Below are 57,671 nucleotides of genomic sequence, written 5' to 3' on the forward strand. Positions count from 1 at the left end.
GCCTGCGCCGCCTGCAGGCGCGACGCTTCCAGCGCGGCGCCGGTGCCGGCGATGTCGCTGGCCAGGCGCGCCACGTCGTCGATCAGGGGGCGCGCCGGCTGCAGCAATTCCCACTGCGCCAGCGCCGCGCGGCGCTCTTCGGCGGCGGCCCGTTCGGCATCCGCGCCATCGAGCGCCGCTTGCGCCGCCACTACCTGGCTTTGCAGCTTGTGCGTTTCCTGGTGCCAGCGCTGCTGCAGTTCCAGCACCGCCTTGCGCAAGTCGATCGTTTGCAAGGTGGTCTCGGCCGCGCCGTACAGCGCCTCGGTCTCGGCCCGCTCTTCCGGCGACAGGGGACGCTGATCGGCCAGTTTTTCGCCCAGGCGTTCGAGGACCTGCTTTTCCTTTTTCGCCCTCTCGAAGGCGCGCATGGAAATGTCGGTATAGATGCTGCTGCCCGTCAGGGTTTCCAGCAGCTCCCCCCGTTCATTGTCTTCCGTCTTGAGGAAGGTGGAAAACTCGTTTTGCGCCAGCAGCACGGCGCGGGTGAACTGGTCGAAGGACAGGCCGATGCGCTTTTCGATCTCTTCCTTGACTTCCGTCTTGGTGCCGCCGATGGGTTGCAGCGCGGGCAGCTGGTGCAAGCTCATGGCGGTCGCCTGCAGCGCGCCTTCGGCCTTCGTGCGCGAACGGCGCACGCTCCAGCGCGCGCGGTAGTGACCGCCGTCGTTGCCGACGAAATCGACTTGCGCGTAACCGTCCGGCGTGCCGCGGCGCAGCAGGGTGCGCGTATCCTGGGCGTTGACGGTTTCCTTGCCCACGTCGGGCAGGGCGCTGCCCCGGCCCAGCACCTTCAGCAGGCGCGGCGTGGCGTCGTACAGGGCCAGGCACAGCGCGTCGAGCAGGGTGCTCTTGCCCGCGCCCGTGGGGCCGCTGATGGCGAACAGGCCGGCGGACGCCAGCGGCTCCTGCTGGAAGTCGACTTCAAATTCGCCGGCCAGCGAGGCCAGGTTCTTGCCACTGATGTTCAGGATTTTCATGGTTTTTCAGGATTACTCAGGCGCCGGGCAGCAGCAGTTCGGCCAGGGCCGACAGTTGTTCGGGCGGTGCTTCTTTGCCGTACTTTTGCAGGTACAGGCGGCGGAAGATGTCGTCGGGCTGCAGCTGGCCCAATTGGTCGAGCGTCATGTTTTCGGGCGCGCTGCTGCGCGCGGCGCTCGACGTCTCGATCTTCGCCAGGCGCACCGGCTTGCCGTCCAGGGCCGTTTCGATGCGCGTGCGCAGGCCCGGTTCGGGCGCGTCCAGGCGCACGCGCACTTCCAGGAAGGGCTGCGCTTCCGGTGGCGCGGCGGGCAGGTCGAGGGCGGCCAGCTGTTCCAGCACTTCGGCGATCGGCGCCGGCGTGGCGGGTACGCGCAGCAGGGGCACGGCGCGTGGCACTTCGATGACGCGTACCTCGCGTAATTGCTCGCCCTCGATATCGAGGCACAGCACCTGGTGGCGGTAGTTCACTTCCGCGAAGGACAGGGGAATCGGGCTGCCGCAGTAGCGGATGTGCTCCTGGCCGCCCACGGCCTGCGCCTTGTGCAGGTGGCCCAGCGCCGCATACGCGATGGCGGCGTCAAAAATCCCCGAGGGCAGCATCTCCGTGCCGCCGATGACGATGCGGCGTTCGGAGTCGTTCGACATTTCGCCGCCCACCATGTGGCAATGGCCCATGGCCAGGATGGCTTGCCCGGGCTGGCGGCGCGCCAGCGCCAGGTCCGCCAGCTGGCGGTACAGCAGCGCGATGCCGCCCAGGTAGGCGTCCTGGGTGTCGCCGGCCGGCAGCTTCGGCACGTCGCCGGGGCGCAAAAAGGGCACGGCCAGGCACCAGGCTTGTACCTGCCCATCGCTGCCGGTGAGCGGCAGCAGCAGGCGTTCCAGGTCGATATTGCCCGCTTCGTCCCGCAGCAAGTGGCCGATCACGTGCGTGCCATGCGCGGCCAGCAGAGGGGCGGGCGCTTCCAGCCGGCCGGCCGAATCGTGGTTGCCGGCGACGACGATCAGCTGCAGCGCGGGCAGGCGCGCGCGCGCCTGCTGCAGGAACACGTACAGCTGCTTTTGCGAGGCGGCCGACGGGTTGGCGTTGTCGAACACGTCGCCGGCGACGAGCAGCACGTCGACCTGTTCGGCGACGAGCGTGTCGAGCAGCCAGTCGAGGAAGCGCTGGTGCTCGTAGCCCCGCTCATAATTGTGCAGGGTCTGGCCCAGATGCCAGTCGGAAGTGTGCAGCAGGCGCATGGTGGGGCAAGGGTAGGGGAGGACAGGCGCCAATATAGCAGGAATGGCGCCAGGCGCCAGCGGCCATCAAGTCGTCAGCACGCCGGCGCGATAGGTATTCCTGCCATCCTGCTTGGCCTGGTACAGCAGCACGTCGGCGCGCTGCAGCAGCACGGCGGGCGAGATGTCTTCGTCGCGGTAGAAGGCCAGGCCGATGCTGGCGGAAATGCGCACGGTGATGCCATCGAGTTCGAACGGCTGCCGCATGGCGGCGACGATTTTTTCCGCCAGCACGGCCGCGTCGTCGGGACGGACGATCTGTTCCATGATGATGGTGAATTCGTCGCCGCCCAGGCGGGCGATGATGTCGGTGGCGCGCATGGTCTGCGTCAGGCGCTGGGCGAAGGCGCGCAGCAGGGCGTCGCCGGTGCCGTGGCCGTGCGTGTCGTTGACGGGCTTGAAGCGGTCGATATCCATGTACATGACGGCCATCAGGTGCCGCTGGCGGCGGCTGGCGTGCATGGCGTCGCTGAGTTTTTGCTGGAAGCCGGCGCGGTTCGACAGGCCGGTGAGCGCATCGACCTGGGCCAGTTTCAGCAGGCGCTGTTTTTCGCGTTTTTGTACGGTGATATCCTGGCGCATCACGTGAAAGCCCACCACCTGCAGCTTGTCCTCGCCGATCTGCGGGATGTAGATCACTTCCATGCAGCGCTCGATGCCTTCCTTGTCGTCTTCTTCCTCGAAGCTCAAAGTTTCGCCCGCCAGCACGCGCTCGATGTACGGCGCCACCGTGCGGTAGCGCGCCTCGCCCACCGTGTCGCGCACGCTCTTGCCCAGCGCCTGCTGGCCCGTCAGGCCGAATTCGCGCTCATAGGCGATGTTCAGGAAACGGTAGACCTGGTCGGCGTCGATGTAGGCGATCATGGCGGGCAAGGTGTCGGCGATGGTGCGCAGGCGCGCTTCGCTTTCCAGCAGCGCCACTTCCGATTCGCGCAAGGTGGTGATGTCGTCCAGGCTGCCCACATAGCCTTCGATCCTGCCGTCGATGAGGATGGGGGCGATTTTGACGGAGACCCAGACCAGTCTGCCGTCGCGCTGCAGGCAGCGCAGGGTCGACTGGAACGGTGCGTGGCTGCGCGTGAGCTGTTCCAGCGCCACGTGCATCAGCGGATAGTCGTCCGGGTGCAGGGCGCTGGTCCAGCCGGCGCCCAGGGCGGCGGCGCGCGGCAGGCCGGTGATCGATTCGAAGGTGCGGTTGACGTAGGTGCAGCGGCGCTGGCGGTCCAGGCGCACCAGCCCGAGCGGCGAGGCGTCGTTGACGGCGGCCAGCTCGGCCTGTTTCTGGCGCAGTTCCAGTTCCTGCTGGCGGCGCTGCGAGATATCCTCGGCGATGCACAGGATGTGCTCGATCTGCTGGCGCTCGTCGAACACGGGCACGGAGACGGCGCGCAGGTAGCGCAGGCTGCCGTCCGCCAGGCGCAGCGGCTTTTCCGTATGGTCGATGACGCCGCGCTCGGCCAGGATGGCGCGGTCGTCCTCGGCGTCGTGCAGGCCGAAGTCGGGCGGGAAGGCCTGGCAATCGGTCTTGCCGATGACGTCGGTGGCCAGGTGGCCCGTGATATCCTCGGCCGCCCTGTTCCACACTTCCATCTTGCCGAAGTTTTCCGGGCGCGCGCTTTTCACGTAGACCAGCACGGGCAAATGGTCGATCAGCGATTGCAGGAAGCTGCGGTTGTCCTGCAGCGCCAGTTCGTCGTGCTTGCGCGCGCTGATGTCGCGCGAGGTGACGGCCACGCCGTCGGCGATCGGCACCACCTGGTGGCGCAGCCAGCGCGTGCCGCCCGAGGCCAGCGGCAGCTCGAATTCATCTTCCAGCGGCTGGCCCGTTTCCATCACCAGCACGAAGCGCTTGAAGAAGCGCTCGCCGCGCAGCAGCGGTACCTGCGGCAGCACGCGCTGGCCCAGCAGCTCGGCGCGCGGCTTGCCCAGCATGTCGGCGGCCCGTTCGTTGACGTCGGCGAAAATGAAGTCTTCCACCGGCTTGCCCGGCGCGGGACGCCAGGCTTTCAGCAGCAGCACGGCATCGAGGCTGCCCTGGTGCGCCGCGCGCAGCAGCGCCTGGGCTTCCTTGGCCTGGCGGATGCTGCGGCGCAGGCGCGCGCTCTGGCGCATCAGCAGGGCCGTGAAGGCGGCAATGAGCACGCTGGCGGCGAGCAGCGCACCGACATAGATCAGGCGGCGGTGTTCGAAGCGGGCCAGGGCGACGGCGCGGCTCACGCCCACCACGGCCAGCAGCGGGTAGCGCGGCAGCTCACTGTAGCTGTAGATGCGCGCCGTCGCGTCGACGGGCGGCTCGATCAGCAGCTCCTCGGGCGCGTGCCGCGGCGGTCCCGGCATGCGGAAGTCGATGCGGTCGCTGACGATCAATTGCTCGCCGATGCGCCCCACCGTCAGGCCGCTGTCGCGCGCCACCAGCATCAGCGCGCCCTGTTCATCGAGATTGAGCCGGTCGTAGTCGTCGACAAAATACGTGGGGTCGACGAGGATGACGATGGCGCCGGCAAAGCGGCCCTGCGCATCGTTCAGGCGGCGTGCCAGGCGGATGGTCCAGCGCTTGCTGCTTGCATCGAGCATGGGCGTGTCGACCAGGGCCGTATCGGATGCATTGGCGGCCAGCGCCCTGAAAAATGCCTGCCTGGCCAGGTTTTCCGGCAAATAGGCGTGGGCGCTGTCGAGCACATTGCCCTGCGCGTCGACGAGCGCAATCGGCAGCTCCAGTTTCGACGGCAGCACGCTGTCGAGCAGACCCTGGCGGCGCGTGAATTCGTTGAGGCGCAGGCCGCCGTCCGTTTCCTCGTATTTGAGCTTGAACAATTGCGTGGCGTGATCGGTCTGGCGCAGGATGTAGCTGGTATGGTCGGCCAGGGTACGCGCCAGCGACTGGCTGACGGCCACGGCGTCGCGCACCGCGCCGGCCCGCTCCTGGCCCACCTGGTACAGGACGGCCGCCCACAGCGCCAGCAGCAGGATGAGCGCGAACAGGGGCACCAGGCTGAAACGGTACAGGCGGCGGGCAAGGCGTTGCAGGGGTCTTGTTATCGCTATCACGGGCGCTTGCAGGCTATATTCATGGAAAAGGGGAGGGGCGGCGTGGCGCGCATGATAGCCGAAATCGGCCGCCTTACGCGTCAGCGTGTTGCCGCCGCTGCCATCGTCTGTTCGCGGTCTGTCGCTGGGCTTATTTTGCGTTAAATCAAGTATTTGTGGTGCCGCGCACGCTAAAAAAAGCACGCCGGCGGCGACACGGGCTGGCGGCGTGGCAGAAAAAGTACAATTGCACCGCCATCCTCATTAAAATGAGCGCTTCTCCCTCCCATATCGAAAGTTGTCATGCAGAGTAAAAAGCCCGACGCGGCAAGACTGGACAAGATCGTGGCCGAAGCGCGCCGCGCCGCCGACCAGCGCGAGAGCGGCTACCGCGAGCGCTCGCTGAAGATGTATCCGTGGGTCTGCGGCCGCTGCATGCGCGAATTTACGCGCGCCAACGTGCAGCAACTGACGGTGCACCACCGCGACCATAACCACGACAACAATCCGCCCGACGGCAGCAACTGGGAACTGCTGTGCCTGTATTGCCACGACAATGAACACTCGCGCTATCTGGAAGCGGACCGTGGCGCCGGCCTGCTGTCGGCCGAGGTGGCGCCCGCCACGCACAATCCCTTCGCCGCGCTCGCTGGCCTGATCAAGAAAAAGGACTGAGCGGACCGCGCCGCTTCCCCATGCGCATCTTGCTGACCGAAGACGACCCGCAGCTGGGCCGGGCCACGCAGATCGGCCTGGAACAGGGCGGCTATGCCGTCGACTGGGTCACGAGCGCGGAGCAGGCGCACACGGCCGTGCGCCTGCACGACTATGGCTGCATCCTGCTCGACCTGGGCTTGCCGGGGCAGGACGGCATGCAGGCGCTGGGCGTGTTGCGCGACAATGGCTACAGCGGCGCCGTGCTGGTCGTCACGGCGCGCGACACGGTGGGCGAGCGCATCGCCGGACTCGACGCGGGCGCCGACGACTTTTTAGTGAAACCGTTCGACCTCGACGAGCTGGCCGCGCGCATCCGCAGCGCCTGCCGCCGCGCCGCCGGCCGCCTGCGTGAACAGCTCGTGCATGGCGACCTGGTGCTCGATATCGCGCACCGGCACCTGACGCGACGGGGCATGCCCGTGATGCTGACGGTGAAGGAATTTCGCATCCTGCAATTGCTGCTGGAACACGATGGCCGGGTACTGAGCCGGGAACAGCTGGAGAAAAACCTGTACAGCTGGGGTGATGAAGTGGAAAGCAATGCCGTGCAAGTGCATATCCACCACCTGCGCAAGAAGCTGGGGCGGGACGTGATACGCACCGTGCATGCGATCGGCTATTGCATCGACAAGCCCAAAGTGGCTTGACGGAGGCGGCCCGCGGGCCGCCCGTTTGATCAGAAATCGACGGTGGCCGACAGCCACAGGCGGCGTCCATCCAGACTGTTGACGTAGCGGTTGGCGTAGGTCAGCGCCAGACCCGCGCCTGCGCGGTACGGCTGGTAGTCGATGAAGTCCTTGTTGAGCAGGTTGTACACGGCCGCGTTGAGGGTGACGCGCTGGGTCAGCTGATAGCTGCTGCCCAGGTGCAGCATGGTGTAGCCCTGGTAGTCGCCCAGCGCGGCCTTGGCGGCGCGCGTGGACGCCGAGGTGCCCGGATCGCGGAAGCGCTCGCTGCGATACTCGGCGCGCAGCCAGCCGTTCCATGCGCGCGAGATATCCCACGAGAGGCGCGCGTTGAGGGCGTGCTTCGGCGTGTCGCTCAGGGGCTTGCCGGCGTTGCTGCCGCTCTTTTGTTCGCTTTCCGTGTAGGTGTAGTTGGCGCTGGCCGACAGGGTCTTGCCCAGCGGGAAGCGCGTGTTCAGCTCGACGCCGCGCGTGACGGCCTCATCCACGTTGACCGATTGGCCGAACGCGTCGACGTTGGGCCAGTTGCCGAAGCTGACGCAGCCGGGACGGTTCGGCGATGGACGGTAGTCGCAGTTGACGAGGCCCGTGCCCGTCGTGATCTTGTCCTTGAAGGTATTGTTGAACATGGTGCCGCTGGCGGTCCAGCCGGCCAGGTTGTCGAAATACGCACCGATTTCCGTCGTCGTGCTCGTTTCCGGCTTCAGGTTCGGGCTGCCGACGAGGGGGATCGTGCCCTGGCCGCCGAAACCGTTGATGCCTGGCGACAACTGCTCCACGCGCGGCGTCTTGTAGCCCTTGCTGACGCCGCCCTTGACGGTCCAGCTTGGGGACGCGTTCCACACGGCATACGCGCGGGGGCTGGTCTGGCCGCCGAAGATGCTGTGGTCGTCATAGCGGGCGCCGAAGGTCAGCGCGACGTTGTCCAGCACCTGCCATTCGTCTTCCAGGAACAGGGCTTTTTGCGTGAATTCGAATTTTGTCGGTGCCACGCCATCCGTCATTTCCGCCTTCCACCACTGCGCGCCGACGGTGGCCATGTGTTTGCCCAAGGGCATGACCAATTTGGTGTCGAACACCTGGCTTTCCACTTCCAGGGTGCGTGCGCTGCCGGCCACGGCGTCCGGCGTGCCCGGCGGAATCGTGCGGCCCAGGGTTTCCGTCTTGTTCACCATGTAGCTGCTGTCGAGGGTGCCGAAGCCGAAGCGGCCCGTGTGGGACAGGGTCCACTGGTCGCGCTTGTATTTCTGCTCGGGGCCGTAGCCGCCCTGCAAGCCCAAGGTGCCCAGTTGCTTCTTCGAATTGTCGTAGGTCTGGCGGCCCGCGTCCGCGTCGAGGATGACGCTGTGGGTGCGGTTCGGCGTAAAGGCCAGGCGCGCGCCGAAGTTGTCGATGTCCGCGCGCACGGGATTGGCGCCCATGTTCGGCACGACTGCCGTGCCTGCCGCGTCGGTGTAACGGATGTCGGCCGCATCGCGGCGCTGCTTGCTGCCGCGCAGGGACAGGCCCAGCAGGTCGGTGGCGATGGGGCCGCTCAGGTAGAAGCGGCCGATTTTCACGTCGCCGAAATCGGATTCCTGCTGCACGGTGTAGTCGGCCGAGACGGAGCCCATCCACTGCTTGCCCACCTTGCGCGTGATGATGTTGATCACGCCGCCCATGGCGTCCGAGCCGTACAGGGTGGACATGGGGCCGCGGATGATCTCGATGCGCTCGATGGCGGCCAGCGGCGGCATGAAGCTCGTCTGCGTGCCGCCGAAGCCGTTCGGCGTGACGTTGCCGGCCGCGTTCTGGCGGCGTCCGTCGATCAGCACCAGGGTGTAGTCGCTGGGCATGCCGCGGATGCTGATGTTCATGCCGCCCGTCTTGTCGCCCGCCGCGCCCACGTCGATGCCTTCCACGCTTTCCAGCGCCTGCGTCAGGTTGCCGAAGCGCTCCTTCGACAGTGCATCGCGCGTCAGCACCGTGATCGAGGCGGGTGCCTGCTTGATATCCTGCTCGAAACCGGAGGCGGAGACCACCACTTCCGGCATGCTGCCAGGCGTGCCCGTCTGGGCGTGAGCCGGCAGGCAGGACAGGGCGGCCAAGGCCAGGGCCAGGGTGGTGGGGCGCGGCAGGCGCGCGTGGCGGAAGTGCTTGGACATGCAAACTCCTGGAGAATGGATCAGTGATTGGTCTGGACTGTATTGATAATGGGAATCATGAAAATAATAAGAATCATTCACAATTACAGGCATGGCTTCCCAAACAATATTTCGCCGTGCAGCATGCGCAGAAGTTCTTAAGAGATTCTTAACAAGCGCGCCAGCATGCGAACGCGGCACCGGTCCCGCCAGGCGCCTTGTCTTCGGTGAAGACCGGCGGCCGCTGGCAGGGACGGCGGCTGGCCGTGACGGCCGTATTGCCCCGGGTGGCGGCGCCAGCGGCGGCGCGCTCCGATAGCGAGAAAACGCACAAGGCGGGTGCGGAATGCGGTATCTTTCTGCTATGCACAGCCCACACCAGCCCCTACCTCCCGACGCCCCTTCCTTGTCGCTGGCCGCCGCGCGCGCCCTGCATCTGGCCGCGCAGGGTTTGCTGCAGGCGCGGCGCAAGAAAGCCGTGAAGGCCGACGTGCTGGCCGCCGTGCGGCAGATGGGCGTGCTGCAGATCGACACCATCCACGTGGTGGCGCGCAGCCCCTACCTGGTGCTGTGGAGCCGGCTGGGCGACTATCCGCAGCCGTGGCTGGAGCAGTTGCTGGCCGAGGGCGCGCTGTTCGAATACTGGGCGCACGAAGCGTGCTTCGTGCCCATCGAAGACTATGGCTTGTACCGCCACCGCATGCTGGACCCGGCCGCCATGGGCTGGAAGTATTCGGTCAAATGGATGGCCGAGCAGGGCGACGCCGTCGCCTCGGTGCTCGAACACATCCGCGCCAACGGCGCCGCGCGTTCGGCCGACTTCGAGCGCACGGATGGCCAGGCGGGCGGCTGGTGGAGCTGGAAGCCGGAAAAGCGCTCGCTGGAAGTGCTGTTTACGTCGGGCGTGCTGATGATCGCCAAGCGCCATCAGTTCCAGCGCTATTACGACCTGGCCGAAAGAGTGCTGCCGGGCTGGCACGACGGCTTGCTGCCGTCCGCGGAGCAGGTGCGCCGGCGCCTGCTGCTGGCCAGCGTGAAGGCGCTGGGCCTGGCGCGGGCCGGCTGGATCAGCGACTACTTCCGCACGAAACAATCGCGCGCCAGCCTGGCGCACGATTTGCAGGCGCTGGTGGACGAGGGCGCGCTGCTGCGCTGCATGGTCGATGGCTGGAGTGATGCCGTGTACGTGCATGCCGAGCATGGAGACTTGTTGCGCGACGCGGCCGCCGGCAAGCTGGCGCCCACCTTGACGACGATCCTCTCGCCGTTCGATCCCGTCGTATGGGACCGGCGCCGCGCCCTGGAACTGTTCGGCTTTGACTACCGGCTCGAATGCTACACGCCGGCCGAAAAGCGCCGCTATGGCTACTTCACCCTGCCGATCCTGCGGCGCGGCGCGCTGGTGGGACGGCTGGACGCCAAGGCGCACCGCGCGCAGGGGCGTTTCGAGATCAAGTCGCTGGCGCTGGAAGAGGGCGTGCGCCTCAGTGCCCGCCTGGTGCAGGACGTGGCTGGCGCCGTGCAGCGGCTGGCGCTGTGGCATGCCTGCCCGGATATCGAGATTGCGCAGGCGCGCCCGGCGTTGTTTGGCGCGCAGCTGGCCCAGGTCCTGCAGGACGCTGGCCAGGCGGCAAGGCGGGCCGCATGATGCTGCCGCCGGCGCCTTCCCACCTGCTCGACGCCAATGGCGTTCCCTGCTTTGGCCGCTACACGGGGCAGCTGGACGCCTTCGACTGGGCCGCGCTGGCGCCGCCGCACGCGCGCGGCGCCCTGTGGCGCCTGTTCCACCACAAGCGCTGGCATTACGTGGCCCTGTCCACGCCCACCCTGTTCTGCGGCGTGGCCATCGTCGACCTGGGCTGGACCAGCACGGCCTTCGCCTATGCCTTCGACCGCCACAAGGGCAAGATCGTGGCCAGTTTTTCGCAGGATGGCGTGCCCGGCTTGAGCGCCACGCTGGCGCCGCATGCGGGGGGCAGCAGCCGTTTCCGCTTCTTCTCGCAAAAAATCAGTATCGAAGCCCAGCCGCAGCAGCGCTACCGTTTGCGGCTCGATTGCGGCCACTTCGGCATCGATGCGGAATTCGGCCCGCCCGTGGCGCCCACCTTGCTGGCCGTGGGACCCGTGGGCGAGGGCGGCAGCGTGCATGCGACGCAAAAGTCGGGCGGCCTGCCCTTGTGGGGCAGCGTGCGCTGCGGCGCCATCGGCTACAGCTTGGACGACGGCGTGGCCAGCTTCGACTATTCGAACGGCTTGCTGGCGCGCGAGACGGAATGGCGCTGGGCCTCGGCGCACGGCCTGGACCTGGGTTTCAATCTGCAGGCAGGTTATTTCGGCGCGCACGAAAACGCGCTGTGGCTCGATGGCCAGCTGTATCCGCTGGGCCGCGCGCATTTCGACTTCAATCCCGAGAACCCGCTGGCGCCGTGGCATGTGTGGACGGACGACGATTTGCTCGACCTGCATTTCAAGCCGGAAGGGGCGCGCCGCGAAGACAAGAACCTGTGGCTCGCCGCCAGCCGCTACATCCAGCCGATCGGCACCTTCAGCGGCTGGGTGCGCACCAGCGCGGACGCTCCCAAGCGCATCGTGGCGCAGCTGGCCGGGGTGACGGAAAGCCACCGCTCGCGCTGGTAGCCATGCTTTTTTTGCGGAATGCACGACAAGGTCAAATTTATTTGGCAACGCATCCTATACACTGGCGCATAGTCGCTCCGGCAATCCCGCTCCGGCAATCCATGAGGCCAGAACATGAGTATCCGTAATCTCGACAAGCTGTTCAAGCCGGCCTCGGTGGCCCTGATCGGCGCCACGGCGCGCGAACGCAAGCTGGGTGCCATCGCCCTGTACAACCTGCTCGGTGGCGGCTACCAAGGGGACATTTGGCCCGTCAATCCCAAGTACGACGAACTGATGGGCCTGAAATGCTACCGCAAGCTGGCACATTTGCCGAAGGCGCCGGACCTGGCCATCATCTGCACGCCGCCCGCCACCATCACGGCCCTGATCCGCGAACTGGGCGCGCTGGGCACGCGCGCCGTCATCGTCATGACGTCGGGCCTCGACCCCGTGCGCGAGCAGTCGCTGCGCCTGGCCATGCTGAAGGCGGCCAAGCCGCACCTGCTGCGCATCCTGGGGCCCAACAGCATGGGGCTGCTGGTGCCGAAGCTGGGCTTGAACGCCAGCTTCGCCCATGTGGGCGCGACGAGCGGCAAGATCGCCTTCGTGTCGCAGTCGGGGGCGCTGGTGTCGGGCGTGCTCGACTGGGCCAACGCGCACGGCGTGGGCTTTTCCAAGTTCATTTCGCTCGGTGCCAGCTATGACATCGATTTCGGCGACCTGCTCGACTACCTGGCCGGCGACGTCGACACGGCAGCCATCCTGCTGTACATGGAAGACATCCAGGCGGCGCGCAAATTCATGTCGGCGGCGCGGGCGGCCGCGCGCAGCAAGCCCGTCATCGTCCTGAAGGCGGGACGCGAGGCGGAAGGCGCCGCCATGGCGGCCTGGCACACGGGCGCGCTGGCCGGCTCCGACGCCGTGTATGACGCGGCCATCCGCCGCGCCGGCATGCTGCGTGTGTATTCGGCCGAAGAACTGTTCGACGCCGTGGAAACGCTCACGCACATCCGCTCGCAGCGCGGCGAGCGCCTGGCGATCCTGTGCAACGGCGGCGGCCTGGGCGTGATGGCCACCGATGCGCTGGTGGGCAGCGGCGGCAAGCTGGCCGAACTGTCGCCCGATACCGTGATCGCGCTGGAAAAGGCGCTGCCGCGGGGCTGGTCGCACGACAACCCCGTGGGCTTGCCCGGCGACGCGGCCGTGCAGCGCTATGCGGACGCCATCAAGCCGCTACTCGACGAGCCGCAGGCGGACGCCTTGCTGCTGCTGCACGCGCCCACGGCCATGGTCTCGTCGATCGACATCGCCGAAGCCGTCACGCCGCTGATCAATGCCACGTCGCGCACGGTGCTGTCGTGCCTGCTGGGCGGCACCACCGTGGCGCCCGCGCGCCAGGTCTTCAACCGGGCCGGCATACCCACCTACGACACGCCGGAAAAGGCCGTGCATGGCTTCATGCAGATCGTGCAGTACCGGCGCAACCAGGAAACCCTGATGCAGGTGCCGGCGCAGCTGCCCATGTCGGCCACCCCGCGCCGCGCCAGGGTGCGCGAAATCGTCGCCGCCGCGCTGGCCGCCGGCCAGACGGTGCTGGGCGAATGCCGCTCGAAGGAAATTCTGGCCGCCTACGGCATCCCCGTCGCCACCACGCGCATGGCGGCCGACGTGGAAGAGGCGCTGGCCGTGGCGGCCGATATCGGCTACCCGGTCGCGCTGAAAATCCATTCGCCCGACATCGCCCACAAATCCGACGTGGGCGGCGTGGCGCTCGACCTCGACACGCCCGACATCCTGCGCACGGCGGCCGCCGCCATGCTCAAGCGCGTGCGCCGCATGCGCCCCGATGCGCTGATCGACGGTTTCACGGTGCAGCAGATGGCGCGCCGGCCGCAGTCGCATGAACTGATCGTCGGCGTCACCACGGACGCCGCCTTCGGCCCCGTGATATTGGTGGGGCAGGGCGGCATCGCCGTGGAAGTGACGGCCGATCACGCCATCGGCCTGCCGCCGCTGAACATGGTGCTGGCGCGCGACATGCTGGCGCGCACGCGCGTGTCGAAACTGCTGGCCGGCTACCGCAACCAGCCGCCGGCCGACATCGACGCCATCTGCTACACCCTGATCCAGGTGGCCGAACTGGTGGCCGACATCGGCGAGCTGGCCGAGCTCGACATCAATCCGCTGGTGGCCGACGCCCACGGCGTGATCGCGCTCGACGCGCGCATCCGCCTGCAGCCGGGCCAGAAGCGCGACCGCCTGGCCATCCGCCCGTATCCGCAGGAGCTGGAAGAGCAGGTGACGTGGATGGACCAGTCCATCCTGCTGCGCCCCATCCGCCCCGAGGACGCGCCGCAGCACATGGACCTGTTCCACGCGCTGGATCCGGACGACGTGCGCCTGCGCTTTTTTACTTCCATGCGCGAGCTGCCCGTGTCGCAGCTGGCGCGCCTGACGCAGATCGATTACGACCGCGCCATGGCCTTCATCGCCACGCACACGGGCCCGGACGGCCAGCCGGAAACCCTGGGCGTGGTGCGCGCCGTGGCCGACCCGGACAATATCCACGCCGATTTCGCCATCGCCGTGCGCTCGGCCCTGAAAGGCAAGGGCCTGGGACACATCCTGTTCGAGAAGCTGGTCGACTACTTCCGCAGCCGCGGCACGGAAGCGCTGGTGGGCGAGGCGATGGCGCGCAACAAGGGCATGCAGCGGCTGGTGAAAAGCTTTGGCGGCGAGGTCACGCCATCGGAAGAGCCTGGCGTCGTCAACCTGCATATCGGCTTGCGCGCGCCCTGAAAAAAAGCGCAGGGGGCTCGCTGCGGGTTTGTGCAGGATCAAACCGCCCCCTGTCGGCAGTCTTTACACTTTCACTTCCAGGATGAGACATCCAGCGCGTTTTCGGGAGTGAGTGCATGCTTACGGCAACATACATATTGGTTTCCCTGTCGGTGGAACAGGCCAGCATCCGCATGAGCCTGTTAGCCTTTCAGAAGTACATGCATGCGCAGCTGCGCCAGCAGAGCAGGCTCAGCCTGGCGCAGCTGCAGTATGCGGGCGACTGGCTGAACCGGCTGTACCAGGGAGGCTACTGGCGCAAGGTGGAGATGTACCTGATCCCCGCCATCCGCCAGGCCGCGCCGCATGCGGACGGTTTGCTCGACGGTTTGCTCAATGAGATCAATGGCTTGAACCACGCGGCGCTGGACAGCATCAATGTCGTGCAGCAGCGCGCGGGTGCCGCCATCGACCATACCGAATTGCAGGCCGAGCAGCTGTGCGCCGCCATCGACGCCTTTTGCGCCACCTTGCTGCAGCGCCTCGAAAAAGAAGAGCGCGAGCTGTTCGTGCTGGCGCGCAAGGTGATCGTGGGCGAGGCGTGGTTCGCCATCGCCTATCAATTTCTCGCCCACGATGCGCGCGCGCAGGAAGCGCGCCGTGGCAAGGCGCAGGTGCTGCCCTTTGTCTTGCCCGTGCCGGGTACGCCTGACGGCACCGTCGACGCCACCGCGGACGCCGTGCCCGCCATGCCACAACCGCTGCGTGCGCAGGCTTGAAGCGGTAGCGAGCGCCCACCCTGTCCGGCAGCGTGTGGCGGGCCAGCTTTTGCTCTCCTGAGCCCGGCTCTGTCATAGGGAAAAGAATCATTTTACTCATTTGATAACTTGTTCAGTCCTGTCCGATGCAATACCCCGGGCTTTGTTATGATGGTGGTTTTGATCCACGCGAAACCCGTCATGTTCGAATTTCTCTTCAAGCGTTCTGCCAGCAAGACTGCCGTCCCCGATCCTGTCGTGGCAGAACAGGCCGCCGCCTCGGCGCAGAGCGCATCGCGCCGCGCCGAACAGGTTGCGCGTGCCCATGCCGTGGTGGGCGACGAAGCCGCCGCCGTTGAATTCATCCTGTCCAGCGAGTTTGCCGATGCCCGTTTGATCGCCGCTGAACACGTCCATGCCTTGCCCCTGCTGGAAAAAGTCCACCACGCCATGCGCAACACGGACCGCCGCGTTGCCAAGCTGATGCAAGGCCGCATCGACCTGATCCGTCATCAGGCTGCCGAGACGCAGCGCGCCCAGGCCAGCATCGATACGGCCCAGCGCCTGTTGAACGATGAAAAGCTGAGCCCGAACCAGGTCGCCGAGCTGGACCGCCAATGGCAAGTCATCAAGGCCACGCCCGAGCTGGCGACGGCCTTTACCGCCGCGCGCGCCGCGCTGGCGGCCCGCCTGGAAGCGCAAGTGGTGTTGCAGCGCGCCGTGATCGACGCCGTCGCCGCAGCGCGCGCGCTGGCCAGCAATGGCCAGTCCGCCGGGGAGCTGGCGCAGGCGCTGGCCAGCCTGGACGCTGAACATGCGCGGCATGCGCAATCGCCCGAACGCGCATCTTTGCCGAAACACCTGGAAAACGATTTCATCCAGGCGCGCGAGCAGGCGCAGTCCGCCTTGCAAGCCCTGCAGCAACACCAGGCCGTGTTCGACGCGCGCCAGGTCGCGCTGGCCGAATGGCAGGCGCAGGACGCCGCCACCCTGGACGCGGACACCTTGAAGCGCGCGTGGCAAGCCCTGCCGCGCCTGCCCGAATCGAGTTTGTCCGACAGCTTGCAACAGCAATTTGCGGCCGTGCTGGCCAGCGCGCCGGCGCCCGTGCAGGCGGCGCCGGAGGCCGCACCGGCCCATGCCGCAGCTGTACCTGCGCCGCGCAAGCCGCGCCAGGAACACGCGCCCGTGTCGAAAGAAGCGACGGAGCAGTTCGTCAAGACGCTCGACGCCATGGAAGCGGCCTTGCAGGAAGGATTGCTGCACGTGGCGTCCGAGCACGACAAGACCTTGCGCGATAGCAAGCACGGCCGTCTGACGCCTGCGCAAGCGGATCGCCTGGCCCATGTGCGCGCGCAATTCAAGCAACTGGCCGACTGGGCGCGCTGGGGCGGCAACGTGTCGCGCGAGGAATTGGTCAAGGCGGGCGAGGAATTGCCGGCACAGCAATTGCCGATGGCCGAGCTGGCCAAGAAAGTGGGCAGCCTGCGCGAGCGCTGGAAGTCGCTCGATACCTTGTCCGGCCCGGCGCCAAAATCCCTGTGGGAGCGTTTCGATGCGGCCTGCAGCGTGGCGTATGCGCCGGCGGCCCAGCATTTCAAGCAGCTGGCCGAAGAGCGCCACGGCAATGCGGCCAAGGCCCAGGAATTGATCGCGGAAACGGCGGCCCTGGCCGCCGAAGAGAGTACCGACTGGAAACACGTCGCCTCCGCCTCGCAGCGCTTGCGCCAGGCGTGGACGCGCCTGGGCACCATCGACCGCAAGGAAAAGAAGCGCCTGGACGCCGAATTTGGCGCCGCGCTGGACGCCCTGTCGAAGCCGCTGGACACGCAGCGCCAGATCGAGACGGCGCGCCGCGAACAATTGATCGTCGAAGTGGGCTTGCTCAAACCATCCGAGCGCAACACGGTCGACATGCTCAAAGCCTTGCAGGATAAATGGCAGGAGCTGGCGAAAGCCCTGCCGCTGGAACGCCGCGCGGAACAGGCGCTGTGGCAGCGCTTCCGCGCCGCCTGCGACGATATCTTTGCCAAGCGCAAGGAAACGGCCCATGCGGCCGACCACGAGCGCCGCGAACACCTGCATGCGCGCGAAGCGCTGTGCGTGGCGCTGGAAACGGCCGTCGTGCCCGAGGGCGACGACAAGGCCCGCACCGCCTTCATCCATCACTTGCTGCGCGACACGCGCGCCGCCTGGAACGCCACCGGTCCCGTGCCGCGCGCCAGCGAAGCGAAGATCGAACAGCGCTACCAGGCGGCTGTCGCCGGCGTGCAAGCGCAAGCGGACGCCATCGCCGAGCGCGCGGGCGCTGCCCAGGCCAACGCCTTGCGCGACAAGCTGCGCCTGGCGCAGGCGCTGGAAACGGCCCTGATCGACGGTGATGTCAGCACGGATGCGGTCGCCTGGTCCGAGCGCTGGAGCGCCTTGCCGGCGCTCGACACGCACTATGAACGCAGCCTGCAGCAGCGCTTTGCCGCCGCCCTGGCCGCGCTGGGCGAGGGCGCTGGCGCCTACGTGCGGCAATTGCAGGCCAACCAGGAGCGCTTGCTCGATGAAGTCTTGCGCCTGGAAATCGTCGCCGGCGTCGACAGCGGCGCCGAATTTGCCCGCGACCGCCTGAAAATGCAGGTGGAAGTGCTGCAATCGTCGCTCAAGTCGGGCCAGAAGCCGCTCACGCAAGTGTCGCAGCTGATGCAGCTGTGCGCGATTGCCGCCGCCACCGACGCGCGCACGGCCAGCCGCATCGAAACTTTGCTGCGCCGCATCGGAGGCCACGCCAAATGAACACCACCGTCCGCGTCCAGCACGCTGATTTTGACTTGAGTCAAGAAATTGCACAATTGCGTGCAGGCAACCCCAAGGTGGGCGCCGTGGTCGGCTTTGTCGGCACGGTGCGCGACATGAACGAGGGCCTGGACGTGGCCGCCATGGAGCTCGAGCACTATCCGGGCATGACGGAAAAGTCCATCGAAGCGATCGTCGAGCAGGCGCGCGCCCGCTGGCCCCTGTCGGGCGCGCTGGTGATCCACCGCGTGGGTCCCTTGCTGCCGCAGGAGCAGATCGTGCTGGTGGCGGTCTCGTCCGCCCACCGGGGCGAGGCCTTCGCCGCCTGCGAGTTCATCATCGACTACCTGAAGACGGAAGCGCCGTTCTGGAAGAAGGAAGACACGCCGGAAGGGGCGCGCTGGGTCGATGCGCGCGACAGCGACGAGACGGCCCTGGACAAGTGGACGGCTCGCCCCACCTGAGGCGTCTCGCTCGCGCACGTTAGCATTTTCTAAAGTGCATCGATTCCTTGCATTGTGTATCCTTGAAAAGCACTGCCTCACCCCAATTTGGTTAACAACTAATTAACCGGGAGCGCTTTTCATGCGACAAGACAAACTCACTACCAAGTTACAGGAAGCCCTGGCCGACGCACAAAGTCTGGCCGTGGGCAACGACAATCCCTATATCGAACCAGTCCACCTGCTGACGGCCCTGTTGAACCAGGACGACGGCGGCGCCCGCTCGCTGCTGCAGCGGGCCGGCGTCAACGTGGGCGGCCTCTCCAAGGCCCTGGGCGCGTCCCTCGAACGCTTGCCGAAAGTCTCCGGCACGGGCGGCGACGTGCAGGTCAGCCGCGAATTCGTGGCCCTGCTGAACCTGGCCGACAAGGAATCGCAAAAGGCGGGCGACCAGTTCGTGTCCAGCGAAATGGTCTTGCTGGCCATGACGGACGACAAGTCCGACTGCGGCAAGCTGGCGCGCGAAAACGGCCTGACCCGCAAGGCACTGGAAGCGGCCATCGACGCCGTGCGCGGCGGCAACAAGGTCGACTCGCAAGAGGCCGAAGGCCAGCGCGAAGCCTTGAAAAAATACACGCTGGACCTGACGGAACGGGCGCGCAAGGGCAAGCTCGACCCTGTGATCGGCCGCGACGATGAAATCCGCCGCACCATCCAGATCCTGCAGCGCCGCAGCAAGAACAATCCCGTGCTGATCGGCGAACCGGGCGTGGGCAAGACGGCCATCGTCGAAGGCCTGGCGCAGCGCATCGTCAATGGCGAAGTGCCCGAGTCCTTGAAGGGCAAGCGCGTACTGTCGCTGGACATGGCCGCCTTGCTGGCCGGCGCGAAATTCCGCGGCGAATTCGAGGAGCGCCTGAAATCCGTGCTGAAGGAACTGGCCATGGACGAGGGGCAAACCATCGTCTTCATCGACGAGATGCACACCATGGTGGGCGCGGGCAAGGCCGAAGGCGCGATGGACGCCGGCAATATGCTGAAACCGGCGCTGGCGCGCGGCGAGCTGCACTGCGTGGGCGCCACCACGCTCGACGAGTACCGCAAGTACATCGAAAAAGATGCGGCGCTGGAACGCCGTTTCCAGAAAGTGCTCGTCGACGAGCCGACCGTGGAGGCGACGATCGCCATCCTGCGCGGCTTGCAGGATAAGTACGCGCTGCACCACAAGGTGGAGATCACGGACGCGGCCATCATCGCCGCCGCCGAGTTGTCGCACCGCTACATCACGGACCGTTTCCTGCCCGACAAGGCGATCGACCTGATCGATGAAGCGGCGGCGAAGATCAAGATCGAGATCGACTCGAAGCCGGAAGTGATGGACAAGCTGGAACGCCGTCTGATCCAGCTCAAGATCGAGCGCGAAGCCGTCAAGAAGGAAAAGGACGAGGCGTCGTTGCGTCGCCTGGCCCTGATCGAGGAAGAAATCGTCAAGCTGCAGCGCGAATACAATGACTTCGAGGAAATCCTGAAGGCCGAAAAAGCCGTGGTGCAGGGCAGCACGCACATCAAGGAAGAGATCGAGAACGTCAAGCTGCAGATGGAGCAGGCCACGCGCGAGAGCAACTGGCAGAAAGTGTCGGAGCTGCAGTACGGCAAGCTGCCGCAGCTGGAAGCCCAGCTCAAGCAGGCTGACAGCGGCATGCCGAAGGTCGATCCCGACCAGCCGAAGCTGCTGCGCACGGAAGTGGGCGCCGAGGAAATCGCCGAAGTGGTGTCGCGCGCGACGGGCATTCCCGTGTCGCGCATGATGCAGGGCGAGCGCGACAAGCTGCTGCACATCGAAGAGAAGCTGCACGAGCGCGTCGTCGGCCAGGATGAGGCGATCACGGCCGTGGCTGACGCCATCCGCCGCTCGCGCGCCGGCCTCTCCGACCCGAACCGGCCGTATGGTTCCTTCATGTTCCTGGGGCCGACGGGTGTGGGCAAGACCGAGCTGAGCAAGGCGCTGGCGACCTTCCTGTTCGATACGGAAGAATCGATGATCCGCATCGACATGAGCGAGTTCATGGAGAAGCATTCCGTGGCCCGTCTGATCGGCGCGCCACCGGGCTACGTGGGCTACGACGAGGGCGGCTACCTGACGGAAGCCGTGCGCCGCAAGCCGTACAGCGTGATCCTGCTCGACGAGGTGGAAAAGGCGCATGCCGACGTCTTCAACGTGCTGCTGCAAGTGCTCGACGATGGACGCATGACGGACGGCCAGGGCCGCACGGTGGACTTCAAGAATACCGTCATCATCATGACCTCGAACCTGGGCTCGCACAAGATCCAGGCCATGGAGAGCGATGATCCCGGTGTCGTGAAGCTGGCCGTGATGGCCGAAGTACGTTCGCACTTCCGTCCCGAGTTCGTCAACCGTATCGACGAAATCGTCGTGTTCCACGGCCTCGACGAGAAAAACATCGGCGCGATCGCGAAGATCCAGCTGAAGATTCTCGAAGAACGCCTGGCGCGCATGGACATGCAGCTGAGCTTGACGGACGCGGCCTTGCAGCAGATCGCCGAAGCGGGCTACGACCCGGTGTATGGGGCGCGTCCGCTGAAACGGGCGATCCAGCAGCAGATCGAAAATCCGCTGTCGAAGCTGATCCTGGAAGGCAGGTTCGGCCCGAAAGACGAGATCCGCATCGACGCCCAGAACGGCAACCTGGTATTTACGGGTGCGCAAGTGGGGCTGGACAAGGTGTAATGTTGACCCCAGCGGCGAAAGGCTGGGGTCGGACCCTCAGGGGGCATGTGCCACAATGTGGCGCATGCCGATTCCGGAGGAACCGACCCCGGTCTTTGCTTTTGGGTTGAATCTTAGCAAGGGCGCGATCAGGCTAGACCTGATCGCGCCCTTCTTGTTATGATCGTCACTATTTTCTGACTAATTTTCGGAGGCGGTACGATGGCAAACACATGGCAAGCAGGGCGGCGCATTGGAGTGGGATTGACCTTGGCGGCGGCCGTGCTGGCCTTGCCTGCTCACGCCCAGGAAGAAAAGGTCCTGAACATCTATAACTGGTCCGACTATATCGGCGACGATACGATCAAAAATTTTGAGAAGGAAACGGGCATCAAGGTACGCTATGACGTTTTCGATAATAACGAAATCCTCAATGCGAAATTGGTGGCGGGCAAGTCAGGCTACGACATCGTCGTGCCGACGGCCCAGTGGGCGCGGCTGCAGATCGATGCGGGCCTGTTGCGCAAGCTCGACAAGAGCAAGCTGACGAACCTGGGCAACCTGGACCCCAGCCTGCAAGCCAAGCTGGCGAAGATCGACCCGAACAACGATTACCTGGTCGACTGGCTGTGGGGCTACACGACGGTGGGCATCAACGTCAACAAGGTCAAGGCCGCGCTGGGCGGCATGCCCATGCCCGACAATGCCTGGGACCTGGTGTTCGACCCGAAATATGCGGCCAAGCTGAAATCGTGCGGCGTGTCCTTCCTCGATTCGCCGTCGGAAGTGCTGCCGGCCGCCCTGCAATACCTGGGCAAGCCCGCGTACTCGAAAACGGCCGCCGACTACCAGGAGGCGGGCAAGGTGCTGCAGGCGATCCGCCCCTACGTAACCCTGTTCAGCTCGTCCGGCTACATCAATGACATGGCCAACGGCTCCGTCTGCGTGGCGCTGGGCTGGTCGGGCGACATCAATATCGCGCGCCAGCGCGCCATCGATGCGAAAAACGGCAATGTGATCCAGGTGCTGGTGCCGAAGACGGCCGCCCTGATGTTCGACACCATGGCCATCCCGGCCGACGCGCCGCACCCGAACAATGCGCACCTGTTCATCAACTACATCCTGCGTCCGCAAGTGCATGCCAGCCTGAGCAACAAGGTGTTCTACGCGAACCCGAATCCGGCCAGCATCAAATATGTACGCAAGGACATCGGCGAGAACAAGGCCATCTTCCTGTCGGACGCCGACAAGCAGCGCATGGCGGCGCCGGAAGCGACCACGGCCGATATCCGTCGCTTGATGACGCGTATCTATACGAAATTCAAAACCGGAGTTTAAAGTACGAGCTCCCTACAAAACTGTAGCGAGCGGAAGGGAGTTGTGATCGAGAAGCGGAACTGTGCTTTAGCACAGTGAGCATCGCAGATTGCAAATCGCGACGCGCAGTAAGTTTTGTGGGGAGATACAAGGATGGCGCGAGAGACTGACCGGTAGGCCGTCGCTGGCGCCATGCGATAGTGCCGAGGTGACCGCTACTCGTGGTAGCGGTCCATCAGCTTATGGTGACTGCCGCGCATTTCTTCGATCAGTTCAAAGGCGACGAAGCCGATGATGGCGGCGAAGATGGCGATGAAGAGAAAAACGAGGAAGGTTAACATGGTCTTTCAGCCGCCGTTGGACGGCTGTCCGCTGGGTTGCTCAATGTGCCAGAGCAGCGCTCCAACACGTAGTTGATGCAATTAAACTCTAGCAGATCGGCAGCGCTTTGCAAGGCTGCCGAGTTGTAATTCCTGCCAGTATTTGTCCCAGCACACTTTTTGCGCATTTCCCTGCTTGAGCACGTCTATTTCACCACCAAATCATGCGCCATCACGGCCTTCAGATAAACACTGATCGGGTCGCCTGGCTCGCGCTGCGAGAACCTGTTCATCCTTGCGTTGGCCTTGCGCATTTCCCTTATTTCACCACAAGGTCATGCGCCATTACCGCCTTCAGATAAACACTGATCGGGTCGCCTGGCTCGCGCTGCGAGAACCACCACGCGCTGGCCTTGCGCATTTCCCATTCCTGCTCTTCGCCCGTCAACAGCAGGGCGGCGGCCTGGCCCAGGGTGGGTTGGTGGCCGACGATGAGCACGGTTTCCTTGCCGGCGGGCCAATTGGCCGCTTTGAGGATATCTTCCGCTTCGGCGCCGGGCGCCAGTTCCGGCATCAGCTTGAACTTGCGGCCCAGCGCTTCGGCCGTTTGCAGGGTGCGCAGGGCGGGACTGACGAGGATGCGGCAGTTTTCCGGTAATTGCGACGCCAGCCATTCCCCCATGCGGCGCGCCTGTTTCTGGCCTTTGACGGTCAGGGCGCGTTCGAGGTCGGGGACGCCCGGCTCGGCTTCCGCGTGTCGCCACAAGATGAGATCCATGCTGTGCTCCTCTGTGTAGAATTGCCTATTCGCCGACCTCCGCGCCCGGCGTGCCCAGTGTGTGCATCAAATATTGCTGGGCGCTGAACGGCGTCTGCTTGCCGCGCGGCTTGCGGCGCGCGTACTGGCCCGTCGGCTCCAGTTCCCATGCATTCGTATTATCCTTCAAATACGGATTCAAGCCCTCGGCGATCACGCGCCGCTTCAGTGCCCGGTCCAGCACGGGGAAAGCCACTTCCACGCGGCGGAACAGGTTGCGGCTCATCCAGTCGGCGCTGGCCAGGTAGACATCGTGCGCCAAGTCGTTGCGGAAATAATAAATGCGGCTATGTTCGAGGAAACGGCCGATCACGGAGCGCACCTTGATGTTTTCCGACAAGCCAGGCACGCCCGGCTTCAGGGTGCAGGCGCCGCGCACGATCAGGTCGATCTTCACGCCATCGGTCGAGGCCGCATACAGGGCGCGGATCACGGATTCGTCCACCAGCGCGTTGACTTTCACGATGATGCGCCCGCGCCGGCCCGCGCGGGCGATCTTCGCCTCGTTGCGGATGGCCTTGATGATCTCGCTTTGCAGGCCGAACGGCGCCAGCCACAAATGGTTCAGGTTATGCGGCTTGGTCAGGCTGGTCAGGTGGATGAAGACTTCATTGACTTCCACTGCCAGGTCTTGCTTGGCCGTCAGCAAGCCAAAATCCGTGTACAGCTTGGTTGTCGTGGGATGGTAGTTGCCGGTACCCAAGTGGGCGTAGAAGCGCAAGGAGCCTTCTTCGCGGCGGATGACGAGCGCCACCTTGGCATGGGTTTTCAGACCCACGACGCCGTACACGACTTGCGCGCCCGCCTGTTCCAGCTTGTCGGCCCAGTTGATATTGGCTTCTTCGTCGAAACGCGCCATCAATTCCACGATGACGGTCACTTCCTTGCCCATCTTCGCCGCCGTGATCAACGACTCCATCAGGTCCGAGTTCATGCCCGTGCGGTAGATCGTCTGCTTGATGGCCACGACGGACGGGTCGTAGGCGGCGCTGCGGATGAAGTCGATCACCGTCTGGAACGACTGGTACGGGTGGTGCAGCAGGATGTCGTGCTTGGTCAGGGCGGCAAAGATGTCGTTGCCGATGGCTTTATGCGCGAGACCGGGGAAAAACGGCGGGAAGCGCAGCTCCGGCTGCTTGACGTGGTCGATCATTTCCGACAGGCGCACGAGGTTCACGGGGCCGTTGACGCGGTAGAGGCGGCTTTGATCGAGGTTGAACTGGTCGAGCAGGAATTGCGACAATTCTGGCGGGCAATTGCGTGCCACTTCCAGGCGCACGGAGGTGCCGAACTGGCGGCCCACCAGCTCGCCTTTCAGGGCCTGGCGCAGATTCTTGACTTCGTCCTCATCGACCCACAGGTCGCTGTCGCGTGTGACGCGGAATTGCGAATAGGCAATCACCTCGCGTCCGGCGAACAGGTCGGAAATGTGCGCGTGGATGACGGAGGACAATAAACAGAAGGAGACGCCATCGCCTGAAATCTCGTCCGGCAGCTTGATGACGCGCGGCAAGACGCGGGGCGCCTTGACGATGGCGATCGCCGTGCCGCGGCCGAACGCATCCTTGCCGCTCAGCGAGACGATGAAATTGAGACTTTTATTGACGACTTGCGGGAAGGGGTGGGCCGGGTCGAGGCCGATCGGCGTCAGCAGGGGCCGCACTTCGCGGTCGAAATACTGCTTGACCCAGGCGCGCTGCGCCTCGTTGCGGTCGCTGTCGCGCAGCAAATGCACGCCCGCTTCGCGCAGGGCCGGCAAGACGTCGTTATTTAATATCTCGTACTGGCGCTCCACCAGCGCATGACACTCCTTGCCGATGCGCTCCAGATTGGCCGCCAGGGCAGGGTGGCCGGCCAGCGAACCGCCGATGCTGCCGGCCGCCAGCAGGCTGGCCACGCGCACCTCGAAGAACTCATCCATGTTACTGCTGACGATGCACAGGTAGCGCAGGCGCTCGAGCAGCGGAATGTTCGGGTCTTCCGCCTGGGCCATCACGCGCCGGTTGAAAGTCAGTTGCGACAGCTCGCGGTCAAGCAGGATGCCCGATTTGGTCACTTCCGTGTGCAGTTCAGGTTTCATATTCTTTTGTCTTTGCAGATGATTAATTCTAGCGGTATTTTTACTTGTATGACGCGCAATGAGTGTAATCATGAAATATGACATGGCCGTGACATATTCTGTCATAAAGCGCCGGCGCGGATGTCATTTGCGGCGCTGAAAATGGCATTTCCCGGGGCGTAGGCAAATATTTCATGAAATGTGGCGCATGTCATAAAGCTGTCATATTCGCTTGCTAGACTGCGCAGCATTCAACCGGGACTTTGAGCCCTAACAACCCTGAGGACTTGATATGCAAATGAAGCAAATGTTCAAATTTATCGTCGTGGGTGCTTCGGCAGCGATGGCATTTTCTTCCGCTTCCGTCATGGCGGCAGATATGACAGGTGCTGGTGCAACCTTCCCGTACCCGATCTACGCCAAATGGGCTGAAACCTACAAAGCCAACACGGGCAACGGCCTGAACTACCAATCCGTCGGTTCCGGCGCCGGCATCAAGCAAATCAAGGCCAAGACTGTTGAATTCGGCGCTTCGGACATGCCTTTGAAGGCGGAAGAGCTGGAAGAAGCGGGCCTGATGCAGTTCCCTGCCATCATGGGCGGCGTGGTCACCATCGTCAACCTGGACGGCGTGACCCCAGGCCAGCTGAAAATGACGGGTAAAGTCGTAGGCGACATCTACCTGGGCAAGATCACCAAGTGGAGCGCGCCGGAAATCGCCGCGCTGAACACGGGCATCAAGCTGCCGGACACGGAAATCACCGTGGTGCACCGCGCCGACGGTTCGGGCACCTCGTTCCTGTTCACCGACTTCCTGTCGAAAACCAACCCGGAATTCAAATCGAAAATCGGCGCTGGCTCGGCTGTGAAGTGGGCCGTGGGCGTGGGCGGCAAGGGTAACGAAGGCGTCGCCGCCAACGTACAGCGTATCAAGGGTTCGATCGGCTACGTCGAGTGGGCTTACGCCAAGAAAAACAAGATGTCGCACACCCAGCTGCAAAACAAGGACGGCAACTTCCTGCAGCCTGACGACGACAACTTCAAGGCAGCAGCCGCTTCCGCACCTTGGACGCAAACCCCAGGCTTCGGCGTGGTCCTGACCGACCAGGCTGGCAAGAACAGCTGGCCGATCACCGGCGTGTCGTTCATCCTGATGCACAAAGTCCAGGCTGACGCAGCCAAGGCCAAGGAAGTCCTGAAGTTCTTCGACTGGGCCTACAAAAATGGCGGCCCAGCTGCCGTCGAACTGGACTACGTTCCAATGCCGGCATCGGTCGTGAAACAGGTGCAGGAATCGTGGAAAGCCAATCTGAAAGATGCATCGGGCAAATCGATCTACTAATCCGATAGTCTGAATACAGCAATATCCATCCTTGTCCCCGCCAGCAGCACGGCGGGGCAGGGAGTTAGCCAGGACCGCCCGCAAGCCCTTGCAGACGGTCCTGGCTAAAGAAGCAACAATAAAACAAGAGTTCAAAATAGCGACACCGGCAGTACCACCCACATCTGGCACAATATGAGCGCACAATCTACCTCCACCACGATCCCCATGCCAGGCGGCACCATGACCGATTCCATCAGTCACGCGCAAATGCTTTCCACCATGCGCAAGCAGCGCATCCAGGATTTTCTGTTCCACAAGGTGACGATGCTGTTCGCCCTGTCGGTGCTGATCGTCCTGGTCGGCATCATCATTTCGCTGATCATGGAATCGATACCGGCCTTCAAGACCTTCGGCCTGCATTTCATCGTGTCCGCGGAATGGGATCCCGTCAATGACCAGTACGGCGCCCTGATCCCCATCATCGGCACCCTGGTGACGTCCGTCATCGCTCTGCTGATCGCCTTTCCCGTCAGCTTCGGCATCGCCTTGTTCCTCACGGAAATCTGCCCAGCCTGGCTGCGCCGCCCGCTGGGCACGGCTGTCGAGCTGCTGGCCGGTGTGCCATCGATCATCTACGGCATCTGGGGCCTGTTCGTGTTCGCGCCCCTGTTCGCCGACCACGTCCAGCCTCTGCTGAAAGCCACCTTGGGCAACGTGCCCGTCATCGGCCAGCTGTTCAGCGGCCCCATGATGGGCATCGGCCTGCTGACGGCCGGCCTGGTGCTGGCCATCATGATCATTCCGTTCATCGCTTCCGTGATGCGCGACGTGTTCGAGATCGTCCCTGCCGTGCTGAAGGAATCGGCCTACGGTCTGGGCTGCACGCGCTGGGAAGTGGTGCGCAAGATCGTCTTGCCATACACCAAGACCGGCGTCGTCGGCGGCGTCATGCTGGGCCTGGGCCGCGCGCTGGGCGAGACCATGGCCGTGACCTTCGTCATCGGTAACGCGAACAAGCTGTCGTGGTCGTTGTTTGCCGCCGGTAACAGCATCACCTCCTTGCTGGCGAACGAATTCGGCGAAGCGCAATCGGCGCTGCACGTGTCCTCGCTGTTCTCGCTGGCCCTGATCCTGTTTGTCATCACCTTTATCGTCTTATCCGCCGCCAAGCTGATGCTGGCTGGCATGTCCCGCAAGGAAGGCACGAAATGAGCCAAGTAAGCACTCTCGACGTTCCGGCCAAGCCGGCCATGAACCCCGTCTACCGCAAGCGCCTGCTGATGCACCGCGTCGGTATCGCCCTGTCGGTGGCCGCCATGGCCCTGGGCCTGGCCGTGCTCGTGTGGATCCTGTTCACCCTGGTGATCAAGGGTTTCGGCGCCCTGTCCGTCGACCTGTTCACGCAAACGACGCCGGCCCCGGGCAGCGAAGGCGGCGGCTTGATCAATGCCATCGTCGGCAGCGCCCTGATGGTGGGCCTGGCCACGGTCGTCAGCACCCCGATCGGCATCCTGGCCGGCATCTACCTGGCCGAATACGGCGAAGAAAACAAGCTGGCGCAAGTGACGCGTTTCGTCACCGACATCATGCTGTCGGCGCCATCGATCGTCATCGGCCTGTTCGTGTATGCGCTGTACGTGGCGCATGTGAAACACTTCTCCGGTTACGCCGGCGCCATCGCCCTGTCGCTGATCGCGGTGCCGGTGGTGGTGCGCACGACGGACAATATGCTGCGCCTGGTGCCGAACAGCCTGCTGGAAGCCGCGTTTGCCCTGGGCGCGCCGCGCTGGAAGGTCGCCACCCTGGTGCGCTTGCGCGCCGTCAAGGCGGGCGTCATCACCGGTGTGCTGCTGGCCTTGGCCCGCATCGCCGGCGAAACGGCGCCACTGCTGTTCACGGCCCTGAATAACCAGTTCCAAAGCTTCAACATGAATGCGCCGATGGCCAACTTGCCGTCCGTCATCGCATCGTTCGCGATGAGCCCGTACGACAACTGGCGCTCGCTGGCCTGGGGCGGCGCACTGCTGATCACCTTCAGCGTGCTGGCCCTGAATATCCTGTCGCGCACCGTGTTCAGCCAAAAAGTCCCTAATTAAACAGATACCGAGCGAAGCGAACCCCTATGAATACGCAAATGAATCCAGCACAAGACCTGGCACCAAAGAAAAAAACCATCGAGATTTCGGGCCTGAACTTTTTTTACGGCAAAACGCAAAGCTTGCATAACGTCAACCTGGACATCCACGAAAAGAAGGTCACGGCTTTCATCGGCCCGTCCGGTTGCGGCAAATCGACCCTGCTGCGCACCCTGAACCGCATGTACGACCTGTACCCGGGCCAGCGCGCGGAAGGCTCGATTCTGTACCGCGGCCGCAACGTGCTCGACGCGGACCAGGACGTCAACATGCTGCGCGCCAAGGTCGGCATGGTGTTCCAGAAGCCGACGCCGTTCCCCATGTCCGTGTACGACAACATCGCCTTCGGCGTGCGCCTGTATGAAGACCTGTCGAAGGGCGAAATGGACGAACGCGTCGAATGGGCCCTGAAAAAGGCCGCGCTGTGGGGCGAGGTCAAGGACAAGCTGACCAAGAGCGGCCTGTCGCTGTCGGGCGGCCAGCAGCAGCGTTTGTGCATCGCGCGCGGCGTGGCCGTGAAGCCGGACGTCTTGCTGCTCGATGAGCCGACCTCGGCGCTGGACCCGATCTCGACGTCGAAAGTGGAAGAGCTGATCAGCGAACTGAAACAGGATTACACGATCGCCATCGTGACGCACAATATGCAGCAGGCGGCGCGTTGCTCCGACTACACGGCCTATATGTACCTGGGCGAGCTGGTGGAATTCGGCGAAACGGACCAGATATTCATGAATCCTGCCCGCAAGGAAACGCAGGATTACATCACGGGCCGCTTCGGCTGATCCGCCCAGAATAACGACATACAAGACAACTGAATACGGAGAGACGGCATGATAGGCGAACATTCATCCAAGCAATACGACAACGAACTCGAAGCGATCCGCTCGAAAGTGCTCCTGATGGGCGGCATCGTTGAAACCCAGTTCCTCGACGCGATGACGTGCTTTCGCATCGGCAATCCGGAACGCGCCGACCGCGTGATGCGCGAAGACGACGTCGTCAACCAGCTGGAAGTGTCGCTGGACGACGCCTGCAGCCATCTGATCGTGCGCCGCCAGCCGGCCGCCAACGACTTGCGCACCATCATGGCCACCATCAAGGTGATTACCGACCTCGAGCGCGTAGGCGACGAGGCGACCAAGATCGCCCGCGTGGCGAAGAATCTGCACAAGCGCGGCAACGGCGTCGTCAACCATTATGAAATGGTGCGCGGCATTGCCAACACGGCCACCGACATGCTGCACGACGCCCTGGACGCGTTCGCGCGCAACGATGGCAAGCAGGCCTTACAATTAATTGCACAAGATGCCATCATCGACCATGAGTTTCGGTCTATCATGCGCAACTTGATAACCTTTATGATGGAAGACCCGCGCACGATTTCGGCGGCGCTCGATACCCTGTGGGTGGCCAAGGCCATCGAACGGATCGGCGACCATGCGAAAAACATCGCCGAATACGTGATTTACGTGGTTGAAGGCAAGGACATCCGCCACACCAAGGTGGCCGCTCCCGCCATTTCCGAGGAGCTCCCTGAGTAAGCTTTATGGCATCTGATAAAACCACGGTATTGATTGTTGAAGATGAGCCGGCCATCGTTGAACTGGTGACCTATTCGCTGCGCGAATCCGGCTGGAATTGCTGTTCCGTACAAAACGTCGCCGATGCCTGGGAATTCATCCAGCACCGCACGCCGCATCTGATTCTGCTGGACTGGATGCTGCCGGACCAGACGGGCTTGCGCCTGCTGTCGCGCATCCGTGCCGACCGCAATTTCGCGGCCATCCCCGTCATCATGCTCACCGCCAAGAGCATGGAAGAAGACAAGCTGGCCGGCTTGAACAGCGGGGCCGACGATTACGTCACCAAGCCGTTCTCGCCGCGCGAGTTGCTGGCCCGCGCCAAGGCCTTGCTGCGACGCAAGAGCCCGGAACACGCGCAGGCGCCCATGCGCGCCGGCAACGTGGCCCTGGACCCCGTCAGCTGCACCGTGATGATGGACGAGCAGAAGATCGATATCGGCCATGCCGAATACAAGCTGCTGAAATTCCTGCTGGCCCATCCGGAGCGCGTGTTTTCGCGCAGCCAGCTGCTCGACAAGGTGTGGGGCGACCATGTGGTGATCGAGGAACGCACGGTCGATGTCCACGTATTGCGCTTGCGCAAAGCCTTGAAAGAGGCGGAAAGCCTGATCAAGACGGTGCGCAGCGTTGGCTACATGTTGTCTGAAAAATAAAGCTGGCCTCTATGAATCCGAAATTGCTGTTCTGGGTACCGGCCGCCTTGCGCATGGTGCTGGCGCTGCTGGGCGTGGCCGTCGTCTGGTACCTGTTTGGCGCCACGTATGCGCTGGGCATCGCCTTCGTGCTGATGGCCATGATGGTGTTCGTGCAGCTGTCGTATCTGTTTCAGCTGAGTAACTGGCTGGACAATCCGCAAAGCGCCAAGCTGCCCGACGGCTGGGGCGCCTGGACCAGCATCTTCGCGCGTCTGTACCGCATGCGCCGCGACGACGAGAAAAACCAGGCCGAGCTGACGGAATGGCTGGCGCGTTTCCGCCAGGCCATGCACCTGCTGCCCGACGGCGTCGTCATCATGGACGACGTGCTGTTCCTCGAATGGTGCAACCCGGCCGCCGAGAAACACCTGGGCCTCACGCACGAGCGCGACAAGGGCATGCGCGTGACCAACCTGATCCGCAGCCCCGAGTTCATGGATTACATCATCCTGGGCCGCTACGACCAGCCGCTGACGATCACCTTCCGCAACCGCAAGCTGATCGTGCAAATCATTCCGTTCGAGAACCGCCGCCAGATCCTCGTCACGCACGACGTGACGGAAACGGAGCGCATCGAAATGATGCGCCGCGACTTCATCGCCAACGCCTCGCACGAACTGCGCACGCCGCTGACGGTCATCGTCGGCTTCCTGGAAATCGCATCTGCCGAGCTGGACCTGGACGCCGCCACGCGCGCCGCCCACCTCAAGCTGATGACGGAGCAGGGGCACCGCATGCAGCATCTGATCGAGGACATGCTGACCCTGTCGCGCCTGGAATCGGTCGACTACCCGCTGCGCCCCGAACCGGTGGATATCAAGAAACTGATGCAGCAAGTCTTGCGCGACGCCAAGGGCTTATCGGCCGGCAAGCATGAAGTGACCATGGAATGCAACGGTCCCGACGTGCTGGGCAGCTACGACGAGCTGTATAGCGCCTTCGGCAACCTGGCTTCGAACGCCGTGCGCTACACGCCGGCCGGCGGTACCATCACCCTGCGCTGGCAGGACGGCCCGGCCGGACCGCAATTCATCGCGCAAGACACGGGCATCGGCATCAGCCAGGAGCATATCTCGCGCCTGACCGAACGTTTCTACCGCGTCGACAAGAGCCGCTCGCGCGAAACCCAGGGCACGGGCCTGGGCCTGGCCATCGTCAAGCACGTGCTGCTGCGCCATGGCGGGACGTTGGCCATCCAGTCCGTGGCCGACAAGGGCAGCAGCTTCATCGTCAGCATGCCCAAATCCGTCGTCACGCCGCTGCAGGGCGAGTTGCTGGTCAAGTAGGACGGGGCAGGGGGCCTTGCCCCTGTTTCCCGTGCGACTGGTGCAAGCTAGGCATAAGTCGTTACAATCTGGCCATGACTTTAATCAACACCTCTTTTCGCCACGCCGGCGCGCAGCAACTGGCCCAGTCGCTGCAGGCTGCGCGCCAGGATACGCTTTCCCTGTTCGACTGCTACGTCACCGCCGGCCTGGACGTGGTGGCCGGCTTGCCCCGTCATCCGCGCCTCAATCCGCCCTTGTGGCAACTCGCGCACATTGCCTGGTTCGCCGAGTGGTTCATCCTGCGCGAAGCCGCTTCCAGCCATCCGGCCGACGCCATCTATAACTCCCTGCTGACGCGTGGCGACGACTTGTTCGACGCCAATATGGTGGAACATCGCGCGCGCTGGAAGCTGGAATTGCCCAGCCCGGGCGCCGTGAAGACGTATTGTCACGAAGTGCTCGACCGGGTGCTGGATAAACTGTCGCGCGAAGCCAATGTCGACGGCGCCCTGGCGCCATACCGGCTGGCCCTGGCGCATGAAGATTTGTGTGGCGAAGAAATGCTGGCCGGCTTGCAATGGCTGGGTCTGGAAGCACCCGAGTCCCTGGCGGCCAGCCCGGCCTTGCCGCCAGGCGCGGGGCAGATCGCTTTTCCTGGCAGCACCATCGAACTGGGCTCGCCGCGCGGGGACGGTTTTGCCTTCGACAATGAATCGCCGCCCCATGCCTGTTACGTGGCGCCGTTTTCCATCGATGCCTGCGCCGTCTCCAATGCCCAGTATGCCGATTTTGTCGCCGACGGCGGCTACCAGAACCGCCAGTTCTGGAGTGCGGCCGGCAGCGCCTGGCTGATGCGGCAGGAGCGCTCGTCGCCCCTGTACTGGCTGCGCGAAGCGACGCAGTGGCGCACCATGCGTTTCGGCCAGCGCACGACCTTGCCGCCGAATGAAGCCGTGCGCCACATCAATCTGTATGAGGCGCAGGCGTACTGCGCCTGGGCGGGGCGTCGCCTGGCGACCGAGGCGGAATGGGAGTATGCTGCGCTGTCCGGCCACCCGCGCTTTCACTGGGGGCAGGTGTGGGAGTGGACGGCGACGCCGTTCGAGCCGTATCCGGGTTTCGCGGTGGACGCCTGGCGCGAGTACTCGGCGCCGTATTTCATGCAGCACCAGGTGCTGCGCGGCGCCGCCTTCGCCACGCCGCCGCGCCTGCATTCGGCGCGCATGCGCGCCTTCCACGCGCCCGAGCGCGGCGACATCTTTGCCGGCCTGCGCACTTGCGCCTGGTAGCGCGCCGAGAACAGACATCATGTCAGGATACCCTTGAGTACAGATAACGCCCCGCAGTTCATTCCCAAACGCATCACGCCCACGCCGGAACAAGTCGCCATCCAGACGGCGCAAAAGAAAGTGGTGCTGATCGACGCCAACGCCGGCGCGGCCAAGACGACGACCCTGGCCCTGCGCCTGGCCGAGGCGCTGCACCGTGGCCGCGCGCCCGAGCGCATGCTGGCCCTGGTCTTCACCGAGGCGGCGCGCGTGGCCCTGCGCCAGCGCCTGCTGGAAGTGGGCGTGCCGCTCGGCGTCGTCAAGCGCCTGACCGTCGACACCTTCGACGCCTTTGCCGCCAAGGTGCTGCTGCAGCTGGAAAACATGCAGGTGGCGTTCATGCGCAGCGATGAAGAGCTGCGTCCCGTGGCCTGGGAAGCACTGGAAGTCGTGTCGGGAAAGTATGCCCACCGCTACCCGCTGGAAATCAACACGACCAACGGGGCCATCGCCGAATTCTTGAAATTGCAATTGCGTACCAAGGCGCGCCTGGATTTCCAGAATCCTGACTTCGAGAGCAATTCGCTGGACGACAACCTGGAGCTGCTGGGCATGTCGCGCACGCATTATCTGTGGCTGCGCGAATACGAAGGCTTGCGCGGCGCCGACACGGGCGATATCCAGTTCCGCGCGCCGTTCGACGCCACCTACGACCTGGTGCGCATGCTCGACGGCGACGAGCCGCTGCGCCAGCAATTGCCCGCCTTCCAGATCATCGTCGCCGATGAATTGCACGACTTGAACGAGGCGTCGTTCCGCCTGCTGACCATGCTGATACGCCGTGGCAACGCGTTTTTCTGTGGCGCGGGCGACAAGGACCAGGTCATCTATACATGGTCGGGCGCCGACCACCGCTTCCTGCGTCAGCGCTTCGAGCAGGAGTTCCCGGCCTTGCAGCGCCTGCCGCTGACGGCGTCCTACCGCTACGGCCCGCAACTGGCGCAGGCCGTGGGCGTGCTGAAAAACAAGGCCAGCGTGTCGGCCCTGTCGCGCGCCACCCATATCGACGTGCTCGAGTACGACCATGCGCAGCCGCAGGCGTGCAGCGCCCAGCTGATCGCGGCGCTCGAACACGCGCATGCGGGCACGACGGCCATCTTGCTGCGCGACCGCGACCAGGCCATCCGCGTGGAAACGGCGCTGTTCCAGAGCGGCATCGCATATGGCCTGGTGGACATGAATAGCTATCTGTTGAGCCTGGAAGTGCTGATGCTGCGCGGCATGGTCGCCATCGCCCGCAAGGATTTGCACGCGATCAAGAGCGGTCCACGCCGCGGCGAGATCCTCGAAGCCCTGGTGGCCTTCGCGGAAATCCCGTTTACGCGCGGTGAACTCCAGCAAGCCAAGGCCGACGTGGCCAACTATCCCGACTTGCTGGAAGGCTTCCTGACGAACCAGCTGGCCAAGTCGCACAACCAGGACAAGGCGGCGCTGACCCTGGCCGCCGTCGACTACCTGCGCGCGCTGCCCTCCGACGCCCTGGCGGGCGACGCGCTGCAGCACATCTTTGGCCTGATGCAGCTGGAACAGACGGCGCGCCGCATCTATGTCGACCCGGCGCAAGCGCGGGTCGTCGCCCGTTCCCTGCACGGCTTCATTGCCGTATGCCGCGAAGCGGGCGTGGCGCTGGGTGGCTTTGCCGGCTGGCTGGGCGAGATGGAAGACGCCGTGACGGTGTCGACCGGCAAGGCCAAACTGGTCATCGCCTGCATCGACCAGATCAAGGGCCTCGAATACAACCACGTGATTCTGCCCTACCTGGCCGTCGATGAATTCCCGCGCAGCAAGACCGACCCGCTGGAAGAGGAAAACCGCTTCTATGTGGCCGCCACCCGCGCGCGCGACCGGCTGACCTTGTTGACGCCGGAAGACCCCGCCTACCGGAGCCGCTACATCGCCGCCCTGCAACTGAAAAACAGGACTCTTGCGCCCAAGTCATAAATCCTTTGCCGCGTGAGCGCTTTTTGCGAAAGACGAAAGCGGGCATACTGGGCTGGTGTGATTGACAGCAATCTAACCAGACAAGGAGCAAGATATGAAGGTGTTTTTGACGGGTGCGGCAGGTTTCATCGGCAGTTCCATCGCGGCGGACCTCGTGCGCGCCGGCCATCAGGTGACGGGCCTCGTGCGCAAACCGGAGCAGGTGGCCGAGCTGGCCAAGATCGGTGTGTTGGGCGTGCAGGGCGAGTTGAACGACCGCGAGCTGATCATGGCGCAGGCGAAGGCGGCCGATGCCGTCATCAATGCGGCCAGCAGCGACCACCGGGGCGCCGTCGAAGCCATCCTGGAAGCGCTGGCTGGCAGCAACAAACCTTTCCTCCACACGAGCGGCTCGTCCATCGTGGGCGACGCCTCGGGCGGCGAGGGGACGCAGCAGATTTATCACGAAGACCAGCTGCCGGCGCCCACGGCCGACAAGGCCGCGCGGGTCGCCATCGATGACCTGGTCCTGGCCGGTGCGCGGCACGGTGTGCGCGCCAGCGTGTTGTGCAATACCCTGATCTACGGCCATGGCGCCTTGCCGCGCGACAGCGTGCAGTTGCCCCGCCTGTTGAAACAGGCGCGCAAGAGCGGCATCGTGCGCCACGTGGGGCCGGGCCGCAACATCTGGTCCAATGTGCATATAGACGACGTCGTCAGCCTGTATTTGCTGGCGCTGGAAAAATCGCCGGCCGGCACGTTTTATTTCGTCGAAGCGGGCGAAGCGGCGTTCCGCGACATGACTGCCGCCATCGCCACGGCACTGGACCTGGGTCCCGCGCAGGACTGGCCGCTGCCCGAGGCGATAGCCGAATGGGGCTACGAGATGGCGTCCTACGGCCTCGGTTCCAACAGCCGCGTGCGCGGCGCGCGGGCGCGCAAGCTGCTGGGCTGGCAGCCGCGGGGGCCGTCCGTGCTCGAATGGATCCAGCACGACATGCTCAAGCCGCCGCACGCCGCCACCGTTTGATGCAGCTCAGCAAAACCTCATCAGTGTGCGCTAGCGAACGGTGCTATGTGGCGATCGGGAGTATGATGGCTTCGCTTGGTTGAGACGCACTGCCGTGAGGTTGGCGGCATGTTCGATCTTCCAGCAGGTCAGCCGGTCGCCTCAAGGATCGGCACCAGATTCTTGCCGCCAGCGCGTTCGCGCCTTGCGGCTGAGCACTGCAACTCCAGGTCGCGGTGTGTACTGCGAACCCCTTCAAGGCCGGCCTAGCCGGTCTTTTTTTTGCCTGTCGTTTGCGCCGCCGCGCCATTCACCGCCGCCTGTCCGCCATTCGCCGAAGCGGTGTTTTCGCGCGCCCGAAATCCGCGTATCTTTACGATCAACTAACTTCAAAGGGTGACCGTGAAACCTGAACCAGCTTATTGCCGCCGTACCCAGCTGCTGTGGGGCGTGCTGCTGATCGCCATCGGCGCCGTCATCCTGCTGGACCGGCTCGATGTGATCTATCTCCGCGATTACTATGCACTATGGCATTATTGGCCGCTGATACTGGTGCTCTTCGGCCTGAACAAACTGCTCACGCCTGTGTCCGCCAAGCAGGTACTGAGCGGCTTGTGGCTGATCTTCTTCGCCGCCTGGTGGTATGTGTCGTATGAAGAACTGTGGAACTTGAATTTCTACAATAGCTGGCCCGCCTTGCTGATCGCCTGGGGCGTGGGCCTCGTGCTGGAGCCGCTGTTGAACAAACATTTTATTGCCTACCGGGAGTCCGAGCATGAAAAATAAACCGCCGCTGCACTCGCCATCGCAGATCGTGCTGGGCGTCATCGTCATCGGCCTGGGCCTGCTGTTCCTGCTCGATAACCTCGGTTTCATCGATGTGCGCTACACCTTCCGTTTCTGGCCCACGGTGCTGATCGTGTTTGGCCTGCTGAAACTGTCGCAAAGCCGCAGCGCCAACGGTTATTTGTTGGGCGGCATGCTGGTGCTGCTGGGCGTGGCCTGGACTCTCAAGCACATGGGCATTTTCTACATGAACTGGGGCTTGTTGTGGCCGCTGCTGATCATCGGCCTGGGCGTGGCCGTGGTGTCGAAGTCCCTGCCCGGGGCGCAGCAGCGCCAGCGCCGCCGGCGCTTTGCCGCGCAGCAAGATGGAAGCGCTGCGCCTGACGCATTCGGCCAGGCCAGGAATGGCGCCGTGTCGCTGGCCAAGGATACCGCCGATGCCACTGCGGCGCCCGGCGCCGGCGCCCAGGCGGACGATGACAGCGTCATCGAAGTGACGGCCATCCTCGGCGGCTATGTGCGGCGCGTGTCGTCGCAGCGCTTCAGGGGCGGCGACATCAACGTCATCATGGCCGGCTGCGAAATCGACTTGCGCCAGGCCTCGATCGAAGGCGAAGCCGTGCTCAACGTATTTGCCCTGTGCGGCGGCGTCACCATCAAGATTCCGCCCGACTGGAGCGTCGTGCTGCAGGGTACGCCCATCCTTGGCGGCTTCGAGGAAAAGACCATCGTGCCGCCGAACCAGGCCAAGCGCCTGTATGTGACGGGCTACGCCATCATGGGCGGCCTGGAAATCCGCAACTAGGCGCGCATGTCGGGGCCTTTGTCGCAGCGGCGCGGCGCCGTGGTGGTGTTCCTGGTCTGCATCGCGCTGGGCCTGGCCCTGGCCTTGATGTTGGCCCGGGTGGCCCACGCGCCCTGGCTCAATGCCGTCGTGCTGGTGGTGCCCGCCACGCTTGTGTATGCGATCGGCTCGGGGTTTTCCGCGTTCTACCTGTGCCGCGCCTATCCCTTGCACGCGCGCCATCCGCTCGCCATCGCCGGCGTGATGGGCGTGGCGGCCCTGTTCGCTGGCTTGCTGTGGGCGACCTTGCTGCAATTTTTGAACAGCGTCAGCCAGTTGCTGGAGCTGCGCTGGCTGGGCGTGAACCTGACGCCATCGCTGCTGGCCCTGTTCTTCGGCCTGGGCGTGCTGCTGTATTGCCTGGCCGCCGCCGTGCATTATCTGTTGCTCGAATTCGTGCGCGCCAGGATGGCCGAGCAGCGGGGCCTGGAAGCGCAACTGATGGCGCAGGAAGCGCAGCTGCGCATGTTGCGCACGCAGATCGATCCGCATTTTCTGTTCAATAGCCTGAACTCCATCAGCGCCTTGACGTCTATCGATGCGGCGGGCGCGCGCCAGATGACGCTGCAGCTGGCCAGTTTCTTTCGCCAGAGCCTGAGCCTGGAAGCGCACAAGCACATCACCGTGGAGCAGGAACTGGTGCTGATCCGCCATTTTCTCGCCATCGAGCAAGTGCGCTTCGGCGAACGCCTGCAAGTGCTGGAGAGCATCGACGCGGACGCGCTGGCCTGTCTGCTGCCGCCCATGCTGATACAGCCGCTGGTTGAAAATGCCGTCAAGCATGGACTCTGCGGCTTGACGGAGGGCGGTCTGATCGCCATCGAGGTGCGGCGCGCGGGCAGCCTGTTGCAGATCGCCGTGCGCAATCCGGTGGATGCGGATCAGGGGCCGGCGCGTGGCAACGGCGTGGGCCTGGAGAATGTGCGCCAGCGCCTGGCCGGCGCGTATGGCCACGAGGCCAGCGTGCACTGGGGCCGGCGCGACGGCCATTTCGAAGTGATGATTTCCATGCCGGCGCAGACCGGCGACACGGAGGAAGCATGAGGCAGGCAAGAATGCGCGTGGCCATCGTCGACGATGAAGCGCTGGCGCGCGGCGTGCTGCGCGAATACCTGGCGCGCCATGACGATATCGATATCGTGGCCGAATGCGCCAACGGCTTCGAAGCCGTCAAGGCCATCGCGGAACTGGAGCCGGAACTGGTGTTTCTCGACATCCAGATGCCGCGCCTGGACGGTTTTGAAGTGGCCGAACTGATCGGTGCGAAGACAAAGCTGATCTTTGTCACGGCCTACGACCAGTACGCCTTGAAGGCGTTCGACTGCCATGCGCTCGATTACCTGCTGAAACCGTTCAGCGAACAGCGCTTCGACCAGGCGCTGGCCCATGCGCGCGCCCAGCGCGGCACGCCCGGGACGGTGCTGACGCTGGCGCGCGAGGCGGCCACGCGGGCCGCACCTTTGGCCCGCGTGCTGATACGCGACGGCGCCAAGGTCCACATCATCGCCAGCGCGCGCATCGACTACATCGAGGCGCAGGACGATTACATCAGCATCCGTTCCGAGGGCAAGTCCTACCTGAAAAGCCAGACCCTGGCGGAGCTGGAGACCCAGCTCGATCCCGCCAAGTTCCTGCGCGTGCACAGGTCGTATCTGCTCAATATCGACGGTATCCGCCGCATTGAGGCGGCGACGAAAGACAGCCACGTGGCCATCTTGCGCGACGATACGAGGATACCCGTGAGCAAGGCGGGGTATCAGAAGCTGAGGTTACTGGTTGGCTAGCATGTTCTGTGGCGGAGATACTTAATCATTTAAGCATGATATCATCTGGAGGTGATGGTGAATGCGCCGAGGACATGGCCAGTCTCGTTTCACGATGATTTCGACGCGGAATTCGATGCTTTGCCGATAGATGTCCAAGATGAATTGCTGGCGAGTGCCGATGCGCTGTCGAAGCTGGGCCCGACTGCCGGGCGTCCTCATGTCGGGACGTTGAAGAACCCTAAACACCCGAACATGAAAGAGCTGCGTTTCAAGGCCAACAACGGGGCAGAGGTGTGGCGCGCGGTCTTTGCTTTCGATACGAGGCGAGAGGCGGTGATTCTGGTTGCGGCAGCCAAGCAAGGTGTCGATGAGGACAAGTTTTACAGGGATTTGTTATTCAAGGCAAATGCACGCTACGAGCAACACCTCAAAAACCTGGCTGCAGCGAACACCGGGCCGGACAAAGGCAATAGATGATTTTAGGAGCAGGAGATTGCCATGGGAAGAAATCTGAATGACGTCATCCACAGTCTGCCTACCGAGCGGCAGGCAAAAATTGCCGCTTTGTCCCAGGAAAAAATGCAAGAAATGATAGCGCACGCCGCCACGTTGACGGATTTTCGCAAGGCCGTGGGCAAGACCCAGGCGGAAGTTGCCAGGGAACTCGGGATTCAACAGCATGCTGTTTCCCAACTGGAAAAGCGTAGCGATACCTATGTCTCGACCTTGCGCCGGTTTCTGCAATCGCTGGGCATGACATTGGAGCTGTCGGTCGTTGCGCAAAACGGCGTTCGTATCGAACTGCAGAATTTTCTGCGCAGCGAGGAAGTTGAGGCCGATGTCCATGACAGTGCGCTTGCTGCGCCTGCCAAGGCCCCTGGAGGGCGGAAAACCGGCGTGTCGCGCAAGCGGGCTGGCAACACCTGAAGAGATTATTCACCCGCCAGCTGCACATCCCACCACGTGGGCAAGAGCTGGCGGATTTCCGGGCGCGAAAAACGGTCGTCGATCAGATACACGACGCCCTTGTCCGACTGGGTGCGGATGACCCTGCCTGCCGCCTGCACCACCTTTTGCATGCCCGGATACAAGTACGTGTAGTCGTAGCCTGCGCCGAAGAGGTCGCCCATGCGCTGGCGGATCTGCTCGTTGACGGGATTGATCTGCGGCAAACCCAAGGTGGCGATGAAGGCACCGATCAGGCGCGCGCCCGGCAAGTCGATGCCTTCGCCAAACGCGCCGCCCAGCACGGCAAAGCCGATGCCGCGCGTGTCCAGGCCAAAGCGGCCCAGAAATTGTGCGCGGGCAGCGTCGTCCATGCGGCGCGGCTGCTGCCAGAGGGGCACGTCCGGGTAATGCTGGGCGAACAGGGTGGCCGTCTTTTCCATGTAATCGAAGCTGCTGAAGAAGGCCAGGTAGTTGCCCGGCGTTTCCGCGTATTGCTTCGCCATCAGCTGGGCGATGGGCAGCAGCGAGGCGGCGCGGTGCTGGTAGCGCGTGGAAATGCCGTCGGCCACGCGCACGGACAGCTGCTGCGCCTGGAACGGCGATTCCACGTCGACCCAGGCCGTGTTCTCCGGCATGCCGAGGGTGTCGCTGTAGTAATTCCACGGACTCAGGGTGGCGGAAAACAGGGCCGTGCTGTGGCTGGCCGCGAAGCGCTCCTTGAGAAACGGCGCGGGCACGATGTTGCGGATGCAGACGGTGGAACCCGTGTCAGTCTTGCTGATGTCGAACAGCGAATGCGCGCCGAAGCTTTCCGCCAGGCGATTGATCAGCAGCACGTCGAAATAAAAGCGCTGCAAGTCTTCGTCCAGCACGGCAGCGTGCTCGGCCATGTAGTCGCCGATGGCCGTGGCCACACCTTGCAGGGCACCAAAGAATTTATCGGGCAAGGCGGGATGCACATGGTAATCGCCATCCTGCTCCTTCAATAAGGCCGTCCACTGGCGCGAGAGGCGGTCCAGCGGCTTTTTCAAGGCGTCGGGCGCGAACTTGCGCAGCATTTTCAGGTCGATCTGCGCCAGCTCGGCCGAATACATGCCGCGCGCGCGCGACACCATATTGTGCGCCTCGTCGACCAGCACGTTGACTTTCCAGTCGTGGGCCAGGGTCATGCCGTACAACATGGCGCTGAGGTCGAAATAGTAATTGTAGTCGCCGATGACGACGTCGCTCCAGCGCGCCAGCTCCATGCCCAGGTAATACGGGCAAATACCCTGCTGCAAGGCGATGGCGCGCACGGCTTCCTTGTCGAGGATCAAGCCGCTGGCCAGCGCCACTTCGCGCGCCAGCGGCAGGCGGTCGTAAAAGCCCTTGGCCAGCGGACACGATTCGCCGTGACAGGCTTTGTCGGGATGCTCGCAGGCGCTGTTCTTGGCGCTCAGTTCCAGCACGCGCAGGGGCAGCAGCGGCGCGCTATCTTTCAATATGGCGCAGGCGTCGAGCGCCATCTGGCGTCCCGGCACCTTGGCGGCGAGGAAAAACAGTTTATCGAGGCCATGCGCGGCCGTCGCTTTCAGCATGGGGAACAGGCTGCCCACCGTCTTGCCGATGCCGGTCGGCGCCTGTGCCAGCAAGCCGCAGCCGCGGCTGCTGGCCTTGTACATGGCTTCGGACAGCTGGCGCTGTCCCGGGCGAAAGTCCGCGTGGGGAAAGGCCATGCCGCTGAGCTGTGCATCGCGGCTGGCGCGGTGCGCCAGCTCCTGCTCGGCCCAGTCGAGGAACAGCGCGCAATGCTGTTCGAAGAAAAGGCGCAGTGCCTCGGCCGTGCATTCCTCGTGCATGACCGTTTCCTTCTGGCTGGCGATGTCGAAATACACGAGCGCCACGCGCAGCATGGGCAGGTTCAGCTGCTGGCACAGCAAATGGCCGTAGATGCGCGCCTGCGCCCAGTGCAGCTGGCGGTGGTTGGCGGGCATGGCGTCGAGCTTGCCCCGATACGTCTTGATCTCTTCCAGCTGGCGCCGCGCCGGGTCGTAGCCATCGGCGCGGCCGCGCACGTGCAAAGGCCCAAAGTCGCCGCACAGGCTGATTTCGCGCTGGTAATCGTCGTCGCGCCGGCCCGTGACGGTGGCGTGGCCGGCCATGCCTTCCTGCGCCGTGGGCGAGGGCGTGAAGCGCAAGTCCAGGTCGCCCACCTTGGCCGTGAATTCGCACAGGGCGCGCACGGCGATCGTGTAAGTGTTGCCGCTCATGCGGCCGCCTGCCATTGCAGGAAGCACACGCTGACGGGCATGGCGTGCTCGGCGCAATACGCGATCCAGCGCAGCTGGTTGTCTTGCAGGCGGTCGCCCGGACCCTTGACCTCGATCATGCGGTAGCGCCGCTCGGCCGGCCAGAACTGGATCAGGTCGGGAAATCCGCTGCGGTTGCTTTTGATATCGAGCAAGATGCGTTCAAACGCCTTCTTCAGGTGCGCAGCCGGGATGCAGGCCAGCGCCAGGTCCAGCAAGCCGTCGTCGAGCACGTCCCAGCTGACGAAGGGCGAGACGATGCCGTGCTTGGCGGCCAGGGTGGCGCGGATGCTGGCCTGGTAGCTGCCGTCGTCCAGCTGCGCCAGGCAGGCGGCAAAATCGAGGCTGCGGCGCTGGTAAAAATCGGCGCTGTGCAAGTCGGCCGGGCCACGGTGGAACGGGTGGAAGAAGGCGCCCGGCATGGCCTTGAAGATGACGGGCCAGCACAGCAGGCCGAACAGCGAGTTGATCAGGGTGTTTTCCACGTAATACACGGGCGCGTCGTCCCGCATCAGATGTTGCCGCACCACCCCTTCCACGTAGCACGCCTGCTCAGGATACGGTAGTCGCAGATCGATGCGCTCCACGGCGGCCGCCGCATCGGCCGCCTGCTTGGCATGGCCCAGCTTGCGCCGCAAACGGGGGGCCATGCGCCGCAGCAATTGCTGTTCCGCTTCGCTTTCCGGCGCGGCCAGGGCGATCACCAGGCGCTCGTAGGCCGCTTGCGGTTGTTCATCTTTTTCCAGCACGCGGATGGCGCGGCCCCGCGCGCCCGGGTAGCGGCAATCGGCATAGGCGCGGTAGGCGGCCGGCCAGTCCTGGCATTTCTCGAGGTGCTGGGCGATCTGGAAGCGCAGCTTGTCGCGCCGGCTGGCCAGCCAGGTATTGTCTTCGGGCAAGGGCAGCGCCGCCAGCTCCTGCAGCACCTCGTCGGCCGGCGCGCTGTCGTTGTAGCGTTCGCGGCACTGGTGCAGCACTTCATAGTGCTCGATATCCTGGCGCGTGCGAAAGCCGCGCGAAGCGGGTGAGAATTCCACTTTTTCGTATTGATAGACGCCGAGGTCGGACAGCACGAATTCCGACCAGTCCTGGTGATAATTGCCAAAGTAAATCAGGCGCAGGCGGTCGCACAGCGCTTGCAGGCCGATGCGGTACAGCACGTCGCCGGAAGCCGGATGCCAGGCGGAAAACGGTTTCTCTTCCACATGGAGTGCGCGCAAGGCGTCGAGCTGCTCGGCCTTGCGCGCCGATTTCAGGGGCGCGGCGAGGTGGAAGGCCTGGGCGATTTCCGCTTTCAGCAGCAAGTCAAACAGTTCGGCTAGAGAAATGGCCGGGTCGGCCTCGACCCAGCCTGTTGCCAGCAAGGGCAGGGCGGCCGCGCGCGTGTCGCCGATTTCCGGATAATTGAGCTTGCTGGCGCGAAACAGGCAACCCTTGCGCATGACGAGGCGCACGAACAGGGCGCGCGACGGCTGCGGCAGTGCGCCGAAGTCGGCGATGAAGCGCGTCTCTTCAGCACTCAGCAGATCGGCGTAACGCGCGCTGATCCAGCTCAGCACATCCTGGAAATTATCCAGATAGTACAGGGGATTTTCCAGGACTCTCAGCATGGGGATGGCAATAGGGCAAGTTGCAAGGTGATGGCTTTTACTGTGTTTATATACAGTTTAAACCTTCAGCTGCCGCTTGCCCAGCGATTTTATGTTCAGCCAGCCGCGCTGTAGGCAAAACAGTGGTCGAACTTTTCGTAGGGAATCAGGTCCTCGCGCAGGCCGGCCAGCTCGACATCGGTCAGCAAGCCCCGGTGCGCTTCCTTGCGTCCCTTCGGCAGCGGCACGTCGTAATCGATGATGTCCCTGGCCAGCAGCGTTTGCAGTATCTGCGCCTGTTCCGGCGTCAGGTAGCGCGCATGCGTGCCCAGGGTGTTTGCCAGCTGTTCCTTGAACTCCTCGTCGCTGACCTCGTTGTACGTATCCTGGTCGGCCATACTGCTTAACAACATGTGAAACACGAAATCCTGCAGGTTCTTTGCCAGGTATTGGGCTTCATTCTGGTCATGCCACAGCAGCACGACGGGCATCTCGCCAGCGTGCCGGCTGGACGCGAAAAAGCAGTAATGGTCGCCGGCGCCCGTCTGCGCGAACGGGATGAAGCGCAAGGCGGGATCGATCTGCCGGTAATCGTCGGGATCGGCCAGTTCTTCCATGGCTGCCGCTACGGCCTTGACGCTCAGTAATTCGAAATCGTCGGCATGCAGCAGCAGGGTGGGCCGCTCGGTCAAGGTGGGATAGACCAGCTTGTACCAGTCGGGGCCGTATTCGCCCACGGCCAGCATGCCGTCGCGCTCCAGCTGGCGATACAGCGCAGGATAGGTGAAGCCGTGTTGCCGTTCCATTTCTGACAGTGTCATGTTTGTCCTGTTCAACGTGAGTCATGCGGCGATGATAGCCGAGGTGATGGCTTGCACGTTTCATTGTGACAATGCCTGGTATTAATAAACATTTTAGTTTACTTATGCGGCATGGTCACGTAGTCTTACCAGACACTCTCCATCGAGCCTGCATGAAAAACATCATCCTGATTTCCGCCGCCTGTTTGCTGGCGCTGCTGTCGACCATCGGCGCCTCGCTGCCATACCCGATCCTGCCGCCCCTGTTCGCGGCCGAGGCGCCGAATGCCTTCAATAATTTCCTCGGCTTGCCGTCGAAATTGCTGTTCGGCCTGGCACTGACCATCAACCCGCTGGGCTTGCTGATCGGCTCGGCCGTGCTGGGCCCCTTGTCGGACCGCTATGGCCGCCGCCCCTTGCTGATGCGCACGGCCGTGGGCGCCGCCATCGGCCATGCCATCACGGCCTGGGCGCTGGTGATCCAGTCGTATCCGCTGTTTATCGTCGCCCGGTTCATCACGGGTTTGTTGGAAGGTAACGGCGCCGTGGCGCGCGCCATGCTGGCCGACCAACTGACGGGGCCGCTGCGCCTGCGCGCCATGTCGTGGCTGAATGGCGCGTTTTACCTGGGCTGGCTGGTGGGCCCGATCCTGGCGGGCGCGACTCTGGGCTGGGGCGTGACGGTGCCGTTCTGGATCGCCGCCGCCGCCCTGATGCTCGTCGCCGTGCTGGTGGCCGTCGGCTTGCCGCGCGAAACGCCCTCGCTACTGACGACGTCGTGGTGGCAGGTGGCGCGCGACCGCCATTCGCTCAATTTGCTGCGCCATGACGAGCTGCGCACCCTGTTCATCGTGCAGCTGGCGCTGACCTGCGGCGTGGCCAGTTTCTACGAGTTCTATCCGCTGTGGCTGGTCGAGACGGCCAATTACCATGCGCAGGAGATTGCCTGGGTCAATGTGGGCCTGTGCGGCACGATGACCATCACCTCGCTGCTGGCGGGCGGTCCCAGCCGCCATGCGCCCTTGCTGCGGGCAAGCTGGTATGCGTGCGGCGTGGCGCTGGCCGTGGGCATTTTGGCGCTGGGCAATATCTGGGTGGGCATCGCCGCCATCGTGCTGTTCGGCATTCCGAATGCGCTGTACAACACGGTGATCCAGGGCTGGTGCGCGGAACGCTTCAGCGCGCACGGGCAGGGTGCCGTGATGGGCTTGCTGGCCACCACCTTCTGTATCGCCAACATCGTCGTCGCCCTCAGCGGCTCCGTGCTGACCCTGATCGACACGCGGCTGATCCTCGTCGCGGGCGCCGTGTCCGCCGCCTGGGCAGCCTGGCGCATGGTCGCATGGCGCCGCCAGCTGGACGGCGCCGTCGCCGCGAAGGCCGCGGCGTGAGCGCCAGCACGTCCGAGCAGACCTTGTTCCTGCTGAAGATGCGCGGGCCGCAGACGGCGCAGCAACTGGCGGCCTTGCTCGATATCACCTCCATGGGCGCGCGGCGCCAGCTGGAAGCGGCGCTCGAGCGTGGCCTGGTGGCGTTCGAGGATGTGGCCGACAAGGTGGGCCGCCCGTCGCGGCGCTGGCAGCTGACGCCTGCGGGCCACGCGCGCTTTCCCGACCGCCATGCCGACCTGACCCTGGAATTGATCGCGCAAGTGAAAACCCTGTTCGGCGACGCGGGGCTGGATCAATTGATCGGCGCGCGCGAGCGCGGCAGCGAGGCCGCCTACGGCAAGCTGGTCGATGTGAGTGACGATCTGGCGCAGCGCGTGGACAGCCTGGCGCGGGCGCGCGATGGCGAGGGTTACATGGCCCATGCCGAGCCGCAGGACGATGGCAGTGTCTTGCTGGTGGAAAACCATTGCCCGATCTGCGCGGCGGCCACGGCGTGCCAGAATTTCTGCCGCTCTGAGCTGGCCATCTTTCAGCGGGTATTGGGGGATGATTGCACGGTGGAACGCAGCGAATATCTGCTGGAAGGGGGAAGGCGCTGCGTGTACCGGATCGTGCCGTTGGGGTGAGGGCTAAACTTGTCGACCCCAAGTAAAGGCCGGGGTCGTACCCTGAGGGTACGACCCCGGTACTTGCTCCTGGGGCTCGTTACTTTTTAGTCGCCTTCGGCTTGGCGGCAGGCGCCGCCTTTTCAGCCGCGGCGGTGGCGCCGCTCGTCGCCTTTTCCGTAGCCTGCGCCACTTGCGCGCTGGCCTTGGCGATTTGCTCTTCCACGGTTTTCACGGCCTGTTTCGTGGCCTTGGTCACTTGTTCGTAGCCGAGGAAGGCGTTGTCGATGGCGGCCTTGACGATGGCCACGGCGTTTTCCGAGCCTGGCGGCACGTTTTTCGTGACGTCGTAGATCAGGGCGCTCAGATTGCTTTTCGCTTCGGCAACATGGGCTTCGGCGGCCGTGGTGAATTCCGTGTGGATTTCCTTGATGATGTCGTCGAGTTGCTGTTTATACGCTTTCGCGCCGGCCACGCCAGGTTGCAGCTGGGCGGCGGCGGCGGCCATGGCGGCCTTCGGATCCTTGGCCTGGCCGATTTCCTTGCTGGCGGCAAGGCCATCCTCAATGCCGGACTTGGCGGTGGCCATGTTCAGCGCCAGCACCTGTTCCACGCCTTGCACGGCCTTCGAGGTGAGGGTGTTGAAGGTCATCAGCTGGAATTCAAACAGGGCCTTGGTGGCCGATGCGAATTGTTCGGGATTCGTAAACATGTGGTCTCCTCGGTTTGAATAGATACGTTCTTATCGTTCCATACTCTTTCGACGCCGCAATGCCATCGCTTGATCTCAAGCCGGTGCCCCGTGTGGTCATGACCCCATTATTTAACAAGCGCCGGTTTTTCGCAACGGCTATCTTTGTACGGTCCCGAGGCCAGTTCCCAGCCAAATCCCAGCGTCGATTGGGCGCACGACAGCGTGCCGTCGATCTTGCTGCGCCACTGGTACCAGGGGGCAGGTCCGGCCATTGCGCAGGCGTAAGCAGCCAGCAGGGCCGTGGCGATCAGGTATTTCATAGTTGCTCCGAAAGAAAAGCCTGCCGGCATTGTAGCGCGCCTGCCATTCAGGGGGCGGGCGACTGCGGCGCCGTGACGGGCAACTGCAGGGTGAAGGTGGTGCCGCTGCCGGCGCCCGTGCTGCTGATGGCGTCGATATGGCCGCCCAGCACGCCCGTGACGATGTTGTGCGCCACATGCAGGCCCAGGCCCGAACCGCCCGAACCGAGCTTGGTCGTGAAGAAAGGGTCGTAGACGTGGGCCAGGTCGTCGGCGGCGATGCCAATGCCCGTGTCGGTGATGGACAGGGTGATCGTCTGCCCGTCGTCGCTGCCGCGCGCCCTGATGGCGATGGTGCCGCCGCTGCGGCCTTCGAAGGCATGGCGCAGGCAGTTTTCCAGCAGGTTGCTGAGCACCTGGCCCAGCGGGCCAGGATAGCTGTCCATGGCCAGGCCGTCCGGCACGTCCTGCGTCAGGCTCAGGCCGGCGCCCTTGAGCGGCGTGGACAGGGGTAACATCAGCTCGGCGATGAACTGGCGCAGCAGGAAGTGGCGGCGCTGCGAGCTGGCGCGGTCGACGGCGATCTGCTTGAAGCTTGAGACGAGGTCGGCCGCGCGTTGCAGGTTGCGCAGCATGATGGCGTCCGCCTCGCTGGCCTGGGTCAGGTAGGCGCCCAGTTCGGAGCGCCGCAAGCCATCGAGGAAGCTGGCCTGGATTTCGCGCGTGCGTTCGGCCATGGTGGTGGCCACCACCAGGCCGTTGCCGATCGGCGTATTGAGCTCGTGCGCGATGCCGGCCACCAGCGCGCCCAGCGCGGCCAGCTTGTCGCGGCGCACCAGTTCTTCCTGCGTGATGGACAGGTTTTCCAGCGCGGCGGCCAATTCCAGATTCGTCTGCTCCGACTGTTCCTTGGCCTGCGTCAGGGCGGCCGTGCGTTCGGCCACCAGTTCTTCCAGGTGGGCGCGGTGGCGCTGCAGTTCGCGTTCGTGGCGCATGCGGCCGATGGCGATGCCGGCCAGGTCGGTCGCCGTGTCGATCAGTTCCAGGTCGCGCGCATCGGGCTGGCGCACTTCGCGGTAGTACATGGCGAAGGAGCCGAGCACGGCGCCATCCTGGCCGAAAATGGGGCGCGACCAGCAGGCGCGCAAGCCGAACGGCGCCGCCAGCTCGCGGTAGGGCGCCCACAGCGGGTCGTGCATGATGTCGCTGACGACCACCGGTTCGCGCAGGAACATGGCCGTGCCGCACGAGCCCACGCCGGGACCGATGGCCACGCCTTCGAGCAGGGCCATGTAGTCGGGCGGCAGGCTGGGACCGGCCGCGCTGTGCATGCGGACGCCATCGTCGTCGAGCAGCATGATGGAGCAAAGCACGCCGCGCGACTGGCCTTCGATCAGCAGCAACAGCTGGTCCAGGGTGGGGATCAGGGGCGCGCCCTTGGCGACCATTTCCAGCAAGGTGCTCTGGCCCGCGCGCATCGCTTCGGCGAGGTTGCGTTCGGTCAAGTCGATGATGCGCGCATGCACCAGCTGGCGGCCCGGCACGGACAGGCGCATCAGCCGGATTTCGCAGGCGATCGGGTGGCCGTCGCGGTGGCGGCAGCTGGCGCGGAAGACGACGATCTTGCCTTGCAAGGTATCGCGGATCTTTTCTTCCAGCAGTTGCGGCGAGGCCCGGCCATCGTCCTGCTGCCGGGGGAACAGCGGCTCCATGCCGCCTTGCAGCAGTTCGGCCAGCGGCATGCCGAACAATTCTTCGGCCAGGTGGTTGGCGTCGATCAGCAGGCGGTTGTCGATATCGAACAGCAGCACGGCGTCGGGCGAGCCGGCCAGGATGGAGTGGTAATTGACTTCCAGCGTTTGCGGATGCAGGGGGCGCGGCGGCGTGACGGGATGCGGCGCGGACGCCTCGGCCTTGTGCAAGGCCAGTTCCATGAGGATTTTTTCCGCCACGTCGCGGGCGTTGAAGGGCATCTTGATGTAGTCGGAAGCGCCGGCGCCCACGCTGCGGCCCTGTTCCTCGGCGCTGGGGGTGGCCGACATCAGCAGCAGGGGCACGCCGTGGCGTCCGCCCGCATTGCGCAGGCGCATGCAGGTGGCGCCGATATTGGTGCCCGCCAGGGCCGCGTCGAGCAGGATCAGGTCCGTGCCGCCGGCCGCCAGCTCCACGCCTTCGTCGATATCGCCCGCCAGTCCCGTGCCCAGGTTATGCCGGTCCAGCACATACAGCAGTTCGCGCACATCGTTCGGCGAATTGCTGACCAGCAGCACATTGGCCCGGTCGGTGATGGAAGAAATCAACTGGTTCATGGTGTCGCGCCCTTACGCGTTTCATGGGCCTAGTATTACATCAAGGCAAGTAGGAGTAAACGATAATTCTTGATGACCAAAAGCAAGCTGTTCAAGCCGCATTTTGCGCCGCCGGTGCCGCTTCCAGGTCGGCGCGCGCCTGTTCGATGCGCGGGTAATTATCCTCGATCCAGTCGACCAGCGCGGCCAGGCGTTCGGCCGCCTCGCGTCCCAGCGGCGTGAGGCTGTACTCCACCTTGGGCGGGATCACCAGATACGCCTGGCGCAGCACGAAACCGTCGCCCGCCAGCGCTTCCAGGGTTTGCGCCAGCATTTTTTCGCTGACCCCGCCCACTTCGCGGCGCAGTTCGCTGAAGCGCCGCGTGCCGCTCAAGAGCAATACCAGCAGCAGCACGGCCCAGCGGCTGGTCAGGTGGCTGAGCACGGCGCGCGACGGGCAGGCCGCCGCCAGCAGGTGCGCCCCCTGGTTTTGCCGGGCGAGGGCGGCGCGCAGGCTGGCGCCGGGAGTGTCTGTGGACATGATAGTTGACCTTGTGAATGTTGATGTGATTCATACTTACCAAAAGGTACGTACTTACAATAAGTAAGTAATAGTCCTATTATAGGGTTTTACCAACCACCCTCCAAGGAGAAATCATGATCGTCATCACCGGCGCCACAGGCAAGCTGGGCCAGCACGTCATCGCCAGCCTGCTCAAGTCCGTCCCCGCAGCGAACATCATCGCCGCCGTGCGCAACCCGGGCAAGGCCGCCGACCTGGCCGCCCAGGGCGTGCAGGTGCGCCAGGCCGATTACAACGATGGCGCCAGCCTCGACGCGGCGTTCAAGGGGGCAACAAGAATCTTGCTGATCTCGTCGAGCGAAGTGGGCCAGCGCGCGCAGCAGCACCAGAACGTCATCGATGCGGCCAAGCGCGCCGGCGTGTCCCTGCTGGCCTATACCAGCGTCCTGCGCGCCGACACGTCGCCGCTGGGCCTGGCCGCAGAACACGTGATCACGGAAGCGGCCATCCGCGCCTCCGGCCTGCCATACACTTTCCTGCGCAACGGCTGGTACCTGGAAAACCATACGGAACACCTGGCGCCCGTGCTCGAGCATGGCGTCGTGCTGGGTGCGGCGCAAAACGGCCGCTTCTCGTCCGCCGCGCGCGCCGACTACGCGGCGGCCGCCGCCGCCGTGCTGACGGCCGCCCAGCCGCAAGCGATCTATGAACTGGCCGGCGACCACGGCTTTACCCTGGCCGAGTACGCGGCCGAAGTGGCGCGCCAGTCGGGCAAGGCGATTGTCTACAAGGATATGCCGCAGGCGGACTTCAAGGCGGCGCTGGTGGGCGTGGGCGTGCCGGAAGGCTTTGCCGATCTGCTGGCTGATTCCGATGCGGGCGCGGCCAAGGGCGGCCTGGAAGACAATGGCAAGCAATTGAGCGCGCTGATTGGCCGTCCGACGACGAGCCTGCAAGACGGCGTGAAGGCGGCGCTGGCCAAGTAAGAGGAGGGTGCCGCGGGTCGGGAAGACTGCGCGGCATTCCGGAATGAAAAAAGCCGCAAACTCGTGAAAGTTTGCGGCTTTTTTGCGAATTAGGTAATGGTGCCCACGAAGGGACTCGAACCCCTACACCCGAAGGCACATGGACCTGAACCATGCGCGTCTACCAATTCCGCCACGTGGGCACTGATGCTGCCAATGCTACTGCTATATCTCACTACTGTACTGCGGATTACAACGAAAACGACTCGTTGCTGGTGGTGCCCACGAAGGGACTCGAACCCCTACACCCGAAGGCACATGGACCTGAACCATGCGCGTCTACCAATTCCGCCACGTGGGCATTGTGCTGCTCATTTCAACTGCATACTGCTTGCTACTGTACTGCGGATCACAACAATGAACAACTTGTTGCTGGTGGTGCCCACGAAGGGACTCGAACCCCTACACCCGAAGGCACATGGACCTGAACCATGCGCGTCTACCAATTCCGCCACGTGGGCATTGTTACTGCTTGCTGCTTGTCGCTGCGTGTTCTGCAGCGAGGACAAAATCATAAGGGCTGGCGCGCATTCGGTCAATCAACATTTTGCACTTTTCTTCAAGAAACATGTTTTTTCGCCTGAAAAGGGCTGCCGCCTATGAAAAAAGGCTGAATCTGCCTCTTTTTTCAGCGTTTTCCGCCGCTTGCCGTCACTGCGCGCGTCGGGTGGCCTGCTTGCCGGGAGGGAGGGGCTTTTCGCCGCGGAAATGAAAAAAGCCGCAAACTCGTGAAAGTTTGCGGCCTTTTTGCGAATTAGGTAATGGTGCCCACGAAGGGACTCGAACCCCTACACCCGAAGGCACATGGACCTGAACCATGCGCGTCTACCAATTCCGCCACGTGGGCACTGATGCTGCTGTGACTTATTACTTTACTGCTCGAGTACTTGTTGGAAAATAACTTCGCAACAATTCTGCTATTATAGCGACTTGAAGAGTTTTGCGCCAGATGAGCTTTCGCTCCATACTGCACATCAACCCTGTACCGCTTTCCTGCAACTGCATTCCCGTGAAGGTTTGTCGCTGCAAGAGACCGAGATTATAGAGCAATATTTGCCGAAGTCAAATGCATTGCGCAGCTTTTCTCCTTTTTTTCATCGGCGGGGCACTTGTTCGGTTTCCGCTACGCTGTCCGTTAGGCAAACCAAGGCGTCCTCCGGTACACTATCGAACATCACCGTGTCAATATTGACGGTGATGTCATCGGTCTTTGTTCTCCGTTTGATCACTGTCAATAACAACTATAGAAATACTTTTGAGCCAAAATACCCACACCATCCCCAGCCGGGAGGACATTCTCGGCATATTCCGCAGCGTCAACGCGCCTCTCGACCCGCAGTCTCTCGGGAAAACGCTGCAAGTGCATGCCGATTCCATGGATGTCCTGGTCCGTCGCCTGAAGGCGATGGAGCGCGACGGCCAGCTCAAGTCTGACGCCAGCGGTGTTTTCAGCCTGGCCGACCAGAGCGCGCTTGTCGCCGGTCGCGTCACCAGCCACCGCGATGGCTTCGGCTTTGTCATTCCTGACGACGCCAGCGCCGACCTGTTCCTGCCTGAGAAAGAAATGCAGAAAGTGCTGCATGGCGACAAGGTCATGGCCCGCATCGTCGGCACGGACCGCCGCGGCCGCCCGGAAGGCACGATCGTCGAAGTCACCTACCGCGCCAATACCCACGTCATCGGCCGCCTGATCCAGGAAAACGGTACCTGGGTCGTGGCGCCGGAAGACCAGCGCATCGGCCAGGACATTTTGGTCACCGGTTCGGTGGGCAAGGCGAAGGCCGGCCAGATCGTCAGCGTCGAGCTGACCGAGCAACCGATGCGCTTCAAGCAGCCGGTCGGCAAGATCGTCGAAGTGCTCGGTGCGCTCGATGATCCCGGCATGGAAATTGAAATTGCCGTGCGCAAATTCAACGTGCCGCACATCTTCTCCGCCGCCGCCCTGAAACAGGCGGAAAAACTGCCGTTCGAAGTGCGCGCCGCCGACCTGAAAGACCGTGTCGACCTGCGCGACGTGCCATTGGTGACCATCGATGGCGAGGATGCGCGCGACTTCGACGATGCCGTGTATTGCGAACCCGTCAAGATCGGCCGCGCCAACTGCTTCCGCCTGATCGTGGCCATTGCCGACGTCAGTCATTACGTGAAACCGAACGACGCGCTCGATATCGACGCGTTGGAGCGCAGCACGTCCGTCTACTTCCCGCGCCGCGTGATCCCGATGCTGCCGGAAAAACTGTCGAATGGCCTGTGCTCGCTGAACCCGGCCGTCGACCGTTTGACCCTCGTGTGCGACGCCGTCGTCAGCGACAAGGGCGAGTTGAAGGCGTACCAGTTCTACCCGGCCGTCATCCATTCGGCCGCGCGCCTGACCTACGACGAAGTCGCCGCCGTGCTGGGCAACACCAAGGGACCCGAAGCGGCACGCCGCGCGGACATCCTGCCGCACCTGCAGAATCTGGAAGCCGTCTACCGCGCCTTGCTGAAAGCACGCACGGAGCGGGGCGCCATCGATTTCGAAACGACGGAAACGTATATCGTCTGCAATAGCGCCGGCAAGATCGAAAAGATCATCCCCCGCACGCGCAACGAAGCGCACAAGATCATCGAAGAGTGCATGCTGGCGGCCAACGTCTGCGCGGCCGATTTGTTGCTGCGTAACAAGCATCCAGGCACCTACCGCATCCACGCCAGCCCGACCAAGGAAAAGCTCACGCAAGTGCGCACCTTCCTCAAGCAGGTTGGTCTGAACCTGACGGGCGGCGACACGCCGTCGGCATCCGATTACCAGACCCTGATGCAGCAGATCAAGGCGCGTCCCGACGCGGCCCTGCTGCAAACGATGCTGCTGCGCTCGATGCAGCAAGCCGTCTACAGCCCGGACAATATCGGCCACTTCGGCCTGGCCTACGAGGCGTATGCCCACTTCACCAGCCCGATCCGCCGCTATCCCGACCTGCTGACGCACCGCGCCATCAAGGCCATTTTGCAAGGCAAGAAATACGAGCCGAAGCTGTCCGATAAAGTCGTGTTGAACACGAACGTGTCGAACGCCACGCGCAAGCAGCAAGCCAAGGACAAGGCCGACGGCAAGCCGAAGAAGACGGACTTGACCATCTGGGACGCGCTGGGCGTGCATTGCTCGGCCAACGAGCGCCGCGCCGACGAAGCGTCGCGCGACGTCGAGGCGTGGCTGAAGTGCTACTTCATGCAGGATAAATTGGGTGAAGAGTTCACCGGCACCATCACGGGCGTGACCACCTTCGGCGTGTTCGTGCAGCTCGATACCCTGTTCGTCGAAGGCCTGGTGCACGTCACCGAGCTGGGCACCGATTACTTCCAGTACGACGATGCGCGCCATGAATTGCGCGGCGAACGCACGGGCAAACGTTATCAATTGACGGACCGCCTGACGGTGCAAGTGGCGCGTGTCGACCTGGAAACGCGCAAGATCGACCTGCGCCTGGTCACCGATGCGGAACTGGCGGGCGAAGAAGCGCCGGCCAAGCAGTCGGGCGGCAAGCGCAAGGGCGAGAAGAAATCCATGATCAAGCCCGGTCCTGCGACCGAGCAGCGCCATGAGATCAAAGCCGGCGGCAACAGCGGTGGCAAATCCGGCAATGGTTCCGGCGGCCGTTCCAACGGCGCCAAGGCGCAAGCCAAGCCTGCAGCCAAGGCAGCCCTGAAGGAAGCCCCGAAGGCGGCAGCCCCCAAGGCCGCCGCGCCGAAGCGCAGCAAGAAACCAGCCGCGGCAGCCGCCGCGGCGGCACCACGAGCAGCAAAAACTGTATCAAAATCAAGCAAGAACAAGCGATAAGCGATAGATAGATAATGAAGAATAAAATGATTTTCGGCTTCCACGCCGTCACCTCGCGCCTGCGTCATGAAGCGTCGTCCGTGGAAGAAATTTTCGTCGACGCCAGCCGCGTCGACGGCCGCATGAAGGACATGATCGCCGCCGCCAAGGCGGCCAACGTGCGCGTCATGCCAGTGGACTCGTCGCGCCTGGACAAGATCGTCGGCACGCGCCGCCACCAGGGCGTGATCGCGTTTGCCTCGCAACTGTCGCTGGCGCGCAATCTTGATGAGTTGCTCGACGCCATCGATGGCCCGCCGCTGCTGTTGATTCTCGACGGCATCACCGACCCGCACAACCTGGGCGCCTGCCTGCGCGTGGCCGACGGCGTCGGCGCCCATGCCGTCATCGTGCCGAAGGATCGCGCCGTGGGCCTCAACGCCACGGCCGCCAAGGTCGCCAGCGGCGCCGCCGAAACCGTCCCGTACATCACCGTGACGAATCTGGCGCGCACCATGCGTGAACTGAAGGAACGCGGCATCTGGCTGATCGGCACCTCGGACGACGGCGAGAAAGGCTTGTACGAAGCCGATTTCACGGGCCCGACGGCCCTCGTGATGGGTTCCGAAGGCGAAGGCATGCGCCGTTTGACGCGCGACACCTGCGACATCCTCGTCAGCATCCCCATGTTCGGCTCCGTCGAGAGCCTGAACGTGTCCGTGGCATCGGGCGTGTGTCTGTACGAAGCCCGCCGCCAGCGCATCGCGAAAGAAGGCTAAAAAACGTCCAGGGCGGCGTTGCCTTGCCCTGAACGTTTTGTAGCGCTTCTTTATATGCCGCCGCCCTCGAGGCGGCGGTTGTTTATCTGCCTCCCCGGCAGCACGCCGCCGAATACGCTACCATTTGCGTTCCACCTTATTCATTGTCATTATGTTCCACCACCTGCGCGAAGACATCAACAGCATCATCGAACGTGACCCGGCCGCCCGCAATGGCTGGGAGGTGCTGACCTGTTATCCGGGCTTGCACGCCATCGTCATGCACGGCTGGGCGCACTGGTGCTGGACGCGGCGCATGAAGTGGGTAGGGCGCTTCATTTCGTATGTCGCGCGCATCATCACGGGCATCGAAATCCATCCTGGCGCGGTCATCGGCCGGCGCGTCTTCATCGACCATGGCTTCGGCGTGGTGATCGGCGAGACGGCCGTCGTCGGCGACGACTGCACCATCTACCAGGGGGTGACTTTGGGCGGCACCTCGCTGCACAGCGGCAGCAAACGCCATCCGACC

46 protein-coding genes and 4 tRNA genes (1 of these 50 running past the window's edge) are annotated in these 57,671 nt (G+C 63.8%); 32 read left to right on the top strand and 18 right to left on the bottom strand.

Going from position 1 to position 57,671, the window contains the following annotated elements:
- The 3 genes from GCN78_RS26780 to GCN78_RS26790 form a co-directional block, all read right to left on the bottom strand.
- On the bottom strand, positions 1 to 1,019 hold a 1,019-nt coding region (locus GCN78_RS26780), incomplete at its 3' end, for an AAA family ATPase (RefSeq protein WP_152254419.1).
- A 16-nt stretch (positions 1,020 to 1,035) separates the two neighbouring features.
- Positions 1,036 to 2,262: an exonuclease SbcCD subunit D C-terminal domain-containing protein gene (locus tag GCN78_RS26785; RefSeq protein ID WP_152254420.1), complete on the bottom strand. Its 1,227-nt coding sequence runs from the start codon at positions 2,260 to 2,262 to the stop codon at positions 1,036 to 1,038.
- Between the two features lie 66 nt (positions 2,263 to 2,328).
- Entirely contained in the window at positions 2,329 to 5,349 is a 3,021-nt protein-coding gene (locus GCN78_RS26790; RefSeq protein ID WP_226939842.1) for a PAS domain-containing protein, read from the bottom strand.
- Positions 5,350 to 5,631: 282 nt separating this feature from the next.
- Between GCN78_RS26790 and GCN78_RS26795 the strand changes: the two genes are divergently transcribed.
- Both GCN78_RS26795 and GCN78_RS26800 read left to right on the top strand, forming a co-directional pair.
- Entirely contained in the window at positions 5,632 to 6,003 is a 372-nt protein-coding gene (locus tag GCN78_RS26795) for a YajD family HNH nuclease (protein WP_034755042.1), read from the top strand.
- 20 nt (positions 6,004 to 6,023) lie between these two features.
- Positions 6,024 to 6,692, top strand: coding sequence for a response regulator (locus tag GCN78_RS26800; RefSeq protein ID WP_152254421.1), 669 nt, complete (start codon positions 6,024 to 6,026; stop codon positions 6,690 to 6,692).
- A gap of 29 nt (positions 6,693 to 6,721) precedes the next feature.
- Here GCN78_RS26800 and GCN78_RS26805 read toward each other — a convergent pair whose 3' ends face one another.
- Positions 6,722 to 8,875, bottom strand: a complete 2,154-nt coding sequence (locus GCN78_RS26805; RefSeq protein ID WP_152254422.1) for a TonB-dependent receptor domain-containing protein — start codon at positions 8,873 to 8,875, stop codon at positions 6,722 to 6,724.
- A 343-nt stretch (positions 8,876 to 9,218) separates the two neighbouring features.
- Between GCN78_RS26805 and GCN78_RS26810 the strand changes: the two genes are divergently transcribed.
- From GCN78_RS26810 to GCN78_RS26845, 8 genes are all read left to right on the top strand, one after another.
- Positions 9,219 to 10,502 carry a winged helix-turn-helix domain-containing protein gene (locus tag GCN78_RS26810; protein WP_152254423.1) on the top strand — a complete coding sequence of 428 codons (1,284 nt, stop codon included), beginning with the start codon at positions 9,219 to 9,221 and terminating at the stop codon, positions 10,500 to 10,502.
- A complete protein-coding gene (locus tag GCN78_RS26815; protein WP_152254424.1) occupies positions 10,499 to 11,491 on the top strand; it encodes a DUF2804 domain-containing protein in 993 nt (330 codons plus the stop codon). The genes GCN78_RS26810 and GCN78_RS26815 overlap by 4 nt, the downstream gene beginning before the upstream one ends.
- 114 nt (positions 11,492 to 11,605) lie before the next feature.
- The gene (locus tag GCN78_RS26820) at positions 11,606 to 14,272 is read left to right on the top strand and encodes a bifunctional acetate--CoA ligase family protein/GNAT family N-acetyltransferase (protein WP_193316885.1); all 2,667 of its coding nucleotides are present in this window, start codon (positions 11,606 to 11,608) and stop codon (positions 14,270 to 14,272) included.
- 116 nt (positions 14,273 to 14,388) lie between these two features.
- On the top strand, positions 14,389 to 15,030 hold the full coding sequence (locus GCN78_RS26825; RefSeq protein ID WP_152254425.1) for a hemerythrin domain-containing protein: 642 nt from the start codon (positions 14,389 to 14,391) through the stop codon (positions 15,028 to 15,030).
- A gap of 180 nt (positions 15,031 to 15,210) precedes the next feature.
- A complete protein-coding gene (locus tag GCN78_RS26830; RefSeq protein ID WP_152254426.1) occupies positions 15,211 to 17,793 on the top strand; it encodes a DUF349 domain-containing protein in 2,583 nt (860 codons plus the stop codon).
- Complete coding sequence (gene moaE / locus GCN78_RS26835) at positions 17,790 to 18,257, top strand: molybdopterin synthase catalytic subunit MoaE (RefSeq protein WP_152254427.1); 468 nt, start codon at positions 17,790 to 17,792, stop codon at positions 18,255 to 18,257. The genes GCN78_RS26830 and moaE overlap by 4 nt, the downstream gene beginning before the upstream one ends.
- Positions 18,258 to 18,378: 121 nt before the next feature.
- Positions 18,379 to 20,985, top strand: coding sequence for an ATP-dependent chaperone ClpB (clpB, locus tag GCN78_RS26840; protein ID WP_152254428.1), 2,607 nt, complete (start codon positions 18,379 to 18,381; stop codon positions 20,983 to 20,985).
- Between the two features lie 201 nt (positions 20,986 to 21,186).
- Complete coding sequence (locus GCN78_RS26845; protein WP_152254429.1) at positions 21,187 to 22,302, top strand: polyamine ABC transporter substrate-binding protein; 1,116 nt, start codon at positions 21,187 to 21,189, stop codon at positions 22,300 to 22,302.
- 194 nt (positions 22,303 to 22,496) lie between these two features.
- Here the strand turns inward: GCN78_RS26845 and GCN78_RS29935 are convergent, their stop codons facing one another.
- The 3 genes from GCN78_RS29935 to ppk1 all read right to left on the bottom strand — a co-directional run bounded on the left by GCN78_RS29935 (position 22,497) and on the right by ppk1 (position 25,498).
- Positions 22,497 to 22,622, bottom strand: coding sequence for a hypothetical protein (locus tag GCN78_RS29935; RefSeq protein ID WP_254926692.1), 126 nt, complete (start codon positions 22,620 to 22,622; stop codon positions 22,497 to 22,499).
- Positions 22,623 to 22,920: 298 nt separating this feature from the next.
- On the bottom strand, positions 22,921 to 23,379 hold the full coding sequence (gene sixA / locus GCN78_RS26855) for a phosphohistidine phosphatase SixA (protein ID WP_152254430.1): 459 nt from the start codon (positions 23,377 to 23,379) through the stop codon (positions 22,921 to 22,923).
- 25 nt (positions 23,380 to 23,404) lie between these two features.
- Complete coding sequence (ppk1, locus tag GCN78_RS26860; protein WP_152254431.1) at positions 23,405 to 25,498, bottom strand: polyphosphate kinase 1; 2,094 nt, start codon at positions 25,496 to 25,498, stop codon at positions 23,405 to 23,407.
- A gap of 271 nt (positions 25,499 to 25,769) precedes the next feature.
- Here ppk1 and pstS point away from each other — a divergent pair, with 271 nt between their 5' ends.
- From pstS to GCN78_RS26940, 16 genes are all read left to right on the top strand, one after another.
- On the top strand, positions 25,770 to 26,819 hold the full coding sequence (gene pstS / locus GCN78_RS26865; protein WP_152254432.1) for a phosphate ABC transporter substrate-binding protein PstS: 1,050 nt from the start codon (positions 25,770 to 25,772) through the stop codon (positions 26,817 to 26,819).
- Positions 26,820 to 27,041: 222 nt separating this feature from the next.
- Complete coding sequence (gene pstC / locus GCN78_RS26870; protein WP_152254461.1) at positions 27,042 to 28,013, top strand: phosphate ABC transporter permease subunit PstC; 972 nt, start codon at positions 27,042 to 27,044, stop codon at positions 28,011 to 28,013.
- Positions 28,010 to 28,897: a phosphate ABC transporter permease PstA gene (gene pstA, locus GCN78_RS26875; RefSeq protein WP_077402151.1), complete on the top strand. Its 888-nt coding sequence runs from the start codon at positions 28,010 to 28,012 to the stop codon at positions 28,895 to 28,897. The genes pstC and pstA overlap by 4 nt, the downstream gene beginning before the upstream one ends.
- Positions 28,898 to 28,935: 38 nt before the next feature.
- A complete protein-coding gene (gene pstB / locus GCN78_RS26880) occupies positions 28,936 to 29,718 on the top strand; it encodes a phosphate ABC transporter ATP-binding protein PstB (protein ID WP_373631409.1) in 783 nt (260 codons plus the stop codon).
- A gap of 48 nt (positions 29,719 to 29,766) precedes the next feature.
- Complete coding sequence (phoU, locus tag GCN78_RS26885) at positions 29,767 to 30,477, top strand: phosphate signaling complex protein PhoU (protein ID WP_034778131.1); 711 nt, start codon at positions 29,767 to 29,769, stop codon at positions 30,475 to 30,477.
- A gap of 5 nt (positions 30,478 to 30,482) precedes the next feature.
- On the top strand, positions 30,483 to 31,172 hold the full coding sequence (locus tag GCN78_RS26890) for a response regulator (protein WP_034755074.1): 690 nt from the start codon (positions 30,483 to 30,485) through the stop codon (positions 31,170 to 31,172).
- 11 nt (positions 31,173 to 31,183) lie between these two features.
- Positions 31,184 to 32,500, top strand: a complete 1,317-nt coding sequence (gene phoR / locus GCN78_RS26895) for a phosphate regulon sensor histidine kinase PhoR (protein WP_034778134.1) — start codon at positions 31,184 to 31,186, stop codon at positions 32,498 to 32,500.
- Positions 32,501 to 32,574: 74 nt separating this feature from the next.
- A complete protein-coding gene (gene senA, locus GCN78_RS26900) occupies positions 32,575 to 33,771 on the top strand; it encodes a selenoneine synthase SenA (protein WP_226939843.1) in 1,197 nt (398 codons plus the stop codon).
- A gap of 33 nt (positions 33,772 to 33,804) precedes the next feature.
- Positions 33,805 to 35,751, top strand: coding sequence for a UvrD-helicase domain-containing protein (locus tag GCN78_RS26905; RefSeq protein WP_152254433.1), 1,947 nt, complete (start codon positions 33,805 to 33,807; stop codon positions 35,749 to 35,751).
- 94 nt (positions 35,752 to 35,845) lie between these two features.
- Positions 35,846 to 36,760 carry an NAD-dependent epimerase/dehydratase family protein gene (locus tag GCN78_RS26910; RefSeq protein ID WP_152254434.1) on the top strand — a complete coding sequence of 305 codons (915 nt, stop codon included), beginning with the start codon at positions 35,846 to 35,848 and terminating at the stop codon, positions 36,758 to 36,760.
- A gap of 381 nt (positions 36,761 to 37,141) precedes the next feature.
- A complete protein-coding gene (locus GCN78_RS26915) occupies positions 37,142 to 37,525 on the top strand; it encodes a LiaF transmembrane domain-containing protein (RefSeq protein WP_152254435.1) in 384 nt (127 codons plus the stop codon).
- On the top strand, positions 37,515 to 38,330 hold the full coding sequence (locus GCN78_RS26920; protein ID WP_152254436.1) for a LiaI-LiaF-like domain-containing protein: 816 nt from the start codon (positions 37,515 to 37,517) through the stop codon (positions 38,328 to 38,330). The genes GCN78_RS26915 and GCN78_RS26920 overlap by 11 nt, the downstream gene beginning before the upstream one ends.
- A 6-nt stretch (positions 38,331 to 38,336) precedes the next feature.
- On the top strand, positions 38,337 to 39,413 hold the full coding sequence (locus GCN78_RS26925) for a sensor histidine kinase (RefSeq protein ID WP_152254437.1): 1,077 nt from the start codon (positions 38,337 to 38,339) through the stop codon (positions 39,411 to 39,413).
- 11 nt (positions 39,414 to 39,424) lie between these two features.
- Positions 39,425 to 40,153 carry a LytR/AlgR family response regulator transcription factor gene (locus GCN78_RS26930; RefSeq protein ID WP_152254463.1) on the top strand — a complete coding sequence of 243 codons (729 nt, stop codon included), beginning with the start codon at positions 39,425 to 39,427 and terminating at the stop codon, positions 40,151 to 40,153.
- 54 nt (positions 40,154 to 40,207) lie between these two features.
- Complete coding sequence (locus GCN78_RS26935) at positions 40,208 to 40,612, top strand: type II toxin-antitoxin system RelE/ParE family toxin (RefSeq protein ID WP_152254438.1); 405 nt, start codon at positions 40,208 to 40,210, stop codon at positions 40,610 to 40,612.
- A 21-nt stretch (positions 40,613 to 40,633) separates the two neighbouring features.
- Positions 40,634 to 41,062, top strand: coding sequence for an XRE family transcriptional regulator (locus GCN78_RS26940; protein ID WP_152254439.1), 429 nt, complete (start codon positions 40,634 to 40,636; stop codon positions 41,060 to 41,062).
- Between the two features lie 5 nt (positions 41,063 to 41,067).
- On the opposite strand, the gene GCN78_RS26945 is transcribed toward GCN78_RS26940, so the two are convergent.
- From GCN78_RS26945 to GCN78_RS26955, 3 genes are all read right to left on the bottom strand, one after another.
- Positions 41,068 to 43,332 carry an ATP-dependent DNA helicase gene (locus GCN78_RS26945; protein ID WP_152254440.1) on the bottom strand — a complete coding sequence of 755 codons (2,265 nt, stop codon included), beginning with the start codon at positions 43,330 to 43,332 and terminating at the stop codon, positions 41,068 to 41,070.
- Positions 43,329 to 44,981, bottom strand: coding sequence for a VRR-NUC domain-containing protein (locus GCN78_RS26950; RefSeq protein ID WP_152254441.1), 1,653 nt, complete (start codon positions 44,979 to 44,981; stop codon positions 43,329 to 43,331). Before GCN78_RS26950 ends, GCN78_RS26945 begins: the two co-directional genes overlap by 4 nt.
- A gap of 95 nt (positions 44,982 to 45,076) precedes the next feature.
- Positions 45,077 to 45,781 (bottom strand): SMI1/KNR4 family protein, encoded by a 705-nt coding sequence (locus GCN78_RS26955; RefSeq protein ID WP_152254442.1) that lies wholly within the window; start codon positions 45,779 to 45,781, stop codon positions 45,077 to 45,079.
- A 152-nt stretch (positions 45,782 to 45,933) separates the two neighbouring features.
- On the opposite strand from GCN78_RS26955, the gene GCN78_RS26960 reads away from it, so the two are divergent.
- Both GCN78_RS26960 and GCN78_RS26965 read left to right on the top strand, forming a co-directional pair.
- Positions 45,934 to 47,151, top strand: a complete 1,218-nt coding sequence (locus GCN78_RS26960; RefSeq protein WP_152254443.1) for an MFS transporter — start codon at positions 45,934 to 45,936, stop codon at positions 47,149 to 47,151.
- A complete protein-coding gene (locus GCN78_RS26965; protein ID WP_226939844.1) occupies positions 47,148 to 47,777 on the top strand; it encodes a helix-turn-helix transcriptional regulator in 630 nt (209 codons plus the stop codon). The genes GCN78_RS26960 and GCN78_RS26965 overlap by 4 nt, the downstream gene beginning before the upstream one ends.
- A gap of 79 nt (positions 47,778 to 47,856) precedes the next feature.
- Here GCN78_RS26965 and phaP read toward each other — a convergent pair whose 3' ends face one another.
- The 4 genes from phaP to GCN78_RS26985 form a co-directional block, all read right to left on the bottom strand.
- A complete protein-coding gene (gene phaP / locus GCN78_RS26970) occupies positions 47,857 to 48,468 on the bottom strand; it encodes a TIGR01841 family phasin (RefSeq protein WP_152254445.1) in 612 nt (203 codons plus the stop codon).
- Positions 48,469 to 48,575: 107 nt separating this feature from the next.
- Positions 48,576 to 48,770, bottom strand: coding sequence for a hypothetical protein (locus GCN78_RS26975; protein WP_152254446.1), 195 nt, complete (start codon positions 48,768 to 48,770; stop codon positions 48,576 to 48,578).
- Positions 48,771 to 48,817: 47 nt separating this feature from the next.
- Positions 48,818 to 51,058 (bottom strand): ATP-binding protein, encoded by a 2,241-nt coding sequence (locus tag GCN78_RS26980; RefSeq protein ID WP_152254447.1) that lies wholly within the window; start codon positions 51,056 to 51,058, stop codon positions 48,818 to 48,820.
- A 91-nt stretch (positions 51,059 to 51,149) separates the two neighbouring features.
- A complete protein-coding gene (locus GCN78_RS26985; protein WP_152254448.1) occupies positions 51,150 to 51,578 on the bottom strand; it encodes a winged helix-turn-helix transcriptional regulator in 429 nt (142 codons plus the stop codon).
- Between the two features lie 116 nt (positions 51,579 to 51,694).
- Between GCN78_RS26985 and GCN78_RS26990 the strand changes: the two genes are divergently transcribed.
- The gene (locus tag GCN78_RS26990) at positions 51,695 to 52,546 is read left to right on the top strand and encodes an SDR family oxidoreductase (protein WP_152254449.1); all 852 of its coding nucleotides are present in this window, start codon (positions 51,695 to 51,697) and stop codon (positions 52,544 to 52,546) included.
- 97 nt (positions 52,547 to 52,643) lie between these two features.
- Here GCN78_RS26990 and GCN78_RS26995 read toward each other — a convergent pair.
- From GCN78_RS26995 to GCN78_RS27010, 4 genes are all read right to left on the bottom strand, one after another.
- Positions 52,644 to 52,728: transfer RNA gene (locus GCN78_RS26995), tRNA-Leu, on the bottom strand.
- A 73-nt stretch (positions 52,729 to 52,801) separates the two neighbouring features.
- Positions 52,802 to 52,886 (bottom strand) — tRNA-Leu (locus GCN78_RS27000).
- 75 nt (positions 52,887 to 52,961) lie between these two features.
- A tRNA-Leu gene (locus GCN78_RS27005) sits at positions 52,962 to 53,046 on the bottom strand.
- A 301-nt stretch (positions 53,047 to 53,347) separates the two neighbouring features.
- Positions 53,348 to 53,432, bottom strand: a tRNA-Leu gene (locus GCN78_RS27010).
- A 408-nt stretch (positions 53,433 to 53,840) separates the two neighbouring features.
- Between GCN78_RS27010 and rnr the strand changes: the two genes are divergently transcribed.
- The 3 genes from rnr to cysE form a co-directional block, all read left to right on the top strand.
- Positions 53,841 to 56,402, top strand: a complete 2,562-nt coding sequence (gene rnr, locus GCN78_RS27015; protein ID WP_152254450.1) for a ribonuclease R — start codon at positions 53,841 to 53,843, stop codon at positions 56,400 to 56,402.
- Between the two features lie 14 nt (positions 56,403 to 56,416).
- Positions 56,417 to 57,160, top strand: a complete 744-nt coding sequence (gene rlmB, locus GCN78_RS27020) for a 23S rRNA (guanosine(2251)-2'-O)-methyltransferase RlmB (protein ID WP_034784003.1) — start codon at positions 56,417 to 56,419, stop codon at positions 57,158 to 57,160.
- 151 nt (positions 57,161 to 57,311) lie between these two features.
- Positions 57,312 to 57,671, top strand: partial view of a serine O-acetyltransferase gene (gene cysE / locus GCN78_RS27025; protein WP_152254451.1) — the start only. The gene runs 390 nt beyond the window's last position; 360 of the gene's 750 nt are visible here — the first part of the coding sequence; its start codon is at positions 57,312 to 57,314; its stop codon lies beyond the right edge, outside the window.

The sequence above is a fragment of the Janthinobacterium rivuli genome (genome assembly GCF_009208735.1).
Classification (GTDB): Bacteria; Pseudomonadota; Gammaproteobacteria; order Burkholderiales; family Burkholderiaceae_D; genus Janthinobacterium.

Bases quoted from the DNA above. Each gene is read 5' to 3' on its own strand.
- pstS (WP_152254432.1), top strand. From the start codon at position 25,770: ATGCAAATGAAGCAAATGTTCAAATTTATCGTCGTGGGTGCTTCGGCA.
- GCN78_RS26975 (WP_152254446.1), bottom strand. From the start codon at position 48,770: ATGAAATACCTGATCGCCACGGCCCTGCTGGCTGCTTACGCCTGCGCA.
- sixA (WP_152254430.1), bottom strand. From the start codon at position 23,379: ATGGATCTCATCTTGTGGCGACACGCGGAAGCCGAGCCGGGCGTCCCC.
- GCN78_RS26830 (WP_152254426.1), top strand. From the start codon at position 15,211: ATGTTCGAATTTCTCTTCAAGCGTTCTGCCAGCAAGACTGCCGTCCCC.
- GCN78_RS26785 (WP_152254420.1), bottom strand. From the start codon at position 2,262: ATGCGCCTGCTGCACACTTCCGACTGGCATCTGGGCCAGACCCTGCAC.
- GCN78_RS26930 (WP_152254463.1), top strand. From the start codon at position 39,425: ATGCGCGTGGCCATCGTCGACGATGAAGCGCTGGCGCGCGGCGTGCTG.
- moaE (WP_152254427.1), top strand. From the start codon at position 17,790: ATGAACACCACCGTCCGCGTCCAGCACGCTGATTTTGACTTGAGTCAA.
- GCN78_RS26845 (WP_152254429.1), top strand. From the start codon at position 21,187: ATGGCAAACACATGGCAAGCAGGGCGGCGCATTGGAGTGGGATTGACC.
- clpB (WP_152254428.1), top strand. From the start codon at position 18,379: ATGCGACAAGACAAACTCACTACCAAGTTACAGGAAGCCCTGGCCGAC.
- GCN78_RS26800 (WP_152254421.1), top strand. From the start codon at position 6,024: ATGCGCATCTTGCTGACCGAAGACGACCCGCAGCTGGGCCGGGCCACG.
- GCN78_RS26805 (WP_152254422.1), bottom strand. From the start codon at position 8,875: ATGTCCAAGCACTTCCGCCACGCGCGCCTGCCGCGCCCCACCACCCTG.
- GCN78_RS26945 (WP_152254440.1), bottom strand. From the start codon at position 43,332: ATGAGCGGCAACACTTACACGATCGCCGTGCGCGCCCTGTGCGAATTC.
- GCN78_RS26890 (WP_034755074.1), top strand. From the start codon at position 30,483: ATGGCATCTGATAAAACCACGGTATTGATTGTTGAAGATGAGCCGGCC.
- GCN78_RS26985 (WP_152254448.1), bottom strand. From the start codon at position 51,578: ATGTCCACAGACACTCCCGGCGCCAGCCTGCGCGCCGCCCTCGCCCGG.
- GCN78_RS26810 (WP_152254423.1), top strand. From the start codon at position 9,219: ATGCACAGCCCACACCAGCCCCTACCTCCCGACGCCCCTTCCTTGTCG.
- GCN78_RS26990 (WP_152254449.1), top strand. From the start codon at position 51,695: ATGATCGTCATCACCGGCGCCACAGGCAAGCTGGGCCAGCACGTCATC.
- GCN78_RS26950 (WP_152254441.1), bottom strand. From the start codon at position 44,981: ATGCTGAGAGTCCTGGAAAATCCCCTGTACTATCTGGATAATTTCCAG.
- GCN78_RS26820 (WP_193316885.1), top strand. From the start codon at position 11,606: ATGAGTATCCGTAATCTCGACAAGCTGTTCAAGCCGGCCTCGGTGGCC.
- GCN78_RS26795 (WP_034755042.1), top strand. From the start codon at position 5,632: ATGCAGAGTAAAAAGCCCGACGCGGCAAGACTGGACAAGATCGTGGCC.
- GCN78_RS29935 (WP_254926692.1), bottom strand. From the start codon at position 22,622: ATGTTAACCTTCCTCGTTTTTCTCTTCATCGCCATCTTCGCCGCCATC.
- phaP (WP_152254445.1), bottom strand. From the start codon at position 48,468: ATGTTTACGAATCCCGAACAATTCGCATCGGCCACCAAGGCCCTGTTT.
- GCN78_RS26960 (WP_152254443.1), top strand. From the start codon at position 45,934: ATGAAAAACATCATCCTGATTTCCGCCGCCTGTTTGCTGGCGCTGCTG.
- senA (WP_226939843.1), top strand. From the start codon at position 32,575: ATGACTTTAATCAACACCTCTTTTCGCCACGCCGGCGCGCAGCAACTG.
- GCN78_RS26940 (WP_152254439.1), top strand. From the start codon at position 40,634: ATGGGAAGAAATCTGAATGACGTCATCCACAGTCTGCCTACCGAGCGG.
- GCN78_RS26920 (WP_152254436.1), top strand. From the start codon at position 37,515: ATGAAAAATAAACCGCCGCTGCACTCGCCATCGCAGATCGTGCTGGGC.
- GCN78_RS26955 (WP_152254442.1), bottom strand. From the start codon at position 45,781: ATGACACTGTCAGAAATGGAACGGCAACACGGCTTCACCTATCCTGCG.
- rlmB (WP_034784003.1), top strand. From the start codon at position 56,417: ATGAAGAATAAAATGATTTTCGGCTTCCACGCCGTCACCTCGCGCCTG.
- pstC (WP_152254461.1), top strand. From the start codon at position 27,042: ATGACCGATTCCATCAGTCACGCGCAAATGCTTTCCACCATGCGCAAG.
- GCN78_RS26815 (WP_152254424.1), top strand. From the start codon at position 10,499: ATGATGCTGCCGCCGGCGCCTTCCCACCTGCTCGACGCCAATGGCGTT.
- pstB (WP_373631409.1), top strand. From the start codon at position 28,936: ATGAATCCAGCACAAGACCTGGCACCAAAGAAAAAAACCATCGAGATT.
- GCN78_RS26935 (WP_152254438.1), top strand. From the start codon at position 40,208: ATGGTGAATGCGCCGAGGACATGGCCAGTCTCGTTTCACGATGATTTC.
- ppk1 (WP_152254431.1), bottom strand. From the start codon at position 25,498: ATGAAACCTGAACTGCACACGGAAGTGACCAAATCGGGCATCCTGCTT.
- GCN78_RS26910 (WP_152254434.1), top strand. From the start codon at position 35,846: ATGAAGGTGTTTTTGACGGGTGCGGCAGGTTTCATCGGCAGTTCCATC.
- pstA (WP_077402151.1), top strand. From the start codon at position 28,010: ATGAGCCAAGTAAGCACTCTCGACGTTCCGGCCAAGCCGGCCATGAAC.
- GCN78_RS26825 (WP_152254425.1), top strand. From the start codon at position 14,389: ATGCTTACGGCAACATACATATTGGTTTCCCTGTCGGTGGAACAGGCC.
- phoR (WP_034778134.1), top strand. From the start codon at position 31,184: ATGAATCCGAAATTGCTGTTCTGGGTACCGGCCGCCTTGCGCATGGTG.
- GCN78_RS26925 (WP_152254437.1), top strand. From the start codon at position 38,337: ATGTCGGGGCCTTTGTCGCAGCGGCGCGGCGCCGTGGTGGTGTTCCTG.
- phoU (WP_034778131.1), top strand. From the start codon at position 29,767: ATGATAGGCGAACATTCATCCAAGCAATACGACAACGAACTCGAAGCG.
- GCN78_RS26980 (WP_152254447.1), bottom strand. From the start codon at position 51,058: ATGAACCAGTTGATTTCTTCCATCACCGACCGGGCCAATGTGCTGCTG.